This is a genomic window from Agrobacterium sp. SUL3, assembly GCF_001263295.1.
Lineage (GTDB): Bacteria > Pseudomonadota > Alphaproteobacteria > Rhizobiales > Rhizobiaceae > Agrobacterium > Agrobacterium tomkonis.
Window position 1 is genome coordinate 117680 of the sequence record NZ_KQ414506.1, and the last position, 57671, is coordinate 175350.

General features: G+C 59.3%; 49 protein-coding genes and 1 tRNA gene (1 of these 50 cut by a window edge). 29 read left to right on the forward strand and 21 right to left on the reverse strand.

What is annotated here, in order from left to right; genetic code table 11:
* Positions 1–182: 182 nt before the first annotated feature.
* A complete protein-coding gene (locus tag AKG12_RS17150; RefSeq protein ID WP_046798310.1) occupies positions 183–1421 on the reverse strand; it encodes an AI-2E family transporter in 1239 nt (412 codons plus the stop codon).
* Between the two features lie 231 nt (positions 1422–1652).
* Here AKG12_RS17150 and AKG12_RS17155 point away from each other — a divergent pair, with 231 nt between their 5' ends.
* Positions 1653–3386, forward strand: coding sequence for an ABC transporter ATP-binding protein (locus AKG12_RS17155; RefSeq protein WP_052819767.1), 1734 nt, complete (start codon positions 1653–1655; stop codon positions 3384–3386).
* Between the two features lie 28 nt (positions 3387–3414).
* Here the strand turns inward: AKG12_RS17155 and AKG12_RS17160 are convergent, their stop codons facing one another.
* Together AKG12_RS17160 and AKG12_RS17165 are read right to left on the reverse strand one after the other, a co-directional pair.
* Positions 3415–3642 (reverse strand): hypothetical protein, encoded by a 228-nt coding sequence (locus AKG12_RS17160; protein ID WP_046798312.1) that lies wholly within the window; start codon positions 3640–3642, stop codon positions 3415–3417.
* Between the two features lie 198 nt (positions 3643–3840).
* Entirely contained in the window at positions 3841–4206 is a 366-nt protein-coding gene (locus AKG12_RS17165) for a VOC family protein (RefSeq protein ID WP_052819863.1), read from the reverse strand.
* Positions 4207–4531: 325 nt separating this feature from the next.
* Between AKG12_RS17165 and AKG12_RS17170 the strand changes: the two genes are divergently transcribed.
* The 3 genes from AKG12_RS17170 (at position 4532) to AKG12_RS17180 (ending at position 7646) form a co-directional block, all read left to right on the forward strand.
* Entirely contained in the window at positions 4532–5857 is a 1326-nt protein-coding gene (locus AKG12_RS17170) for an Nramp family divalent metal transporter (protein WP_052819768.1), read from the forward strand.
* Between the two features lie 404 nt (positions 5858–6261).
* Positions 6262–7266 (forward strand): hypothetical protein, encoded by a 1005-nt coding sequence (locus tag AKG12_RS17175; protein ID WP_052819769.1) that lies wholly within the window; start codon positions 6262–6264, stop codon positions 7264–7266.
* Positions 7263–7646, forward strand: coding sequence for a hypothetical protein (locus AKG12_RS17180; protein WP_052819770.1), 384 nt, complete (start codon positions 7263–7265; stop codon positions 7644–7646). The genes AKG12_RS17175 and AKG12_RS17180 overlap by 4 nt, the downstream gene beginning before the upstream one ends.
* A 295-nt stretch (positions 7647–7941) precedes the next feature.
* Here AKG12_RS17180 and AKG12_RS17185 read toward each other — a convergent pair whose 3' ends face one another.
* From AKG12_RS17185 to AKG12_RS17200, 4 genes are all read right to left on the reverse strand, one after another.
* Positions 7942–11760, reverse strand: a complete 3819-nt coding sequence (locus tag AKG12_RS17185) for a vitamin B12-dependent ribonucleotide reductase (protein ID WP_046798316.1) — start codon at positions 11758–11760, stop codon at positions 7942–7944.
* Between the two features lie 677 nt (positions 11761–12437).
* On the reverse strand, positions 12438–12935 hold the full coding sequence (gene gpt, locus AKG12_RS17190; RefSeq protein WP_046798460.1) for a xanthine phosphoribosyltransferase: 498 nt from the start codon (positions 12933–12935) through the stop codon (positions 12438–12440).
* 299 nt (positions 12936–13234) lie between these two features.
* Positions 13235–14080, reverse strand: a complete 846-nt coding sequence (locus tag AKG12_RS17195) for a universal stress protein (protein ID WP_052819771.1) — start codon at positions 14078–14080, stop codon at positions 13235–13237.
* A gap of 204 nt (positions 14081–14284) precedes the next feature.
* Entirely contained in the window at positions 14285–15076 is a 792-nt protein-coding gene (locus AKG12_RS17200; protein WP_052819772.1) for a competence/damage-inducible protein A, read from the reverse strand.
* A gap of 276 nt (positions 15077–15352) precedes the next feature.
* Between AKG12_RS17200 and wrbA the strand changes: the two genes are divergently transcribed.
* A complete protein-coding gene (wrbA, locus tag AKG12_RS17205) occupies positions 15353–15952 on the forward strand; it encodes an NAD(P)H:quinone oxidoreductase type IV (protein ID WP_052819865.1) in 600 nt (199 codons plus the stop codon).
* A gap of 514 nt (positions 15953–16466) precedes the next feature.
* Here the strand turns inward: wrbA and AKG12_RS17215 are convergent.
* Positions 16467–16712 carry a DUF982 domain-containing protein gene (locus AKG12_RS17215; RefSeq protein WP_052819774.1) on the reverse strand — a complete coding sequence of 82 codons (246 nt, stop codon included), beginning with the start codon at positions 16710–16712 and terminating at the stop codon, positions 16467–16469.
* Between the two features lie 83 nt (positions 16713–16795).
* Positions 16796–17101 carry a membrane protein gene (locus AKG12_RS17220; protein WP_046798320.1) on the reverse strand — a complete coding sequence of 102 codons (306 nt, stop codon included), beginning with the start codon at positions 17099–17101 and terminating at the stop codon, positions 16796–16798.
* A 721-nt stretch (positions 17102–17822) separates the two neighbouring features.
* On the opposite strand from AKG12_RS17220, the gene AKG12_RS29450 reads away from it, so the two are divergent.
* From AKG12_RS29450 to exoR, 8 genes are all read left to right on the forward strand, one after another.
* A complete protein-coding gene (locus AKG12_RS29450; protein ID WP_003495626.1) occupies positions 17823–17975 on the forward strand; it encodes a DUF3309 family protein in 153 nt (50 codons plus the stop codon).
* Between the two features lie 240 nt (positions 17976–18215).
* Positions 18216–18289: transfer RNA gene (locus AKG12_RS17225), tRNA-Cys, on the forward strand.
* Positions 18290–18533: 244 nt separating this feature from the next.
* A complete protein-coding gene (locus AKG12_RS17230; protein ID WP_052819775.1) occupies positions 18534–19205 on the forward strand; it encodes a protein-L-isoaspartate O-methyltransferase family protein in 672 nt (223 codons plus the stop codon).
* A gap of 411 nt (positions 19206–19616) precedes the next feature.
* Positions 19617–20582: a cell division protein PopZ gene (gene popZ / locus AKG12_RS17235; protein WP_052819776.1), complete on the forward strand. Its 966-nt coding sequence runs from the start codon at positions 19617–19619 to the stop codon at positions 20580–20582.
* Between the two features lie 221 nt (positions 20583–20803).
* Positions 20804–23647, forward strand: a complete 2844-nt coding sequence (locus AKG12_RS17240) for a valine--tRNA ligase (RefSeq protein ID WP_052819777.1) — start codon at positions 20804–20806, stop codon at positions 23645–23647.
* Between the two features lie 453 nt (positions 23648–24100).
* A complete protein-coding gene (locus AKG12_RS17245) occupies positions 24101–25390 on the forward strand; it encodes an outer membrane protein transport protein (protein ID WP_052819778.1) in 1290 nt (429 codons plus the stop codon).
* A 259-nt stretch (positions 25391–25649) separates the two neighbouring features.
* Complete coding sequence (locus AKG12_RS29460; RefSeq protein WP_225245935.1) at positions 25650–25961, forward strand: hypothetical protein; 312 nt, start codon at positions 25650–25652, stop codon at positions 25959–25961.
* On the forward strand, positions 25955–26749 hold the full coding sequence (exoR, locus tag AKG12_RS17250) for an exopolysaccharide production regulator ExoR (protein ID WP_046798325.1): 795 nt from the start codon (positions 25955–25957) through the stop codon (positions 26747–26749). Before AKG12_RS29460 ends, exoR begins: the two co-directional genes overlap by 7 nt.
* Before the next feature lie 44 nt (positions 26750–26793).
* On the opposite strand, the gene xth is transcribed toward exoR, so the two are convergent.
* Together xth and erpA are read right to left on the reverse strand one after the other, a co-directional pair.
* Complete coding sequence (xth, locus tag AKG12_RS17255; protein ID WP_046798326.1) at positions 26794–27591, reverse strand: exodeoxyribonuclease III; 798 nt, start codon at positions 27589–27591, stop codon at positions 26794–26796.
* 95 nt (positions 27592–27686) lie between these two features.
* Positions 27687–28019, reverse strand: a complete 333-nt coding sequence (gene erpA, locus AKG12_RS17260) for an iron-sulfur cluster insertion protein ErpA (RefSeq protein WP_046798327.1) — start codon at positions 28017–28019, stop codon at positions 27687–27689.
* Between the two features lie 215 nt (positions 28020–28234).
* Here erpA and AKG12_RS17265 point away from each other — a divergent pair, with 215 nt between their 5' ends.
* The 13 genes from AKG12_RS17265 to AKG12_RS17325 all read left to right on the forward strand — a co-directional run bounded on the left by AKG12_RS17265 (position 28235) and on the right by AKG12_RS17325 (position 44093).
* Positions 28235–29452: a deoxyguanosinetriphosphate triphosphohydrolase gene (locus AKG12_RS17265; RefSeq protein ID WP_046798462.1), complete on the forward strand. Its 1218-nt coding sequence runs from the start codon at positions 28235–28237 to the stop codon at positions 29450–29452.
* A 76-nt stretch (positions 29453–29528) separates the two neighbouring features.
* Entirely contained in the window at positions 29529–31286 is a 1758-nt protein-coding gene (argS, locus tag AKG12_RS17270; RefSeq protein WP_046798463.1) for an arginine--tRNA ligase, read from the forward strand.
* Between the two features lie 66 nt (positions 31287–31352).
* A complete protein-coding gene (locus AKG12_RS17275) occupies positions 31353–34391 on the forward strand; it encodes an SPOR domain-containing protein (RefSeq protein WP_052819779.1) in 3039 nt (1012 codons plus the stop codon).
* 240 nt (positions 34392–34631) lie between these two features.
* The gene (gene nagZ / locus AKG12_RS17280; RefSeq protein WP_052819780.1) at positions 34632–35648 is read left to right on the forward strand and encodes a beta-N-acetylhexosaminidase; all 1017 of its coding nucleotides are present in this window, start codon (positions 34632–34634) and stop codon (positions 35646–35648) included.
* A gap of 58 nt (positions 35649–35706) precedes the next feature.
* Positions 35707–36555: a segregation and condensation protein A gene (locus AKG12_RS17285; RefSeq protein WP_052819781.1), complete on the forward strand. Its 849-nt coding sequence runs from the start codon at positions 35707–35709 to the stop codon at positions 36553–36555.
* On the forward strand, positions 36545–37279 hold the full coding sequence (scpB, locus tag AKG12_RS17290; RefSeq protein WP_052819782.1) for an SMC-Scp complex subunit ScpB: 735 nt from the start codon (positions 36545–36547) through the stop codon (positions 37277–37279). Before AKG12_RS17285 ends, scpB begins: the two co-directional genes overlap by 11 nt.
* Before the next feature lie 130 nt (positions 37280–37409).
* The gene (locus AKG12_RS17295) at positions 37410–37616 is read left to right on the forward strand and encodes a twin-arginine translocase TatA/TatE family subunit (protein WP_046798332.1); all 207 of its coding nucleotides are present in this window, start codon (positions 37410–37412) and stop codon (positions 37614–37616) included.
* A 53-nt stretch (positions 37617–37669) separates the two neighbouring features.
* Positions 37670–38404 (forward strand): Sec-independent protein translocase protein TatB, encoded by a 735-nt coding sequence (gene tatB / locus AKG12_RS17300; RefSeq protein ID WP_052819783.1) that lies wholly within the window; start codon positions 37670–37672, stop codon positions 38402–38404.
* Positions 38401–39204, forward strand: a complete 804-nt coding sequence (gene tatC, locus AKG12_RS17305) for a twin-arginine translocase subunit TatC (RefSeq protein ID WP_046798334.1) — start codon at positions 38401–38403, stop codon at positions 39202–39204. Before tatB ends, tatC begins: the two co-directional genes overlap by 4 nt.
* 95 nt (positions 39205–39299) lie before the next feature.
* Positions 39300–40583 (forward strand): serine--tRNA ligase, encoded by a 1284-nt coding sequence (gene serS, locus AKG12_RS17310; protein WP_046798335.1) that lies wholly within the window; start codon positions 39300–39302, stop codon positions 40581–40583.
* 175 nt (positions 40584–40758) lie between these two features.
* Positions 40759–41529, forward strand: a complete 771-nt coding sequence (gene surE, locus AKG12_RS17315) for a 5'/3'-nucleotidase SurE (RefSeq protein ID WP_046798464.1) — start codon at positions 40759–40761, stop codon at positions 41527–41529.
* A complete protein-coding gene (locus AKG12_RS17320) occupies positions 41526–42179 on the forward strand; it encodes a protein-L-isoaspartate(D-aspartate) O-methyltransferase (protein WP_046798336.1) in 654 nt (217 codons plus the stop codon). The genes surE and AKG12_RS17320 overlap by 4 nt, the downstream gene beginning before the upstream one ends.
* 345 nt (positions 42180–42524) lie before the next feature.
* On the forward strand, positions 42525–44093 hold the full coding sequence (locus AKG12_RS17325) for a peptidoglycan DD-metalloendopeptidase family protein (RefSeq protein ID WP_052819784.1): 1569 nt from the start codon (positions 42525–42527) through the stop codon (positions 44091–44093).
* Positions 44094–44308: 215 nt separating this feature from the next.
* On the opposite strand, the gene mobB is transcribed toward AKG12_RS17325, so the two are convergent.
* The 5 genes from mobB to moaA form a co-directional block, all read right to left on the reverse strand.
* Positions 44309–44824 carry a molybdopterin-guanine dinucleotide biosynthesis protein B gene (gene mobB / locus AKG12_RS17330; protein WP_052819785.1) on the reverse strand — a complete coding sequence of 172 codons (516 nt, stop codon included), beginning with the start codon at positions 44822–44824 and terminating at the stop codon, positions 44309–44311.
* A 60-nt stretch (positions 44825–44884) separates the two neighbouring features.
* Positions 44885–45523 carry a molybdenum cofactor guanylyltransferase MobA gene (gene mobA / locus AKG12_RS17335; protein ID WP_052819786.1) on the reverse strand — a complete coding sequence of 213 codons (639 nt, stop codon included), beginning with the start codon at positions 45521–45523 and terminating at the stop codon, positions 44885–44887.
* Positions 45520–46719: a multidrug effflux MFS transporter gene (locus AKG12_RS17340; protein WP_046798340.1), complete on the reverse strand. Its 1200-nt coding sequence runs from the start codon at positions 46717–46719 to the stop codon at positions 45520–45522. The genes mobA and AKG12_RS17340 overlap by 4 nt, the downstream gene beginning before the upstream one ends.
* 1 nt (position 46720) lies before the next feature.
* The gene (locus AKG12_RS17345; protein ID WP_046798341.1) at positions 46721–47689 is read right to left on the reverse strand and encodes a DMT family transporter; all 969 of its coding nucleotides are present in this window, start codon (positions 47687–47689) and stop codon (positions 46721–46723) included.
* A gap of 173 nt (positions 47690–47862) precedes the next feature.
* Positions 47863–48912, reverse strand: a complete 1050-nt coding sequence (gene moaA / locus AKG12_RS17350; RefSeq protein ID WP_052819870.1) for a GTP 3',8-cyclase MoaA — start codon at positions 48910–48912, stop codon at positions 47863–47865.
* Positions 48913–49019: 107 nt separating this feature from the next.
* Here moaA and AKG12_RS17355 point away from each other — a divergent pair, with 107 nt between their 5' ends.
* The 3 genes from AKG12_RS17355 to AKG12_RS17365 all read left to right on the forward strand — a co-directional run bounded on the left by AKG12_RS17355 (position 49020) and on the right by AKG12_RS17365 (position 52133).
* Positions 49020–49388 carry a gamma-butyrobetaine hydroxylase family protein gene (locus AKG12_RS17355; protein WP_046798342.1) on the forward strand — a complete coding sequence of 123 codons (369 nt, stop codon included), beginning with the start codon at positions 49020–49022 and terminating at the stop codon, positions 49386–49388.
* Positions 49389–49666: 278 nt separating this feature from the next.
* Positions 49667–51478 (forward strand): monovalent cation:proton antiporter-2 (CPA2) family protein, encoded by a 1812-nt coding sequence (locus AKG12_RS17360; protein WP_046798343.1) that lies wholly within the window; start codon positions 49667–49669, stop codon positions 51476–51478.
* Positions 51479–51524: 46 nt separating this feature from the next.
* Positions 51525–52133: a pyridoxamine 5'-phosphate oxidase family protein gene (locus AKG12_RS17365; protein WP_052819787.1), complete on the forward strand. Its 609-nt coding sequence runs from the start codon at positions 51525–51527 to the stop codon at positions 52131–52133.
* 415 nt (positions 52134–52548) lie between these two features.
* Here the strand turns inward: AKG12_RS17365 and AKG12_RS17370 are convergent, their stop codons facing one another.
* From AKG12_RS17370 to trpD, 5 genes are all read right to left on the reverse strand, one after another.
* Positions 52549–53619: a GGDEF domain-containing protein gene (locus AKG12_RS17370; protein ID WP_046798345.1), complete on the reverse strand. Its 1071-nt coding sequence runs from the start codon at positions 53617–53619 to the stop codon at positions 52549–52551.
* A 508-nt stretch (positions 53620–54127) separates the two neighbouring features.
* On the reverse strand, positions 54128–55345 hold the full coding sequence (locus tag AKG12_RS17375) for a molybdopterin molybdotransferase MoeA (RefSeq protein WP_052819788.1): 1218 nt from the start codon (positions 55343–55345) through the stop codon (positions 54128–54130).
* Entirely contained in the window at positions 55346–55837 is a 492-nt protein-coding gene (moaC, locus tag AKG12_RS17380) for a cyclic pyranopterin monophosphate synthase MoaC (RefSeq protein WP_052819789.1), read from the reverse strand.
* Positions 55838–55844: 7 nt separating this feature from the next.
* A complete protein-coding gene (trpC, locus tag AKG12_RS17385; RefSeq protein ID WP_052819790.1) occupies positions 55845–56660 on the reverse strand; it encodes an indole-3-glycerol phosphate synthase TrpC in 816 nt (271 codons plus the stop codon).
* 10 nt (positions 56661–56670) lie between these two features.
* Positions 56671–57671, reverse strand: the 3' portion of a protein-coding gene (gene trpD, locus AKG12_RS17390; protein WP_046798349.1) for an anthranilate phosphoribosyltransferase. 43 nt of this gene lie beyond the right edge of the window; 1001 of the gene's 1044 nt are visible here — the last part of the coding sequence; its start codon lies off the right edge, out of view; it ends in the stop codon at positions 56671–56673.

Sequence of the window (57671 nt, forward strand, 5' to 3'; positions counted from 1 at the left end):
CCATGTATTCCCGCATAAAATTGCCGGAAAAAGCTGGAAATTGCCGGAAAATGACGGATATTTCTCTACTGCCATGTAATCTTGCGGGTTACATCAGGTCCGGCATGACGGAGGAGAGGTAAAAGATCTTCGTCTGCCATCCGGCGTTTCAGGCAATCGCCCTTCGCCGCAGGCTTCAGCAATCAAAACGCCGCTTTTCGAAACGCCGTCGTTTCATCGCTTTCGTCTTCACGCGAGATGGCATCGGCGACCGGGTCGTCCTGGGTGGGCGGCGAGGGCGGGGTCTCGGCGCTTACGGCGGCGGAGATTTCCACTTCACGCACCCATTCGCGCCAGATTGCCACCAGCAGCGCCATCAGCACCGGGCCAATGAACAGACCGAGGAAACCCATGGTCTTGACGCCGCCGACGAGGCCGAAAAAGGTCGGCAGGAAAGGCAGTTTTATAGGCCCGCCGACGAGCTTCGGGCGGATGGTCTTGTCGACGATGAAAAGCTCGACCGAACCCCAGACGAACAGCGCCAGACCGTAAGCCGGGGAGCCGCTGGCGACCAGATAGATCGACACCAGCGTAAATGAGAGCGGCGCGCCGCCCGGAATGAGCGCCATGACACCGGTGAGCACGCCGAGCGTGACGGGCGAGGGCACGCCGGCAATCCAGTAGGCGATGCCGAGGATGATGCCTTCGCCGATGGCGATCAGCGTCATGCCTGTGACGGTGGAGCTGATGGTGGCGGGCACGACGCGGGAGATGCGCTCCCAGCGCGTCGGCAGGATGCGCTCACCCACGAGATCGACCTGGCGGGAGAAGCCGGCGCCGTTGCGGTACACGAAGAACAGCGCGATCAGCATGAACAGCAGGGTGAGGACAAGGTGGAAGGCGCCGTTGCCGGCGGCCAGGATCGCCCGGTAGATATTGCCGATATTGGCGCCGCTGACGAGCTGTATGACTTCACCGATGGCGCCCGGCGTGCCGATATATTTCACCCATTGTTCGCCGAGCCACGGGCCGACGCCGGGCAGCGCGGCGATCCAGTCCGGTACGGGTGCGCCCGCCTTGTTGACATGCACCGCCCAGCCGAACCATTCGCGGATTTCACTTGCCGTATAGGAGGCGGCGATAAAGATCGGCACCACGAGAAAGGTAAGGATGAGGACGATGGCGATGGATGCGCCGAGCGTGGTGTTGCCGCCCACCTGCCGCAAAAGCCGCGTATAGACCGGCCAGCTGGCAAAACCGATGACGAGGGCGGCAAGAACCGGAACCAGAAAGCCGTGGAAGAAATAGGTGCCCGCAAGGGCAACAAGAACGAGCAGCCAGCGCGCAGCCGAGATGGGCGGGATCAGGGCGATCCGCGTCGGACTGGCGGGGCCAAGCCATCTCGGTTCGCCACTCTGCTTACGACTGTCATTGTTACTCACGGCAGGCTCTTTCTCGCATTCTCCCCCAAAGGGGTGCATTCACTCTGTCACACCGATACATATAAGTGCAATATAACCCGATCACATTACCGTTGTGTGTTTATTGCCGAAGCTATTGAACGATTTTGGTAAAAATAGAACATCGGTCTTGGCGCACGCATTGAAATATGACAATTGAACTCCCGTTTTCTGCGGTACGAGTTTTGCCGCGCCCGCTCTCCAGGTCATGCCATGCTTCGCCGTTTCTTCGCCTATTATCGTCCCTATCGCGGTCTCTTCATCCTCGACTTTTCCTGCGCGGTCTTGTCGGGCGTGCTTGAACTCGGTTTTCCGATGGCGGTGAAGGCCTTTGTCGATGTGCTTTTGCCGGGCGGCGAATGGGCGATCATCCTCGCTGCGTCTGTCGGTCTGCTGGTCATCTACGTGCTGAATACGGGGCTGATGGCGACGGTCACCTATTGGGGACACATGCTCGGCATCAATATCGAGACCGACATGCGGCGTCTGGCCTTCGATCACCTGCAAAAGCTCTCCTTCCGTTATTTCGACAACCAGAAGACCGGCCATCTGGTCGGGCGGCTGACAAAGGATCTGGAAGAGATCGGCGAGGTGGCCCACCACGGACCCGAAGATCTGTTCATCGCCATCATGACCTTCATCGGCGCGTTCCTGCTGATGATGTCGGTCAATGTGCAGCTGGCGCTCATCACCGCCGCCGTCGTGCCCGTCACCGCCTGGGTGACAAGCCGTTACGGCGGCCGCATGACGCAGAATTTTCGCGCGCTCTATGGTCGCGTCGGTGATTTCAATGCCCGTATCGAGGAAAACGTTGGCGGCATGCGGGTGGTGCAGGCCTTTGCCAACGAAGACCATGAGCGGGCGCTGTTCGAGAAGGACAACCAGAAATACCGCCGCACCAAGCTCGACGCCTACAAGATCATGGCGGCCAGCACGTCGCTCAGCTATATGAGCATGCGCCTGACGCAGATGATCGTGATGATCTGCGGCGCCTGGTTCGTACTGACGGGCAGTCTGACAGAAGGCGGCTTTGTCGGTTTCCTGCTGCTGGTCGGCGTGTTTTTCCGCCCGGTCGAGAAGATCAATTCGGTCATCGAGACCTATCCGAAGGGTATTGCCGGTTTCCGCCGTTTCACCGAGCTTCTGGACACGGCGCCTGATATCGTCGATGCGCCTGACGCAATCGAGGCGCCGGCCCTTTCCGGCAGCATCGAATATCGCCATGTCGGTTTCGCTTATGCCGAGGGCAAAGAGGTTCTGCGCAATATCGACCTCAAGATCAGCGCCGGTGAGACGGTTGCCTTTGTCGGTCCTTCGGGCGCGGGCAAGACGACGCTCTGCTCACTGCTGCCGCGTTTTTATGATGTCACCAGCGGTGCGATCACCATTGACGGCATCGATATCAGAAAAATGAAGCTTGCCTCGCTGCGCAACCAGATCGGCATCGTGCAGCAGGATGTGTTCCTTTTCGGCGGCACGATCCGCGAGAATATCGAATATGGCCGGCTTGGCGCCTCTGACGCTGATATCATGGATGCGGCGCGGCGTGCGCGGCTGGATGGCGTGATCGAGGCCATGCCGCTCGGGCTCGACACCGTTATCGGCGAGCGCGGCGTCAAATTGTCCGGTGGGCAGAAGCAGCGTCTTGCCATTGCCCGAATGTTCCTCAAGAACCCGCCGATCCTCATTCTGGACGAAGCGACCTCGGCGCTCGATACGGAAACGGAGCGGGCCATTCAGCAATCGCTGACGGAACTTGCCAAAGGTCGCACGACACTCGTCATCGCCCACCGGCTGGCAACGATCCGTGATGCCTCGCGCATTGTGGTGGTCGACCAGACCGGCATTGCCGAAACCGGCGCCCATGCCGAACTTCTGGCCGCCAAGGGCCATTACAGCCGCCTGCATGAGGCACAGTTCAGCGGGCATCTTGCGGGCCTCAGCTGATTGGGAGCGGCGCGTCCTGCGCCGCCGCCTATCCGCCGTTTTCCGCAGCCTCTTCCTCGACGATGCCGGGATTGGGTTCTGGCTTGCCGGGATGGCTGGTGACGAGATAACCCATGGCGACTGCGGCGGCGACCACGAACAGCAGCACGATGCCGCTGATTGTCATCAGCCAGTCGCGCGGCCTTCTATGTGCCATGATATATCTGGGCCATCGCTTCGGATGGTTCACCAGGCTGAATTTGCTGCCGTCTCGCATGAACTTCCCCGGAATTGGACTACTTCCTTGGAGATCAACGCAGGCGCATATGCAGCTGTTCCGCAACGGCGGGGGCAGGGGTGATGACAAGGCCGTGAGGGCTGTCACCTGAACGGCCGACCCTTGTCTTCGAAGGCCGGGCATCGAAAACGGAATGATGCGCCGGCCATTCTTCGATTTACAACGCAGACTGCCTGATCAGGCCGATTGCACCGCGATGCGGTTTCCTTCGCTATCGGAAATTTCGGCGACGAAGAGATTGTCATCGACCGGCGTTTTGGGAAACAGGATTTCGCTGCCCTGCTGCACGGCTCTCTCAAGCACATCGTCGATGTTTTTCACGCCGAGATAGATGATTGCTCCGTCTTTCGTCGGAACATAGGTCTCTCCCTCGGCAAGCGCGCCGCTTGCCCCATCCTTGCCCTTCTCGAAGGGGAAATAGGCCATCCTGTTGTCATGGATCGTGACGATTTCCGCAAAGCTCACATCAAAAACGGCGCTGTAGAAACGCATCGCCCTTTCAATATCAAGCACGGGAATTTCGACATGGGCAATCAGGTTCACGCGGTTGCTCCTTCTGGAATATGTCTGACCTGTATCGGCGACCTGTGTACAGGCTACGACATCGATGCTGTCAATGGCCAGTTGCAGCCCCGGCCACCCGGACGCCGGGCGGCCATCCCTTATGACGCGGCTGATCCTGTCGGTTTTTATGCGGCGCTTTTGCTCCGGTCGATTTGAGGGCATCCAGCGGGGCATCCCAGCGACACAATACAAGGCAATCTTTTTCGATGGTGCAAGCGCCCAAAAGCCCGCTTGCCAGCCCATTGAGTTTATGCGAATGATTTGCAATTGCATAAACACAATTTCCGATTTGAAAGTTCTTGGAATGGACAAGCCAGTCTTTGGATGGCGGCGGAATGGCGACGATCTGTCGTTGTCCGACGTGCACGGTTCGATCAAGGTCAAGCCGAATGCCGGCACGTTTCGCCGGGCCATGGCGTTTTTCGGCCCCGGCTATCTCGTTGCTGTCGGTTATATGGATCCCGGAAACTGGGCGACCTCGCTCGCCGGCGGATCCAAATTCGGCTATACGCTGCTCACCGTCGCGCTGGTCTCGAACATCATGGCGATTGTCCTGCAATCGCTCTGCGCCCGTCTGGCAATTGCTTCCGGTCGCGATCTCGCCCAGGCCTGCCGTGATGCCTATCCGAAGCCGGTGGCGATGGTGTTGTGGGTGCTGGCCGAAATCGCCATTATCGCCACCGATATTGCCGAGGTCATCGGCACGGCCATCGGCCTCAACCTCATCTTCGGCATTCCGCTCGAACTCGGCGTTCTCATCACCGCGCTTGATGTATTCCTCATTCTCTATCTGCAGAAGCTCGGTTTCCGCTGGGTGGAGGCTATGGTCATCACGCTGCTTGGCGTCATTGCCGTGTGTTTCGCCATTCAGGTGGCGCTTGCCGACCCTGACTGGGGGCAGGTGATCCTCGGTTTTGCACCGACGACCGAGATCGTCACCAATCCGGACATGCTGTATCTGGCGCTCGGCATTCTTGGCGCCACCGTCATGCCGCATAATCTCTATCTGCATTCGGGCATCGTGCAGACCCGCGAAATCGGCGAAACCCTTGCCGAAAAACGCGAGGCGCTGAAATTCGCGACGCTCGATTCCACTATTGCGCTGATGTTCGCGCTCACCATCAACGCCTCGATCCTCATCCTTGCGGCAGCGACCTTTCACAAAACGGGGCAGACCAATGTCGCCGAACTCGGCGAAGCGCATAATCTGCTCGCGCCGCTGCTGGGTCTTGCCATTGCGCCGACGCTGTTCGGCGTGGCGCTCCTGTGCTGCGGCATCAATTCCACCGTCACGGCAACGCTTGCCGGCCAGATCGTGATGGAAGGTTTCCTGAAGATGCAGCTCGCCCCCTGGCTGCGCCGCCTCATCACCCGCGCCATCGCCATCGTCCCGGCCGCCGGCGTCACCATCTTCTATGGCGACAGCGGCACGGCCGAACTCTTGATCCTGACGCAGGTGGTGCTCAGCCTGCAACTCTCCTTCGCCGTCTTCCCGCTGGTGATGTTCACCTCTGACAAGGCCAAGATGGGTGCACTGAAAGCGCCGCTCTGGCTCTCGGCTTTTGCGTGGCTGATTGCGGTGGTGATAGCGGCGCTGAATGTGAAGCTGCTGCTGGATTTTATGGGGTGAGGAAAAGAAGAGCTGTCGCGCTTTTTGAGGCTAGCCCCGCGCAAGCGTATGGGCGTCTGACACGTCGCATGATGCTAATCTAAAGTTGGATTTTAAAAGCTTAAATGAACAAGGTTTAGCTGCTCTGCAGCCAGCCGAAGATATATTCGAATCCGGTTAGCAGAAATTCTAAATTATCGGTTTTCTATACATCGAAATCGGAAAATATTCAAGGAGTTGACCGATAACGCAATTTGTGGTTTTAAATATTTATTATTGAATAAATATAATTAGATATATTATATGTCTGAATTTCAGTTTATTTTCTTCGAGCGATTGTAATATTTGATTTTTTTTAGATTTTTCTGCGAAATGTTAGTGGGTGCGATATACAGTTTTGAGTTTTTCGACTCTGGAGTGTAACTATGACGAAGATCACTTACGAGCAGCTCCGCGCGATGGTCATGGATGTGACGGTTAGTGAAAAGACAATTGCAACATACCTGACTTCTGAAACAGGTGGGACTGCATTTCACCCGATTATTAGACCGGACCCGTTGAAGGTGGAGATATCCGAGGGCGCGCACTTTGAAATTGCTAGCGCTCTTGATTGGGCAAATGGGTTTTGCCGGGGACGGCGCGAACGGATATTCAAATCGCGGGTCGATACCGCTCGAAAGCCCATACTTGTTTCCGAGGGCGATAGTTGGTTTCAGTTTCCTTTCTTGCTGGAAGACGTGATCGACCAACTAGCCCCCGATTATGTGATTTCTAGCCTTGATGCCGCTGGAGACACAGCGAGAAACATGGTCTATGGCAGTAAGGAGTACATGCCCGAATTGCTGCGCCTGAAAGGCAAGAATGTGAAGGCATTCTTGTTTTCCGCAGCAGGTAACGACGTCATAGGTTCTGATGAATACGGGCGCTCTGTTCTGCTGCAACTGTTGAATGACTATTCGCAGGGAAAACCGGCGAGTTGGCACATCGATTGGAGTAAGTTGCGCAAAGTCTTACAGACCCTTGAAGAGGCCTATCGGGAAGTTGTCAGCACGATCAGACGAGATCGCGACTTTGCCAAACTTCCCATCATTATTCACGGGTACGACTACGCGATACCCGGTGGGTTTCCAGGCGACAAACGTAATCCCACGTGGGCCAAGAAAGATCAGTGGCTTGGCGCCCCTATGAAGGGCAAGAAGATTGTCGATCATGCTCTTCAATGCGAGATCATTGAGATATTGATAAATGAGCTTTACGAGATGCTCAAAAGGGTCGCAGGAGATTCCAGCAGTTCGTATGTTTTTCTCGCCGACATTCGAAAAAAAGTCCCCCCAAATGAATGGGCAGACGAAATTCATCCGACCGATCGCGGATTTGCGGAGGTTGCCAAGGTATTCCGACAGACGCTTAAGAAGGCTGGTGTGCGATGAGCGAAGCATTGGAAACTCTGTTCCATATGTCTGTTGCTGCGAATGCGAAGTGGACCGCTCTCTGTGAAATCAAGAAGGGACAAAAATACAAATTCTCGGCGCAGGGAACTTGGATCGATTGGTACATAAACACCGATGCGAATGGCTACGATCGGTTTTGGCTTCGACCGTTCGCTGCAAAGAAGCGAGCGCCCAAAGAAAAGTGGTTTGCCCTTATCGGTGCGCTGGATCAAGACGAGTCGACGGCTTTTCTCATTGGAAGTGAAAAAATATGGATTGCTCCACGAAGTGGACAACTTTGGTGTTTCGCCAACGACATGCCTTCCAAGTATGGGAACAATAAAGGCGCGATCACAGTTATCGGGTCTCTCTCCAAGTAGGAGAACGCCCTTCGAAATCTTTTGAACCCTGCCTCTTGTCGTGCTGACTTAGTCACGCGCGTATGGTGCCCGGCTTTATTTCGCCGGACTTCTAAGCTTGCCCCCGGCATTCCTTAAAACTCTGGCCCTTTGGTTTTCATAAATAGAATCAGGCGTCAAAACGCCTGATTCTATTGCTTCTTTCCTAAGGCTTAGTCGCCGAGTTCCCGCTTCGTTTTTTTCATCTGGGCAGAGGTTGTTCCTGGAATAATCCAACCAGACGGGCATCCGGAAAGCCTCTTCTTGAATGGTCTTATTAAGAGCAACCGCTCGTCGCACCACAAGTATCGCACTTCTCACACGTGCCGTTCCGCACCATCGTGAAGTTCTGGCACTCCGAGCACATGTTGCCCGTGTAGCCCTGTGCAATCGAGCGCATGCGGCGTTCGTTTTCCACCTTCTTGGCTTCCGCCTTGGCCGATGCAGCGTCGGCGGCGGCCTTGTCGGAGAAGAGGGCGGTGGCGGTCTGTTTGGCTTCCTGGGCCACGTCGTCGATCACCTCTTCGGCAATCTCTTCGGCCAGTTCCTTGGCGCGCTCTTCATAGTCCCGCTTGAAGGAGACGATTTCGGAGGTTGCAATGGCGACCGTCGGTTCCAGCTTGCGGGCGGCAGAGCCTGCAAAGGAGGTGACGTTGGCCGAGGCGCGGGCGGGGGCTGCCGTTGCCGAGCCCTTGGGTTCGGAAGCGGAGCGTTCGCCTTCGTTGCTGGAAACCAGCGTCGGCTTGTAACCGCGTGTCCAGCCGGTGGAGAGCAGGTTGGTCTTGCCTTCCTGGATACCCTTGCCAAGTGCCGTGTTGGAGAAGTCAGACGTATCGACATGGGCGAGGTCGTGGCGGCCGAGATAGGAGACGGCGAGTTCGCGGAACACGTAGTCGAGGATCGACGTGGCGTTCTTGATCGCGTCGTTGCCCTGCACCATGCCGGCCGGTTCGAACTTGGTGAAGGTGAAGGCCTCCACATATTCTTCCAGCGGCACGCCATATTGCAGGCCAAGCGAGATGGCGATGGCGAAGTTGTTCATCATCGCACGGAAGGCGGCGCCTTCCTTGTGCATGTCGATGAAGATTTCGCCGATGCGGCCGTCACCGAATTCGCCGGTGCGCAGATAGACCTTGTGACCGCCGACGGTTGCCTTCTGGGTATAACCCTGACGGCGGTTCGGCAGCTTTTCACGCTCGCGGGACACGCGCTCGATGACGCGTTCGACGATCTTTTCGGTGATCGTCACGGCCTGCTGGGCAAGCGGCTGCTGGATCAGTTCTTCAACGAAATCTTCTTCGTCGTCATCTTCCACCAGCGAGGCATTGAGCGGCTGGGAAAGCTTGGAGCCATCGCGGTAAAGGGCGTTGGCCTTCAGCGCCAGCTTCCAGGAGAGCATGTAGGCTGCGCCGCAATCTTCCACCGTCGCGTCATTCGGCATGTTGATCGTCTTGGAGATCGCACCCGAGATGAAGGGCTGTGCCGCCGCCATCATGCGGATATGCGATTCGACCGAGAGATAGCGCTTGCCGATCTTGCCGCAGGGGTTGGCGCAATCGAACACCGGCAGGTGTTCGTTCTTCAGGAACGGTGCGCCTTCCAGCGTCATCGCGCCGCAGACGTGCACGTTCGCCGCTTCGATATCCTTCTTGCCGAAGCCGAGGTGCTCGAGCAGGTTGAAGCTCATATCGGAAAGCTGCTCGTCGGAGACCTTCAGCGTGTCCTTGAGGAAGTCGGCGCCGAGCGTCCACTGGTTGAAGACGAACTTGATGTCGAAGGCGCTCTTCAGTGCAGCGTTGACGGCTTCGATCTTCTCATCGGTGAAGCCCTTGGCCTTCAGCGTCGAGGGGTTGATGGCCGGCGCCTGATTGAGATTGCCATGGCCGACGGCATAGGCCTCGATCTCGGCGATCTGGCTTTCGGAATACCCAAGCGAACGCAGCGCATCGGGAACCGCGCGGTTGATGATCTTAAAGTAGCCGCCGCCGGCGAGCTTCTTGAACTTCACCAGCGCGAAGTCGGGTTCGATGCCGGTCGTGTCGCAATCCATGACGAGGCCGATCGTGCCTGTTGGCGCGATGACGGTGGTCTGGGCATTGCGATAGCCGTGTTGTTCGCCAAGCGCCAGCGCCTTGTCCCAGGCGGCTGTTGCGTGGGCGATGAGGTCCTGATCCGTGCAATCGGCATGGATGAGCGCGACCGGGTTGACCGACAGGCCCTCATAACCATCCGACAGGCCATGGGCGGCACGGCGGTGGTTGCGGATGACGCGCAGCATGTTGTCGCGGTTCGGCGCAAAGCTCGGGAAGGGGCCAAGCTCGCCGGCCATTTCAGCCGAGGTGGCATAGGAAATGCCCGTCATGATCGCGGTCAGCGCACCTGCAATGGCGCGGCCCTCATCGCTGTCATAGGGAATGCCCGACGACATCAAGAGGCCACCGATATTGGCGTAACCGAGGCCGAGCGTGCGGTATTCATAGGAGCGTTCGGCAATCTGGCGCGAGGGGAACTGCGCCATCATCACGGAAACTTCGAGCACGACGGTCCACAGGCGAACGGCATGTTCGTAATCGGCGATATCGATGCGCTTCGTCGCCTGATCCTTGAACTGCAGGAGGTTCAGCGAGGCGAGGTTGCAGGCCGTGTCGTCGAGGAACATATATTCCGAGCACGGGTTCGAAGCGCGGATTGGGCCTTCGGCCGGCGACGTGTGCCAGTCGTTCATGGTGGTGTTGAAGTGCAGGCCGGGGTCGGCGGACGCCCAGGCGGCGTGGGAAATCTTTTCCCAGAGGTCGCGGGCCTTCAGCGTCTTCATCACCTTGCCGTCCTTGCGGGCGGTGAGGTTCCAGTCGCCGTCATTTTCGACAGCGCGCAGGAAGTCATCCTTCAGCGAGACGGAGTTGTTGGAGTTCTGGCCTGAAACCGTGAGATAAGCTTCGGAATCCCAGTCCGTATCGTAGGTCTTGAACTGGATGTCCTTGTAACCCTGTTCGGCGAACTGGATGACGCGCTTGACGTAGTTTTCCGGCACCATGTCCTTCTTGGCAGCGCGGATTTCGCGCTTCAGGGCAGGGTTCTTGGCCGGGTCGAAGCAGTCACCATTGTCAGCCTCGCAATTGACGCAGGCCTTCATGATGGCCTTCAGGTGCTTGGCGACGATCTTGGAGCCGGTGACGAGAGCGGCAACTTTCTGCTCCTCGTTCACCTTCCAGTCGATATAGGCTTCGATATCAGGGTGATCGGCGTCAACGACGACCATCTTTGCTGCACGACGGGTCGTGCCACCGGACTTGATGGCGCCGGCTGCACGGTCGCCGATCTTGAGGAAGCTCATCAGGCCGGAGGATTTGCCGCCGCCGGAAAGCTTTTCGCCTTCGCCACGCAGATAGGAGAAGTTGGAGCCGGTGCCGGAACCGTATTTGAACAGGCGCGCTTCGCGCACCCACAGGTCCATGATGCCGCCTTCATTGACGAGGTCGTCTTCGACGGACTGGATGAAGCAGGCATGCGGCTGCGGATGTTCGTAAGCGGATTTGGACTTGGTCAGCTTGCCGGTGAAGGGGTCGACATAGAAGTGGCCCTGGCCCGGACCATCGATGCCATAGGCCCAGTGCAGGCCGGTGTTGAACCATTGCGGGGAGTTGGGGGCAACACGCTGGGTGGCGAGCATGTAGGCAAGCTCGTCGCGGAAGGCGAGCGCATCTTCTTCGGACGAGAAATATTTGCCCTTCCAGCCCCAATAGGCCCAGGTGCCGGCCAGACGGTCGAAAACCTGGCGCGCATCGGTCTCGGAGCCGTAACGCTCGGCTTCCGGCACATCCTTCAGGGCTTTCTCATCGGCAACAGAGCGCCACAAGAAGGAAGGAACGTCGTTTTCCTCAACCTTCTTAAGCACCTTCGGCACGCCGGCCTTGCGGAAATATTTCTGCGCCAGAACGTCGGTCGCCACCTGGCTGAACTGCGCGGGAACGTCGATATCCGCCAGACGGAACACGATGGAACCATCAGGGTTCTTGATTTCACTGACGGCCTTGCGGAAGTCGATTTCCGCATAAGGCGATTGGCCGGGCTTCGTGAAGCGACGTTCAATGCGCATGGTTTCCTGTCCTCGTCCATTGGGCGCCCGGCAAAGGGCGCAAAAATCCGGTCCAGCCGTGCGATGCCTTCGCGCAGCCGGTTGTTGCCGATCTGAAAGGGATGTTCATCCTTGGATGTGATCCCTGTATCTCGTGGCTTATTCGGCTGCAAGCATAGTGTGGAATACTAAATATAGTATCAACAGCTTCCTGCCGCCAGTCCCCGCGTCATGTTTTTGGCGGTTCTCCAAGGCACGCAGAAACCCACCGGCAAACCGCCCCCTGATGGCCGGGACGCCGCGTCTGGATTAGCGAGCTGAGATTGAAAGGAGCCGGCCTCGTTACTTTCCGGTCCGTTGCCGCCGCAACATAACTGTCACTTTCCTCTTGCGGCATAGATTCGTCAAGCCATAGATTGAAACGCATTTTTAACCACAAGATATTGTGTGAAGTGCCTGTGGAAAACGGGGAAAGCAAAAGCTTTCAAAAGAATCAGTAACTTGGCGGGGAAATCTCAAGCCTGTGCGGGGCTGGTTTCCGCAGCGGAAAGCCAAAACCGCGCATTTCCGGGGTGAGGCATAAAGGCGACACTGCGGTTTTTCCGTGTTTTTCCGCTGTCGTCAAAAAGGCAGTTTCACACAAAAAAGCCGCCCCGGCGGGACGGCTTTTCAGGGGTGCCCTGAGCGGCGGCTGGCAATCAGCCGCGTGATCCCTTGGCGATCGGCTCCTGATAGGTGAAGCCCATGTCCCAGGGAAAATAGATCCAGGTGTCCTGGCTGACTTCAGTGACAAAAGTGTCAATGGTCGGCACGCCCTTCGGCTTGGCGTAAACGCAGGCAAAATGGGCTCTCGGCAGCATCTCGCGCACTTCCAGCGCCGTCTTGCCGGTATCGGTCAGATCATCAAGCACGAGCACGCCTTCGCCGCCATCGGCCGCCAGTTTCGGGTCCACGCCCTTCAGGAGAACCGTGTCGCCCTGATTGACGTAGTCATGACGGGTGGCGATGCAGACCGTGTCGATCAGGCGGATGTTCAGCTCGCGGGAAATGATTGCCGCCGGCACAAGGCCGCCACGGGTGATACAGACGATTGCCCGGAACTCTTTATCGAGGCCGGCAAGACGCCAGGCAAGCGCGCGGGCATCGCGGTGGAACTGGTCCCAGGATACGGGAAAGGCTTTATCGGGAAGGGACATGTCGTCTACCATCTGGTCAAAATTGTCGATGGCTTTGGCTAATAGCCGCAAGACCGGCAAAAAGGCAAGCTTTCCGCTTAAAGGACAGCTTGGGAGATTGCCGCCTGTTTCTTCTCCCCGCCGGGGAGAAGGTGGACCGAAGGGTCGGATGAGGGGCTCCGCTCCCTGAATATCTCGACCGTCGCCCCCTCATCCCGCTGCCGCGGACTTCTCCCCGGCGGGGAGAAGAAACTTGCGGCGCTCGCCCGTATAATGCGAGATATGGAGGACTTGCGGCACTGTTTGCGCCGCATCCATATTTAGCGCGAAAGCAGCGTCATCGCCGTCATGGAATCGAGCAGGGTGCGCGTCACGCCGCCGAACAGCAGTTCCCACCAGCGGGAATGGCCATAGGCGCCCATGACCAGAAGGTCGATGCTGTTATCCGACAGACGGTTTTCTATGGCCGCCTGCGGCGAGACGCCGGCGATCTTTTCCTGCGAGGTGACCGTGACGTTGACGCCGTGGCGGGCAAGCGTTGCGGCCAGTTCCGTGCCGGCGAGACCCGCGGACTGTGTTTCACTCTCTGCCTGGTCGACGGAGAAAATCTCGACGCTTTCGGCCGCGATCAGGAAGGGCAGGGCGTCGAAGGTGGCGCGGGTCGCCTCACGGGAGCCGTTCCAGGCGATGAGGACGCGCTTGATCGGTTTGGCGACGGTTAGCACGTGCGGCACGAGGAGAACGGGGCGGCCACTTTCATACAGGAAACCGTCAATATCCGAGCGGCTGTCTGACAGTGCCGAGGAGCTGCTCTGGCGGGCGACGATCAAATCGGCGCAACGGGCGCTATCGATGGCGGATGCGGAGGCGTAACCGACCGATGTGACGAAGCTGCGCCATTCATGCGAGATGCCGTTGGCGGACAGCGTGCGTTCGAAAAGGGTTCCGACGTCGGTGGTTTCCTTGTGCGCCACGTCCTGCAGAGCCTGCACGGTGGCGGGATCGGGAATTTCCATCGGTGCGACGAGCGGAACGGCGGCCAGCGTTTCCATGTGCAGGCCGATCACATGCGAGGAAAACTGGTCGGCAAGGCTTACCACGAATTCGCCGAGCTTCTGCGTGTTCGAAACATTGTCGACCACTGTCAGTATCGTTTTGTAACCCATTCTTCTCTCCTCGGTGACATGTCGTTTTCAGATCGCTCTGGCTTTTCTTCGAATCGCCAGAGCGATCTAAGTCTCTGTTTTACGCATTGTCCGGACGGAAAAGCTGTTCCGCTTTTCCTGGAAATGCTCAGGGGGAGAGTGGCCGCCTTTACAGACCGCCACCTTGATTTTGGTCAAACCTTTTCGTTTCAGGCCTTCTCCGTCTCAGGCGGTTGCATCGCCCTTGCTGGCGGCCAGTTGCTTCTCCTGGCCGATGGTTTCGATCATGGCGGCAACCGCCTCGGTTGCCGCCTTCAACACGCCGGCGTCGCGGGCGCGTACGACGATCTCCGTCGAAAAACGCTGCCCGTCATATTTCGGATAGGAGCCGATGCTCGTTTCGGGATGGGCCTTCTGGATGGCCGTCAGCGGCGTGCCGATATCGCCTTCGCCATAGGGTGAGCGCACCGCCTGCGACATGACCTTCGCGCCGGTGCGCAAGGTCGGCATGACATTGTCGAGCATAGCCTGAAATACCTGCGGCACGCCGGCCATGACATAAACATTGCCGATGACGAAGCCGGGGGCGACGGAAACCGGATTGGCGATGTGCGCAGCCCCTCGCGGCATGCGCGCCATGCGTTTGCGCGCTTCGGTGAATTCCATCTCGCGCACCCGGTACATGTCGCCCAGCAGGCGCAGCGCCTCGGCATCGTGTTCGCAGGGCAGGCCGAACGCCGCTGACACCGCATCCGCGGTGATGTCGTCATGGGTCGGGCCGATGCCGCCTGACGTAAAGACATAATCATAGCGACCGCGCAGCGCGTTCAGCGCCTCGACGATCTGCTCCTCCTCGTCGGCGACGATGCGCACTTCCTTGAGGTCAATCCCGGACATGGTGAGGACATCTGCGAGATGCCCGATATTCTTGTCCTTGGTGCGGCCCGACAGCAATTCGTCGCCAATGGCGAGCATGGCGGCGGTGACAACGGAGGAGGTGGAGGAGGGATTGGACATGGTTGCACTCGTCATCTGTTTCCCCGACGTTAGCCCTGCTCCTGCTGAATGCAAAGCGGTTTTGAAAAAATGTCCTTTTGTAAATAGTTGACATTTCGGTTTTCCGTTCACTCATGGTGAACAGTGCGTATGCCAATCCCCGGCTGGCGGGATGAGGGGCCGTGGGCTAGGTTTTCGTCACACACATTTGACGGGTCAACGCCGATGATCATCGAGTTTTTGAAAAAGCTTCTGGCCGGCACGCCGGAAACAGTTCCAGCAAAGGAAACAAAGAGAATGACGAAGGTTCTGGTACTTTATTACTCTGCTTACGGTCATATCGAGACAATGGCCTATGCCGTCGCCGAAGGCGTCAAATCCACCGGCGCGGAAGCCGTGGTCAAACGCGTTCCCGAACTGGTTCCGGAAGAGGTCGCCAAGGCCTCCCACTTCAAGCTGGATCAGGCAGCGCCGATTGCAACCGTGGACGAACTCGCTGAATACGACGCCATCATCGTCGGCGCCGGCACGCGCTTCGGCACGGTCGCCTCGCAGATGCGCAATTTCTGGGATCAGACCGGCGGGCTGTGGTTCAACGGCAAGCTGGTTGGCAAGGTCGGCTCGGCCTTCACCTCTTCCGCTACCCAGCATGGCGGCCAGGAATCGACCGTTCTCGGCTTCATTCCCACCTTTCTGCATCACGGCATGGCCGTTGTCGGCCTTCCCTATGCCTTCCAGGGCCAGATGGGTGTCGATGAAATCAAAGGCGGTTCGCCCTACGGCGCTTCCACCATCACCGATGGTGACGGATCGCGCCAGCCTTCTGAAATCGAACTGGAAGGCGCGCGTTTCCAGGGCGCGCATGTGGCAAAAATCGCCGCCAAGCTCTCGGCCTGAAACCAAGTTTGTTGAAAAGAAATGCGGCCGAAAGGCCGCATTTTTCTTAATCCCGGCATCATTACGTCACCGGTGCTGTCGGGAAAGGATTTTAAGGCGGGTCAGATCGGCAGGTTGACCATGAAAAGGCAGCTTGCGACCACGAAGCCGAGCATCGAGATTTCTAGAAAACCGTTCAATCCGTCACGCATTTCAATCCTCCTTGTGTCGGGCGAAAAGAGAACGGACAGAGCCTATTGCGGTTCCATAACAGAAGAATGAAATTTAGAGATTTTTAATGCCTTGCCATTCCGCGTGTGGCGAAGGTGCCTTGGGCGCTTCAGCCCGTGACGACGAAGGCGACGACAAGGTGGCCGATGAGGCCGATTGCGAGGCAGGAGAGAAGAAAGATGAACAGGGCTTTTTTCATGTTTCCGGAAGCTTCCATCGGTTTTTATCCATCGAACCTGTTGTCTTGAAATTTCAGCGCCGCAGGGCACGTCCTATCGTCCTGCGGCAGGCGAGCCAGTTGCCGTCAACCCTTGAAATCAAGGCCTGCTTCGATGGCGGCGGCGAGGAAAGCCTTGCGCGCATCTTCCGGCTTTTTCCGGCCAGCATCGACGGCGGCGCAGATGAGCAGGGCCTTGTCCAGCGCATCGCCATCTTCGATCGGCCAATCTTCGATCAGCGCCCAGGAAGCTGCCTGCGTGGTTTCGATGCTCGTGTATTCGCCCGGCGTTTCAAACGCGATCAGGACGGGTTTTTGCCAGCGCGTGTTCATCGCCTATCCGTATTGTTTGTCGTGCCCGGCTCTAACCGAAGCGGCCTGAATGCGCAATCCGTTTCGGTCCCGGTGCGGTGCGGTCAGTCGTCGCGTCCGAACAGCCAGTCGCGAATGATGCGCCGGTCGATAAGCTCCAGCGAGCGGTCAGGCGCGATCCGGTAGGTTTCCACCGCCCTTGTGCTGCCATCGATACGGAATTCGTGGCTGAAGGTGCTGCCGATAGGCGATTTCGTCAGCTTGGTGCGCGGCTGGCCTCTGTAGGTAATGCTGCCGGGGATCGGTGCGACATAGGGCGCCGGTCCAGTATAGGGGGGCGGTCCGACTGTGGTGCATCCCGCCAGCGCCAGTGTGAGCGCGATAGTGGCCGATGATAGGAGCGTTTTCATCCTGTCCTCCGAAGTGCGTCTGCGAAAACGATATGGAGGCGCAGCGGTTCCCGTCAGGCAAGAAGATGAAGGATTATTCGTCCCGTCTATTTGCTTTTCGGATTCTGAATGTCGCGCGCGACCCAGCGGAAGAAAGCGTAGACGAGGAGGCCAAAGATGAAAAGCGGGATGAGGTTCGCAAAACCGGACATATGATTCTCGTTTCTCCCTCCCGGTCAGGGGTCTAGCCGGAGTGAAACCGGCAAGGCAAGAGAAGCGCATATCACCGTCAGTCAAATATCCGTGTGCCTTAAGGGGAGATTTGTGGCTTGCCGGGGAGGGCGGGAGAGATCTGGCGCACTGCCAGTGATGCCAGATCTCTCTGTCTCCCGCCAGTTTCAGGGTACGGGGGACTTGTTATAGAGTAACGAACAACCGCCAATGGACATAGACCGAGAAATTACCACGAATAAATCGCTACCATTGCCGGTCATAGTCGCTCAAAAATATTTGACCTCGAGACCCGCCCCGTTTCAATGCATGTCGCCGAAGCCGTTATCCGGCAAATTATTTTGCCTCACGGGGCGGAGGCGGGTCCTCACCGCAGACAGCGCTTTAACCCTTTGAAACGGCTGCTGTGCTTCCAGGGGGGCTGGCTGCAGGGTGGAGGAACTGCGGGGGAACCTTTTTCGTGCTCCGTCATTGAAACAGGCAGACACATGCCAATAGCGGAGGGTTAAACATGCTCGGTACCATCCTCGTCATCCTGCTTATTCTGTTCCTGATCGGCGCGCTGCCAAGCTGGGGTTATCATAATTACGGTTATGGCCCGTCGGGCGGCCTCGGACTGGTTCTGGTCATCGTCCTGATCCTGGTTCTGCTTGGGCGCATCTGATCGCTCGCAATCGGCCTGACAACAATCGCCCGCACTGCCGCAAATGCGCCGGATGCGGGCGTTTTTTCCTTTGAAATAAGAGGAAGATACAAAAAAACACGGAATCTTAAGCGCTTAGACGGTGGGCTGACGAGTTGCGCCCATCCGGCCTGAAAAAACACCACATTCGGAACGAACCCTCTTGCGCCCAAAATGGATTCGTTCTAAATGCCCGCCATCGCTCGAATGAAGAGCGCGTGAGGCCTCGTGGCGGAGTGGTGACGCAGAGGACTGCAAATCCTTGTACCCCGGTTCAATTCCGGGCGAGGCCTCCAAAATTTCCACAAACAGCAGATGCCGTCTTGAAAATATCTCCCGCTTTGCGGTGATTGACCGTCTTTGCTGTTTTAAAAAATCCCTGTCATTTCGCTTTTTCCCGCACATCCCACTCACCGCGCTTGAAAGCGCGCGCCTTGGCAATTATGAGATTATCCAAAGGTGAGGGGAAACCCGCGCCGTTTTGAGCTTTTGGAGCCGAGGCTTCCCGACCGGCATCCGTGAAATTGAGGCGATAAGGACATGATGGATTTCGAAACCGCGCGCGCCAATATGGTCGACAGCCAGCTGCGCACGACTGACGTGACTTCGCATTCGGTGCTGAAGGCGTTTTTGAGCGTGCCGCGCGAGGCCTTCGTGCCGGCGGGCGTGCGGCAGATTGCCTATGCGGATGAGGATATGCAGATCTGTCCGGCTCGCGACGGCCGCCCGGCGCGCTATGTCATGAAAGCGTCGCCGCTGGCGAAACTGCTGCAGCTTGCCGCCGTATCCAAGGAAGATGTGGTGCTTGAAGTCGGCGGTGGTTCCGGTTACGCGGCCGCCATCCTTTCGCAGCTGGCCGGTTCGGTGGTTTCGCTCGAATGTGACGAAGCGCTGGCGGCGCAGGCAACCGAGACGCTGGCTTCGCTCGGATATGACAATGTCGCCGTCGTGACCGGCGATCTCGAAAAGGGTTATGCGGGCGAAGCGCCCTATGATCTGGTTTTCGTCAACGGTTCGGTCGAGGAAGTGCCGTCGGCGCTGACCGATCAGCTGCGCGACGGAGGACGTCTGGTCGTTGTTGTCGGATATGGCAACGCCGCAAAGGCCACCGTCTATCGCCGTGATGGTAACAGCACGTCGGCTGCAAGCTCTTTCAACGCCTCCATCAAGCCTCTGCCCGGTTTTGCCAAGGCGGCAGAATTCGTTTTCTGATCCATAGACATATTATCGCTGTTTACGCCGGGGTGGACCTTCCGCCCCGGCGTTTGTTTTTTGCGGGGCCCGCGTGCTGCGCCCCGCTTGCCCAGCGGTGACGGCTTGACAGCCTGTTCTCACAAAGCTGTGCATCACGGTGAAACTTGTCGAATCAGTGATTTAGTTCCTGACTATGCTGCCCTAGACTAAGGGTGATTCGGGGTGTGCGTATTTCTGCCCCGCATGATCCTGCAACACGGATGGCAAAAACGCCCGGCGGTTTTGTCCGAACATGTTTCAGAGCATCGGCACGACAGCCGGCTTCGGCTGTCACGGACGCGATGTAAGAATTGAACAGGTGCGAAGCGCCATGTCCGGTATCCAGAGCGATACGGCCTGAGCGCTCAAGAGTGGAAACCGGGGATTGATATGGCTCAGCCAAGCGTAGCGCGTGAACCGTCCATGGAAGAGATTCTGGCGTCGATACGCCGGATCATCGAGAGCAACGAGCCGGGACCTGCCGGTGCGTTTTCCGGACAGTTGCCGCCGGTTTATGACGATGAAGACGATGCCGCCGGTGAAGCGGCCTTCGTGACGGAGCCTGTCAGCCCGCCGGCCCGCGTTCCCCCCGCCGCAAACCAGGCCTATGGCGCTCGGCCCGCGCAGGATTATTCGCCGGCTTCCGAAACACCGATGTCGGAACAGCCGGAAATCTCCGCCGAGAAGACCATGTCGCTGGCCGACGTTGCAGCCCGTGTTCGCGCCGCCGCCGACCGCAACGCCGCGATGGGGCCACAGGCATTTGCAGCGCAGGCGCAGCGTGGCGCAACAGAGCCCGCACCGGCTGCGCCCGCCGCATCTTTCTCAAGCGTAACACCGGCTGAACGTCCGGCGCCGCAGCGTCCGACGGATGTGCGGCCGCTGATGGCGGCAACCGTTGCCGCTGCCGCTGCCGGCGAACAGCCGGTGCCTTTCGCTGCCGAGGATCGCGCCGCCGCCGCCGCCATCGAAAATGCGCCTTTTGCCGAGAGCGCTTTTGATCAGCTTGCCTTGCGTGGCGCGATCGAAACGCCGCTCCCCAAGGAGCATTTCGAAATCGAAGTGCACCAGCCTGCCGTCGAGATGCCGAAATTCGATCTGGCCGAGCCGAAGGCGGAACCCGAGAGCGCTTTGTCGCTCAATCTTATTTCCGCTGCCGCCGGCGCGCAGATCGCCCGTTCCTTCAGCGAACTTGCCGATGTGTTCGATGGCGTCGAGCGGCGCTCGATCGAGGATCTGGCTGCCGAGATGCTGCGGCCGATGTTGCAGGACTGGCTGGAAGACAATCTGCCGACTTTGGTGGAGCGTCTCGTGCGCGAGGAAATCGAGCGCGTCGCGCGCGGTTCGCGCCGTTAAGTTCTCTCAAGCCGCCTGTCGCAAATGCGTCGGGCCATGACGAAACAGGGGCCGCTCCGGCATCGGGGCGGCTTTTTTGTTGAAGATGAAGGCGTTATCGGGGCATAGTCGTTTGCAGGGTCGCTCAATCGGCGGCTTAAGCGGGTCGGTTTCTGTTGACTCTCGACCATCCATCCTTATTTAAAAAATCCACACAAGAACTCTAAAATTCAGGTCAGGAAATGCTCGAGAAGACCTACGATTCCGCAGCCGTCGAACCAAAGATCGCCAAAGCATGGGACGAGGCGAATGCTTTCCGTGCCGGCGCCAACGCCAAGCCGGGCGCGGAAACCTTCACCATCGTCATCCCGCCGCCGAATGTGACGGGCTCCCTGCATATGGGCCATGCGCTCAACAATACGCTGCAGGACATATTGGTTCGCTTCGAGCGTATGCGCGGCAAGGATGTGCTGTGGCAGCCGGGCATGGACCATGCCGGCATCGCCACCCAGATGGTTGTCGAGCGCAAGCTGATGGAACAGCAGCTTCCGGGCCGCCGCGAGATGGGCCGTGAAGCCTTCGTGGAAAAGGTCTGGGAATGGAAAGCTGAGTCCGGTGGTTTGATCTTCAACCAGCTGAAGCGCCTCGGCGCTTCCTGCGACTGGTCGCGTGAGCGCTTCACCATGGATGAGGGTCTCTCCGAGGCTGTTCTCGAAGTCTTCGTCACGCTCTACAAGCAGAACCTGATCTACAAGGACAAGCGTCTCGTCAACTGGGACCCCAAGCTGCAGACTGCGATTTCCGACATGGAAGTCGAACAGATCGAGATGAAGGGCAATCTCTGGCATTTCCGCTATCCGCTGGAAAAGGGTGTGACCTATGAGTACCCCGTCGCTTTCGATGCCGACGGAACGCCCACCGAGTTCGAAACGCGCGACTACATTGTCGTCGCCACGACACGTCCGGAAACGATGCTCGGCGATACCGGTGTTGCGGTTAACCCGGAGGACGAGCGTTACAAGGGCATTGTCGGCAAGCATGTCATCCTGCCGATCGTTGGCCGCAAGATCCCGATCGTTGCCGATGACTATGCCGATCCGATGGCTGGCACCGGTGCGGTCAAGATCACACCTGCGCATGATTTCAACGATTTCGAAGTCGGCAAGCGCTGCGGCCTTCGCGCCATCAACGTCATGAATATCGATGGCACCATCTCCATCAAGGACAATGAGGATTTCCTCGAGGGCCTTAGCCATCCGGCCGCCCTGCATGGCGCATGGGATCGTCTGGAAGGACAGGACCGCTTCTTTGCGCGCAAGGTCATCGTCGAAATCTTCGAGGAAGCCGGCCTGCTCGACAAGATCGAGCCGCACAAGCACGTCGTGCCGCATGGCGACCGTGGCGGCGTGCCGATCGAGCCGCGCCTGACCGATCAATGGTGGGTGGATAACAAGACGCTGGCGCAGCCGGCGATTGCCTCGGTTCGAGAAGGCCGCACCAATTTCGTGCCGAAGAACTGGGAAAACACCTACTTCCAGTGGATGGAGAACATCCAGCCCTGGTGTATCTCGCGGCAATTGTGGTGGGGTCACCAGATTCCCGCATGGTACGGCCCGGATGGGCAGGTCTTCGTTGAAAAGACCGAGGAAGAGGCGCTGCAGGCGGCCATCCAGCATTACATCGCCCATGAAGGTCCGTGGAAGGCCTGGGTTGAGGAGAAGCTTGAGAACTTCAAGCCGGGCGAAATCCTGACCCGCGACGAAGATGTGCTCGACACCTGGTTTTCGTCGGCGCTCTGGCCGTTTTCGACGCTGGGCTGGCCGGAAGAGACGCCGGAACTGGCGCGTTATTATCCGACCAACGTGCTGGTCACCGGCTTCGACATCATCCCGTTCTGGGTGGTGCGCATGATGCAGATGGGCCTGCATTTCATGAAGGACGATGCCGGCAACCCGGTTGAGCCGTTCAGCACGGTCTATATTCACGCGCTGGTTCGCGACAAGAACGGCCAGAAGATGTCGAAGTCCAAGGGCAACGTCATCGATCCCCTGGAGCTGATCGACGAATATGGTGCGGATGCGCTGCGCTTCACGCTTGCCATCATGGCGGCGCAGGGCCGCGACGTGAAGCTCGATCCCGCGCGCATCGCCGGGTATCGCAACTTCGGCACCAAGCTGTGGAACGCCACACGCTTTGCCGAGATGAACGGCGTGAAGCGCGATCCGCACTTCCTGCCCGAAACCGCCTCGCTGACGATCAACCGCTGGATCCTGACCGAGCTTGCCAATACGGCGCGCGATGTGACGGCCTCGCTTGAGAACTTCCGTTTCAACGATGCTTCCGGCATTCTCTACCGTTTCGTCTGGAACCAGTTCTGCGACTGGTATCTGGAACTGCTGAAGCCCGTCTTCAGTGGCGAGGATGAAAAGGCGAAGACGGAATCGCAGGCCTGCGCGGCCTATGTTCTGGATGAGATCTACAAGCTGCTGCATCCCTTCATGCCGTTCATGACGGAAGAGTTGTGGGCGCATACGGCCGGTGAAGGGGAGGAGCGCAACGATCTGCTCTGCCTCACAGACTGGCCGGTGCCGGAATTCCGCGACGACGCTTCGGCTGCGGAAATCAACTGGCTGATCGATCTCGTTTCCGGCATCCGCTCGACGCGCGCCGAAATGAACGTGCCACCGGGTGCGACTGCCTCGCTGGTGGTTGTCGGCGCCAACACCTCCACCGAAGCGCGGCTCGACCGCCACGCCGCCGCTATCCGGCGCTTAGCGCGGGCCGATGAAATCCGTGCCGGCGATGTCGCGCCGAAGGGTTCGGCCCAGATCATCATCGGTGAAGCCACGGTCTGCCTGCCGCTCGGCAACCTTGTCGATCTCGCGGCTGAGAAGGCCCGTCTTGAAAAGGCGATCGGCAAGGTGGATGCGGAAATGGAACGTATCGACAAGAAGCTCTCGAACGAAAAATTCGTCGCCAATGCCGATCCGGAGGTTGTGGCCACTGAGCGCGAGCGCAAGGCGGAACTCGAGGTGCAACTGACAGGCCTGAAGACGGCCATGCAGCGGGTCAACGAGGCGGGATAACCCGCCCTGCCTTTCCAACAGCAAAACGCCCCGTCAATGCGGGGCGTTTTTTTGCCTTTTGTCATGTTTCATTTCTTTTCATTGCTGCGTTGCAGCGGCGAATCATTTCCGGGAAACAGTGCGATTATTTCATCGCGATTTTTGTCCGGACGATCCGGAAAAGCGGAAAAAAACCAATAAAAACGGCCTGATAAGCAGGTTTCTTCGGGAAAATGCGACTGTGGTTATTTGGCGACATTTCTTGTCGGATTTGGCAATTTGTTTCGTTTTGTGTCAATTTCAACGAACGGATTAGAAAAATAGCCTAAAATGATTATATAAGCGGGTAGACATAAAATTCTTACGTAAAAAAATCGCCGCATTTATGCGACAGCCGAAAACTGCGACAGATTGTCATTTGCCCTTTAGCGTTTCACTCTATCCTCGATCACATTGCCTTGATTGGGGAGAGAGATGGCAAAAACTGCAATTTTTCGCGGCGCGGTATGTTTCGTAGCCAGCATCGCGGCGGTCACGCCGTCACTGGCCGGTGGCCTTGAGCGCGGCGGTTACAATATCGACCTGCTGTTCGATCCGTCCGATTATGTTCTCGATGGTTCGGCCACCTTCGTTGCTCCGCAGCGCAAGGTCGAGAATGCACGGGACAATCCTGCCAAAAGCGGACCTTTGCCTGCGTCCTGGTCTAGGACGGCAGACGATTCCGAAAACTTCTGGTCGACCCGCATCGGCGCCAAGGTTGCTGTTGGCGATCTGGGCGACTGCATGTTCGACTATTCGCAGCCGTGGGGCGCGCATCTTAATCCCGGCATCTGGCAGGGGTCGAGCTACAATATCGAAACCAAGGTCAAGTCGCACAATTATGCAACCACCTGCCGTGTGAAGTTCGATCTCGGCAAGGGTGACTTCTCGATTATCGGCGGCGGCTTCTACCAGGAGATCAGCGGTTATAAATACCGTCAGGTTCTTGGACCGGCCGTTCTTGGCCTCAATCCTGCCTGGTCCAGCTTCAGCGGCGTCGGCAAACTTGAGATGGAAGGTGACGGTTGGGGTTGGCGCGCCGGCGTTGCCTACGAAATCCCCGAGGTCGCGTTCCGTGCGAGCCTCGTTTATAACAGCGCCGTCGATCATGACCTGACCGGTTTCGCCGACGTTAGAGGGGTTCCGCAGACGCCGGCGTCCATCTCTCCGACGCTCGCGAAATACGGCGGCAAGCTCGTGCCGATCTATGGCTCTGTTTCCATGCCAGACAGTATCGAACTCAAAGTGCAATCCGGCATAGCGCCAGACTGGCTTGCTTTCGGCTCGGTGAAGTGGACTGACTGGAGCCAGATTCAGGTCATTCCTTTCTGCGCGGCCGGCACGTCTCCCTGCGTTCCAAGCGGCCAAGACACGCTGAACACGCTTGACCTGTTCTATCGCGACGGCTGGACGATCTCCGGCGGCGTTGGTCACAAGTTCAATGAGCAGTGGAGCGGTGCTGTGAGCCTGACCTGGGATCGCGGTACATCGACTGTCATTGGCACCCAGACCGACACCTGGACGCTTGGCACGCAGGTCGTCTATTCGCCGAACAAGAACATCGAGTTCAAGATTGCCGGTGCTCTCGGCCTCCTGACCTCCGGTAGCTCTTCCATCAACGGCGGACCTTGCGGTGCAGGCTTCACCTGCGGCAACGAGGCTGGCTACGACTTCGGCAACGATCTCGTGGCCGCCATCTCCACAGGTGTGAAGGTCAAGTTCTGACGCCATACTTCTGCTGTTGCTAAAATAAAGGTCCGGTTTACCAACCGGGCCTTTTTTCATGCCCGACTGTGATTCCTTCTCGATAAAATTTTCCAGGCCGAAAGTTTTGTGACGATTTGGCAACACTTTTCTGCAAGCGTGGAGCCGCGTTGGAATGTGAGCATATCTGTCCATTTCCCGCCACAAACAGAGTGCTTGGCTTATGTTTATGGGCGCGGCAATGAAAGAACATGCAGGCGTTTGATGTGGATCTCTGGAATTGCAGAAAGTGAAAATGGGTTTGGATTCAGGGTTTAAGCAAGTAATACGGGAATTTGGTCCGGCTTTCTTGTTTGGCGCTGACCGGCAGATGGTGAAACGCCGTTATATTGCCGGAAATTATGCCTATATCTGTTTCACTGAAAATTTGGAGCAATTACCGCAAGAGACCACCGGCGGTGCGCTGGAAAGTGCTGCCGGAAAGACGCAGTGTGTTCGAAAAATCGCGACCCGGCGGGGTTCAGCTTTGCAGTATTCCGCAAGTATTGGCTATATGCCGGGAAGAGTTATGAGAAGTTCGCCGAAATGCTGAAATGTGAAGCCAACGTTTTAAAGCCGCTTCTTATGGGCATGTTGCTTGCGTCGCTCGCAATGCCTGCCGCGGCTTTTGACATCAATGCGGGCGTGACCAAGGAATCCGGCCCCTTCGACCTGTTCAAGTTCGGCTTCAAGGCCTACAAGAACGGCAACAAGGGCGAAGCCGTCGAGGCCTATCGCTACGCGGCTGAAAAGGGCCATACCGGTTCGCGCTGGGCGCTTGCCAATATGTATGCCTTCGGCGATGGCGTCGCCAAGAACGACTTCGAAGCTTTCAAGATCTACAGCGAAATCGCCAGCCAGGGCGTCGAGCCGGGTTCCGAGGATACGGGCTTTTTCGTCAACGCGCTGCTGTCTCTTGCCGATTATTACCGGCACGGCATTCCCGGCAGCCCGGTGAAAATGGACCTTTCGCAGGCCCGCCAGCTTTATTTCCAGGTGGCTTCCACCTTCGGCGTGGCTGAAGCGCAGTTCCGGCTGGCGGAGATGATCCTGGCCGGCGAGGGCGGCCGGGCGGATGTGCAGCAGGCCAAGAAGTGGCTCAATCAGGCGCGCAAGCACGGCCATGCCGGCGCCATGTCGATCTTCGGCAATCTGATCTTCCAGGAGGGCCAGACGGCGCAGGGGTTGGCTTTCATGACGGCGGCGCTGGACAAATGCACGGCGATAGACTGTACGTGGATCCAGAACCTGCAGGAGCAGGCTTTTTCACTGGCGGGCGAAAATGATCGCCGCGCGGCCATCGCGATGGCGCAGAACATGCAGATCGACGATTCCAATTGAGATGATGCCGGTCGAGGCGATTTCGCTCGTCTGACGCGAGCCGGTCAGCCGACCGGCCGGAAATCGAAATAACCGCAGACCGGCACGTGATCGGACGGTTTTTCCCATGCCCGCACATGTTTTTCGATGTTGACGGATTGCAGCCTGTCGGCCGCCTCCGCCGAGAGCATCAGATGATCGATACGGATGCCGTTATTCTTCGGCCATGCACCGGCCTGATAATCCCAGAAGGAATATAGTCCTGCCTCATCGGTGGTTGCGCGGGCGGCATCGGTAAAGCCCAGATGTTCGAGCTTGCGGAATGCAACGCGTGTTTGCGGCAGGAACAAAGCATCGCCTTCCCACACGCGTGGGTCGTGGCAATCGAAGGGCTCGGGAATGACGTTATAATCGCCGGCCAGAATGAGCGGTTCCTCAAGCGCGAGGCGATCTTCGGCAAAGCGCCGCAGCCGTTCCATCCAGGCGAGCTTGTAGGGGTATTTGACCGGATCGTCGGGCGGATTGCCGTTCGGCAGGTAAAGCGAGCAGACGCGGATCGCGCCGTTTTCAACGGAAAACACGCCTTCGATGAAACGGGCCTGTTCATCGGCATCATCGCCCGGCAGGCCGCGATTGATCTCGTCAGGCTTCATCTTTGAGAGCAGGGCAACGCCGTTGAAACCCTTCTGGCCGTGGGTCTCGACATGATAGCCGAGTGCCTCGATCTCAAGGCGGGGGAAGCCCTCGTCAACCGACTTTATTTCCTGAAGGCAGACGATATCAGGCGATGAATCCTTCAGCCACTGGCAGAGGTTTTCGATACGCGCCTTGACGCCATTGATGTTCCAGGTGGCAATCTTCATCGGAGTTTCCCTTTTGTGAGGGTACTTTTACCCGATGCAAAGGCGATTGCCACCGTTTTTGGAAATCGGCGGTGTGGATGTGGTGGAAAGATATCTCAGATCGAGAAGCTGGTGCCGCAGCCGCAGCTTGCCACCGCATTCGGGTTCTTGATCTGGAAGGACTGGCCCAACAGATTGTCGACGAAGTCGATTTCGGAACCGGCCATGTAGATGACCGACATGCTGTCGATCAGCACCTTGGCGTCGCCGCGGGCAATCACGATGTCGTCATCGGCGGGGTCTTCCGCCAGATCGAACTTGTAGGAGAAGCCCGAGCAGCCGCCGCCTTCCACCGAAACGCGCAATGCGTGCTTGCCCGCATCGGCTGCGACGATCTGGGCGATTCGCTTCGCTGCGGCTTCCGAAAGGGTAATGTCGCTGTTTTCCATGTCGTTCCTCCTGCCGGGGTCAAGAACCGGAGAGCAATAATCTCGTTGTCACCATTATAAACCGGTCAAATTAACGGTCTATAGCCTGTGTGAAGGCGGTCTGCGCGGCGATGATGCTTTGCGCTGACCTCTGCGATAGGTATGAAGGGTGAATGAAAAGGTCAATGGCCGAGGCGAAAAGGACGCCGCGGCAGGAGAAGACAACAGGTGGATGCATGATCATAGACCAGCGCGCATTGGGTTTCGGAAGCGGCGAGAGAGCGGTTTTCGCCTCAGATCCATGGACCACGCGCGGGCGTCTTTTTCCCGAAGAGGGCAGTCTGACGCGTTCCGAATTCCAGCGCGACCGGGACCGCATCGTCCACACGACAGCCTTTCGCCGCCTGAAGCACAAGACGCAGGTGTTCATCAGCCCTGACGGAGACCACTACCGCACCCGTCTTACCCATACGATTGAGGTAGCTCAGATCGCCCGTGCGCTGGCGCGGGCGCTGAAGCTTGACGAGGATCTGGCGGAAGGGGTGGCGCTGGTGCATGATTTTGGCCACACGCCCTTCGGCCATACCGGCGAGGATGCGCTGGATGCGGTGCTGTTGCCCTATGGCGGTTTTGACCACAATGCCCAGTCGCTGCGCATCGTCACCAAGCTGGAGCGCCGTTATGCCGAATATGATGGCATCAACCTGACATGGGAGACGCTGGAGGGGTTGGTCAAGCACAATGGCCCGCTGGTGAATGCCAGGGGCGAGGGCGTCAAGGGACCTGTTCCGCTTCCCATCCTCGAATATTGCGAGCTGCAGGATCTGGAGATTGGCAGCTATGCCAGCCTCGAGGCGCAGATGGCGGCGATTGCCGATGACATCGCCTATAATACCCATGATATAGATGACGGCCTGCGCGCCGGTTATCTCACCTTCGAAATGCTGGAGGAGGTGCCGTTCCTGAGCGGCCTGATGGGCGAGGTGCGGGCGAAATATCCCGTGCTCGACAAGGAGCGTTTCGCCAATGAGATCATGCGCCGGCAGATCACCCATATGGTGGAAGATGTTATCGGGGTTGCGCAGCACAACCTTGCCCGCCTGAAACCGCAGAGTGCGGCCGATATCCGCGCCGCCGATTTCACCGTCGCGACGTTTTCACCCGAGATGGCCGAGACAGACCGGCAGATCAAGAAGCTGCTGTTCGGTCATATCTACCGGCACCCGGAAATCATGCGCATCCGGGCTGGTGCGACGCAGATCGTCACAGACCTTTTCCACCGTTATATGGAAACACCGGCGGAGATGCAGAGCCACTACTGGGTGGACAGCATTTCCGGTATGAGCGAGGCTGCAAAAGCCCGGCATGTGGGCGATTATCTGGCCGGCATGACCGACAGTTATGCACTGCGCGCCCACCAGCGGCTGTTTGACCACACCCCCGATTTGCGATAGGGCAGCGGGCGATCGCGAAGCCGACCCGGTTATGATGGCCGGACATAAACAGAAGCCCTTCGCGCAGGTTGGAACGATGAACATTTTTGCCGATTTCGATACCAGGATCAAAAACGCGCTCGAAACCCTCGATCTCGTGAAAGAGAACCGCGAAAAGGTCGATTTCAGTCGAATTACCATCGAATCCCCGCGTGATCTCAGTCACGGCGACGTCGCAACCAATGCGGCGATGGTGCTGGCCAAGCCGCTGGGTACCAACCCGCGGGCGCTCGCCGAACTCATCGTGCCCGCTCTTCAGGCGGATGGCGATGTCGACAGCGTCAATGTCGCCGGTCCGGGCTTCATCAATCTCAAGGTCTCGGTTGGTTACTGGCAGCGTCTGCTTGCCGACATGATCGGCCAGGGCATCGATTTTGGCCGTTCGACGATGGGCGTCGGCCAGAAGATCAATGTCGAATATGTCTCCGCCAATCCCACCGGCCCGATGCATGTCGGCCATTGCCGTGGTGCGGTTGTGGGCGACACGCTGGCGAACCTGCTCGCTTTTGCGGGTTATGGCGTCACGAAGGAATATTACATCAACGACGCCGGCTCACAGATCGATGTGCTGGCGCGTTCGGTCTTCCTGCGTTACCGCGAAGCGCTGGGCGAGGATATCGGCGCCATTCCGTCGGGCTTCTATCCCGGCGATTACCTCGTTCCCGTCGGCCAGGCGCTGGCGGATGAATACGGCATCAAGCTTCGGGCCATGCCCGAGGAAAAGTGGATGCCGATCGTGAAGGACAAGGCAATCGCTGCGATGATGGCGATGATCCGTGAGGATCTGGAGACGCTGAACGTCAAGCACGATGTGTTCTTCTCGGAGCGCACGCTGCATGAGGGCAATGGCGGACCGATCCTCTCGGCCATCAACGACCTGACGTTCAAGGGCCATGTCTACAAGGGCACGCTGCCGCCGCCGAAGGGCGAATTGCCTGATGACTGGGAAGATCGCGAGCAGACGCTGTTCCGTTCCACCGAAGTGGGCGACGACATGGACCGCGCGCTGATGAAATCGGACGGTTCCTACACCTATTTCGCCGCCGACGTTGCCTATTTCAAGAACAAGTTCGATCGGGGTTTCTCCGAGATGATCTATGTGCTGGGTGCCGATCATGGCGGTTACGTCAAGCGGCTGGAAGCGGTCGCGCGGGCCGTCTCCGAGGGCAAGTCGAAGCTGACGGTACTTTTGTGCCAGTTGGTCAAACTGTTCCGTGATGGCGAGCCGGTGAAGATGTCGAAACGCTCCGGCGACTTCGTCACGCTGCGCGATGTTGTCGACGAAGTGGGTCGCGATCCGGTGCGATTCATGATGCTTTATCGGAAGAATTCCGAGCCGCTGGACTTCGATTTCGCGAAAGTGACCGAACAATCGAAGGATAATCCGGTTTTTTACGTGCAATATGCGCATGCCCGCTCACAGTCGATCTTCCGGCAGGCGCAGGAAGCGTTTCCGGGGCTGGCTCCCTCTGCGGAAGAGATGGCGGCATCCGTTTCTTTGATCAGCGATATCAATGAGTTGCAGCTGGTTGCGAAGCTCGCCGAATATCCACGTCTGATCGAATCCGCGGCCCTTTCGCATGAGCCGCACCGGCTTGCTTTTTACCTCTATGATCTGGCCAGTTCCTTCCATGGACACTGGAACAAAGGCAAAGACCAACCGGAATTACGTTTTATTAACGATAAAAACCGAGAATTGAGCATTGCCAGACTTGGGCTGGTGAATGCTGTCGCGAATGTTTTGAAGTCTGGCCTTACGCTTTTGGGAGCGGACGCACCTGACGAAATGCGATAACATATCACCATTATTTGCTCACAATACGCTGGCAAGAGCTGCAATGCGTAGATGGTGGAACACGTAATGGTCGAAAAAAATGTCGCGTATAACCGGGACGCCCGGTCCGAAGGGTTCGCTGACAACGATCCTCTGGCAGAACTGGCGCGTATCGTCGGCTTCGAAGATCGTCCTTCGCATGCGGGTTCCGAGGCTCAGCCATCGGTTGCCCGCCGCGAACCCGAATTTAACCTCGAAGATGAGCTTCTGAGGGAATTCGAGGTTTACGACGCACCGCACGCCGATCCAGTCGTTCTTGATCCGGCAAACGATGTTCGTGCGGGCATCCACCCCAACGACTTCATGCAGCGTGTCGAATCGGTTTTCGCCCGCCGCGAGCCCGAGCTTGCACCCGCACCTGCACCCGAGGTGAGGGAAGAGCGGCTTCCCGAGGTCGACCAGGCCTATATCCATAATTACGTGGAAACATCAGCTCAGCAGGACATCCGCGCGGACTTCCGTGACGATGCCGGCGCCGTCGCCGAAGTTTTCGATGTGCATTCCCGCCAGCCGCGCGCCGCTGAGCCTGTGGTTTACCAGCAGGCCGCCCAGCAGGTCGCATGGGAAGAGCCGCAGGCCGTTGAACCTGCCGAGCCCGAATGGCACACCATGCCGGAGCTTCCGGCCGATGTTTCGAGCAATGTTGCTTTTGCCGGTCAGGCCTATGCGCCGGAACCGCAGGCTTTTGATCTTGCCGATGAGGTGGAGATCGCGGTTGCCGAGGAAGCGCCCGCTCCGGTTTCCGTGCGTCCGCCTTCGCATGGCGGCCGTTCTTCGCTCGAATTTTCCAGCCTGCGCCTGCCGCTTGCGAATTTCGGCGCGCGCCGCGATGTTTCCGCTGTCGATCCGAGAAGGGTCGAGCCGCGCTCCGAACAGCCGCTTGTCGCGGCCCGGATGGAACCGCAGATCGAGCCACAGATCGAGCCCGCGCCGGCACCTGCCGTCATTCAGGCGGAAGAGACAGCACCTGCCTTTGCACCCTCGGTTGCGGAAAGCTTCACGCCTGCCGAGCAGCCTGTGACGCCTCCGGTTGCTCAAAGGCCGGCTGCGACCAATCTGTCGCCGATGGATGAGCTGATCTACGACGTTGCGAAATATTCCATTCCCGGTCGTGGCGAAGAACCCGTCGTGCAGTCCGCGCCTGTCGTTCAGGCCGCAAAAATCGAACCGCCGGTGATTGCCGCAACGCCAGTTACTGCGGCTCCCGCACGGGCGACGCCGGTTGCCCCCGCTGTATCCCCGGCTCCTCTTCAGGAGCCGGATTTCACGGATTTTGCCGGTTTCAACGATGATGATTTCGAGCTGGCGCTCGACGATCTCGATCTTGATCTCGACCTGTCGGAAATCGCCGAAGCCGAGGTTGCTCCTGCGCCCGCGCCGCAACCCGTTCGCCAGCAGCCGGTCGCCCCGGTGGTGGCTGCCGCGCCCCAGCCGGTGAGGGAACAGCCTGTTCCGCAACCACGCGCCGCAACCGTTGCCGCTCCCATCGCAGCAGCAGCTGCGCCCGTTCAGCCGCGTCCGGCTGTCGCCGCGCCGCAGCCGGCAGCGCCGCAGACGCTGGAAAGCCTGCCTTTCGATCCTTCGCAGATCGGTGAAACGGAAGAACACCCGGAAACCATCATTGAAATGGATGTTCCGGAACTGCCGGTCGGGGTTTTCGAACCCAAGCCGGCGCCGCGCCGTCACGAGGAAGACCTCGATATCGATACCGAGCTTGCGACGCTGTTTGCGCCTGCAGTTGCCGGTGGTCTCGACCGCCATAAACACGCGGAAAACCGCGCTGCCGCCCCGCAGGCGCGCGCCGCGCAGGCTCCTGATGACGCCGATGAATTCGAGCGGGCTCTGGAAGAGGACTTCCGCCGCTCCATGCAGGAGGCTGCGGCTTCCCGTGGCAATGTGTCGCGCGATGCCGAAAATACCTATGTCGATCATCAGGCGGCCTATCGCGATGAAGATGAACGCGGCGGTCGCCGCTGGATCATGCCGGTGGCCGCCGCAATCGGTCTGGTGCTGATCGGTGGCGGCGTCTACGCGCTGATATCAGGCGGTTCGTCCGGTACCGGTTCCAATGGTGCGCCGGTCATCATCTCCGCCGATAACGACCCGATGAAGGTCGTGCCGGAAAATCCGGGCGGTCGCGTCGTGCCAAATCAGGACAAGGCGGTTTATGACCGTGTTGCCGGCGGCAGCGCTGCCGATCCGAAACAGCCGGCGCTGATTTCCAGCAACGAACAGCCGGTGGATGTGGTTCAGCGCACGCTGATCCCGGAACAATTGCCGCTGGAAGGCGAAAACGACGGGGATATGGAAGCAACCGGGACGCCGGTTGGCGAAACCGAAGATCCGCGCCTGCTTTCGCCGGAAGAAAAGGCTGCTCAGAACGAAGGTTCTGGCGCGACCGGCGTTTCGCCGCGCAAGGTCCGCACCATGATCGTCAAGCCGGACGGCACGCTGGTCGCCCAGGAAGTGGACGCACCGGCAGCCCAGCCGCCAAAGGCCGACAAGGTTGCAGAGCTTGCCGCGCCGCAGACCGCCAAGCCGGGTGAGGGCGCTCCCGCCGTCATCGCCGCTTCGCGGGTTCCAGTGGCGCCCGAGCAGGCTGCAAAGCCGCAGGCCAACACGCCTGCTGCCGCTGCCACGCCAACCTCACAGTCGCAAGCCTCGCAGTCGGCAGCACCGCTTCCTTCGGCGCGTCCGTCTGCCCAGCCCGCCAATGTGGTGGCAACCGTTACCAACCAGGGTAATGTCCGCCCGGCGACTGCCGCTCCGGCCCAGCAGCAGACGGCTGCCGTGGCACCTGCGACAACCAGCACGCCTTCTGCCGGTGGCTACTACATCCAGATCGCGTCGCTGCCGAGCCAGGCTGAGGCCCAGAAGTCCTACCAGAACATGTCGGCCAAGTTCGGCTCGGTCATCGGTGGACGCGGCGTCGACATCAAGGCCGCTGAAATTGCCGGCAAGGGCACGTTCTACCGCGTCCGCATCCCTGCGGGTGACAAGAACGAAGCCGTGGCGCTGTGCGAGAAGTTCCGCTCGGCCGGCGGCAGCTGCCTGGTGGCACGCTGATAGCGGCCGATCTGGCTTCGTAACGATTGGGGCTGCCGCATGAGGCAGCCCTTGGAGTATTTGGAGCTTCCACCACACTCTCCATCATCCTCGGGCTTGACCCGAGGACCCATAACCCGGAGCGATGGATCCTCGGGTCAGGCCCGAGGATGACGGCGGAGAGGTTGTCGGACGATTTTCGCAATCCCGATGGCGCAGTCTCCTTACCCTTACCCCTCTTTTCCCTGCGAGCGTGACACCATGACCGATTGCAAAGCCATGATCCTCGGATGCAGCGGGCTTTCGCTGACCGCCGACGAGATTGCCCTTTACCGTGACCAGCAGCCGTGGGGCTTCATCCTGTTCGGCCGCAATATCGGCGAGCCGCAACAGATTGCCGATCTCGTCGCATCCATGCGTGATGCCGTCGGGAGGCCAGATGCGCCGGTGTTGATCGATCAGGAAGGCGGGCGCGTTCAGCGCATCAAGCCGCCGATCCTGCAGGCCTATCCAAATGCCCGCATTCTCGGTGAAATCTACGAGCGCGACCGCGAAGAAGGCTTGCGCGCCGCCTGGCTGATGTCGCGCCTGCATGCCTTTGACCTGATGAAATTCGGCATCAATGTCGATTGCCTGCCGGTGCTTGATGTGCCGGTGGAAGGCGCCAGCAATGTCATCGGCGACCGGGCTTATGGCTATTCGCCGACCATGGTGGCGCAGATGGGCCAGGCGGCTGCCGATGGGCTGAAGGCCGGTGGTATGTTGCCCGTCATGAAACATATGCCGGGTCACGGTCGCGGCATGGTCGATTCGCACCATGAATTGCCTGTTGTCGATGTGCCGCTTGATGAGCTGGACGGCCATGATTTCGTGCCGTTCCGGGCGCTTAACCGCGAATTGATGGCGATGAGCGCACATCTGGTGTTCAACGCCGTTGATCGCGAACGCCCGGCGACTACCTCGGCGAAGGTGATCGAGGAGGTCATTCGCGGTCGGATCGGCTTTGACGGGCTGCTGATGTCCGACGACAGTTCAATGAATGCGCTGAAGGGCACGCTTGGCGAACGGGCTGCGAATATTGTTGCTGGTGGCTGCGATATAGTCTTGCATTGCAACGGCGTGATGGGTGAAATGCTTGAGGTTGTGAAGGAAGTTCCCGTTCTTTCCGGCCGTTCGCTGGAGCGGGTTCGGGCTGTGGAGGCGGGTTTCCCCGCTGCTGACGCCCCCGACGAAGCTGAACTGAGAGCTGAATTCAACGCCATGTGGGCCGTTTCCTGACGATCGGGTGGCGGTCGCCCACTCGGGATCACAGGCCGGATGCCCGGCGGATGGAACAATGGCCGCAGACAAGTCTCGCAATTCAACGCCGATGGACAAGCTCTGGCAGGATGTGACGCCGGAGCGGCTGACGGGCGAGGCCGGGCTGGTCATCGATGTCGCGGGTTTCGAAGGCCCGCTTGATCTTCTCCTGCATCTTGCCCGCACGCAGAAGGTTGATCTGTCACGCATTTCGGTGCTGGCCCTTGCCGAGCAATATCTGCAATTCGTGGAAAGCGCGCGCCGCGTGCGCATCGAGCTGGCCGCCGATTATCTTGTGATGGCGGCCTGGCTCGCTTTCCTGAAATCCAAACTACTTATTCCGCAGCAGGCAAAGGATGACGGCCCTTCGGGCGAGGAAATGGCCGCGACGCTGGCCTTCCGGCTGAAACGCCTGGAGGCGATGCGCGAGGCGGCCGAAAGGCTGGTCAACCGCGCCCAGCTTGGCCGCGACGTTTTCGCCCGCGGCGCACCGGAGCATATTCCGCATATCAATCGCTCGGCTTATGAGGCGAACCTCTACGATCTTCTGAGCGCCTATGCCAATCTGCGGCAGAGGCAGGCCATCACCCAGGTCACGATCGAAAAACGGCAGGTGTGGTCGCTGGTGGAGGCGCGTGAGCTTCTCAACAGCCTCCTCGGTGATGTCGGTGAATGGACGGTGCTCGATCAATATCTGCTGCAATATGTTCCGGATCCCGCCATGCGGGTGACGGCCATCGCCAGCGCCTTTGCCGCCTCGCTGGAACTGGTGCGCGAGGGATCGTTGCAAATCCGGCAGGAGGGGGCTTTCCAGCCCATCTATATGCGCCGGGGCACAAGGGACGAGCGCGGAGCCAGTGCCGGAGGGACCGATAATGACGAATGACGACGAGACCGGCGAGGCAATGATCGCGACAGATGGGGTGGAGCCCGAACCCACGGTGTTTTCCGAGCGTCAGCTGAAGGAGGCTGAGCGAATTGCCGAAGCGCTGGTTTTCGCCTCGGCCGAGCCGGTTTCCATCGGTTTCATCGCCGAGCGTCTGCCGCGCGGCATGGATGTCGTCGCCATTCTGCACGCGCTGAAGGCCGCCTATGGCGACCGTGGTGTCAATCTCGTGCAGGTGGGCGGGCAGTGGGCGTTCCGCACGGCGGGCGACCTTTCCTTCGTCATCCGCACGGAGGAGAAGGAACCCAAGAAGCTGTCGCGCGCAGCGCTGGAGGTTTTGGCGATTATCGCGTATCATCAGCCGGTGACACGCGCCGAGATCGAGGAAATCCGCGGCGTGCAGACCTCACGCGGTACGCTCGACGTGCTGATGGAGGCGGGCTGGGTGCGTTTCCGCGGTCGCAGGCGCACGCCGGGCCGGCCGGTGACGATCGGCACCACCGTGGAGTTTCTCGATCATTTCGGCCTTGAGGAGTTGCGGGATCTGCCGGGCCTTGAGGAACTGAAGGGAGCGGGACTGCTTTCGGGCCGTATCCCGTCCAATTTCGGTGTGCCTCTGCCGATGATGAGCGACGAGTTGCGTGAGGATGAAGACCCGATCACGCAGCTCGATCTGGAGGAACTGGGCCTGCTTGCACCGGGCGGTGGTGATGGTGACGATTGATATCGTCGTAGGCCCACGCGATACACGCGAAAAGTTTATGGGCACGGCCCGTCTCAGCGACGATTTGTCGTTTGAAAAAGCCTTTCAAACGTCTTACATCGTCTAAAAGCGAAATTCAGGAGTTGCAGTTATGGGTTCTTTTAGTGTGTGGCATTGGCTCATCGTGCTGGTGATCGTTCTCGTCCTTTTCGGACGCGGCAAGATCCCCGAATTGATGGGTGATGTCGCGAAGGGCATCAAGAGCTTCAAGAAGGGCATGGCTGACGAAGACCAGACGCCGCCGCCGGCAGATGCCAATGCGAAGACCGTCGACCACAAGGCTGACGAGATCAAGTAAGCGGCCTGTTCCGTTTGGTGTGAGACTGGCGTTAGGGTCTCGGGAGCATATTGATGTTAGATATCGGCTGGAGCGAGCTTCTGGTGATTGCGGTCGTGCTGATCGTGGTCGTCGGACCGAAAGACTTGCCGCCCATGATCCGCGCCTTCGGCAAGACGATGGCCGGCCTTCGCAAGATGGCCGGGGATTTCCGCACGCAGTTCGATGAGGCCCTCAAAGAGGCCGATATGGACGATGTGCGCCAGACGATTTCCGATGTCCGCAATCTCAACCCCACGAATTCCCTGCGCGATGCGATGAACCCGCTTCGCCAGCTGGGCAATGAGATCAAATCCGACCTGCAGAAGGCAACGGCGGCACCCGATGGCCTGTCCTCCACTGCCGCACCGGCGACGAGCGAGCCGGTCGCCCCGCTCGTGAGCACGCCGGAGCCGGAAATGAAGTTGCCGGATACGCCGCCCGTCGTCGCTGCCGCAGCGGCACCGGTTGCCGCCGCCACGGAAGAAAAGCCGAAACGCGCCCGTGCGAAATCGGTTGCGACCGTCGAAGCCGAAGCGGTTGTCGCCAAGCCGAAACGGGCCGCCCGGACCAAAGTGGCCGCAACGCCGGAAGCTGTTGCTTCCGCGATGACTAGCGAAGCCGCCGTTTCGAAGACGCCCGTGAAGGCTGTCGTCAAAAAGGCAGCGGCCAAGAAGACCGCGGCTGACAGGCCGACGGCGGTGGCCGACGCCAGGCCGGTCAAAGCGGCAAAAACAAAGGCTGTGAAGCCGAAAAAGGATGAAGCATGAGCGGGGATACCGAAGATAAGCCGCAGCCGCTTATCGAGCACCTCATGGAGTTGCGCACCCGGCTGATCTGGTCGCTCGGCGCATTTTTCGTCGCTTTCATCGCCTGTTTCGCGGTTGCCAAGCACCTCTTCAACCTGCTTGTCATTCCCTACAAGTGGGCCGTGCTCTGGGCGGGGCTGGATGTGACAAAATCGTCGCTGATCTATACCGCGCCGCAGGAATTCTTCTTCACGCAGATCAAGGTCGCGATGTTCGGCGCGATGGTCATCTCCTTTCCGGTGATCGCCTCGCAGCTCTATAAATTCGTCGCACCCGGTCTCTACAAGAACGAACGCGCCGCCTTCCTGCCGTTCCTCATCGCGTCGCCGATCCTTTTCCTCATCGGTGCGGCGCTCGTCTATTTCTTCTTCACGCCCATGGTCATGTGGTTCTTCCTCGCCATGCAGCAATTGCCTGAGGATGGCGAGGTGGCGATTTCGCTGATGCCGAAGGTGTCGGAATATCTGAGCCTCATCATGACGCTGGTGCTGTCCTTCGGCCTTGTGTTCCAGCTGCCCGTCGTCACCACGCTTCTGGCGCGTGTCGGGCTTCTGACCAGCGACTGGCTGCGTGAAAAACGCAAGTTTGCTATCGTCATGGCCTTTGTGGTCGCGGCCGTGCTGACGCCGCCAGACCCCATGTCCCAGATCGGTCTTGCGCTGCCTGCGATCATTCTCTACGAGATTTCCATCTACATGGCTCGACTCGTGGAGAGGAAACGTGCGGCGGAATCCAAAAGCACGGAGCTGGAAGAGACCTGAGCCTTTGCGAAGGTCTACCCCGCTCACAAATCTCTTCGCGCCGGGCCTTTGCCCGGCGTTTTGCTGAGGGCATGCAACAACGGTCTGGAACGACGATGCACGACATTAAATGGATACGCGAAAACCCCGAAGCCTTCGATGCGGCTCTTGCACGCCGAGGTGCTGAGCCTGCCGCCAGCGGCCTGATCGCCCTTGATGAAAAACGCCGTTCCGTCATCCAGTCCCTGCAGGACATGCAGTCCCGTCGCAATGCCGCCTCCAAGGAAATCGGCGCCGCCATGGCGCAGAAGAACATGGAGCTTGCGGAGAAACTGAAGGCAGAAGTCGCCGACATCAAGGAAAACATGCCGCGCGCCGAGGAGGAGGACCGTCAGGTCACCGCCGAGCTGAACGACGCCCTGTCGCGCCTGCCGAACATGCCCTTCGACGATGTGCCCGATGGCAAGGACGAGCACGACAATGTGGTTACCCGCGTGGTCGGCCAGAAGCCCGGCTGGAACCATGAGGCCAAGGAGCATTTCGAGATCGGCGAAGCGCTCGGTTACATGGATTTCGAGCGCGCCGCCAAGCTGTCGGGCTCGCGTTTTACCGTTCTGACCAGCCAGCTGGCACGGCTGGAGCGGGCGCTCGGCCAGTTCATGATCGACCTGCACACGACGGAACACGGTTATACCGAAGTTTCCTCGCCGCTGATGGTGCGTGACGAGGCGATGTTCGGAACCGGGCAGTTGCCGAAGTTTTCCGAGGACCTGTTCAAGACCACCGATGGCCGGTGGCTGATCCCGACGGCGGAAGTGACGCTGACAAATCTCGTTTCAGGCGAAATTCTCGAGCAGGAAAAACTGCCGTTGCGTTTCACCGCGCTCACACCGTCCTTCCGCTCGGAAGCGGGTTCTGCCGGCCGCGATACGCGCGGCATGCTGCGCCAGCACCAGTTCTGGAAATGCGAACTCGTCTCCATCACCGATGCGGAAAGTGCTGTTGCCGAGCATGAGCGCATGACGGCCTGCGCCGAAGAAGTGCTGAAGCGTCTCGGCCTGCATTTCCGCACCATGACGCTCTGCACCGGCGACATGGGGTTTGGCGCACGCAAGACTTACGATCTGGAAGTCTGGCTGCCAGGTCAGGACACCTATCGCGAAATTTCGTCCTGCTCGGTCTGCGGCGATTTCCAGGGCCGGCGCATGAATGCGCGTTATCGCGGCAAGGACGACAAGGCGACGAAGTTCGTGCACACGCTGAACGGTTCCGGCACGGCCGTCGGCCGCTGCCTGATCGCGGTTCTCGAAAATTATCTGAACGAGGACGGTTCCGTCACAATTCCTGACGTGCTGTTGCCCTATATGGGCGGTCTGAAGCGGATCGAGAAGGCGGCCTGAGAATTACACTACCGTCATGCCGGACTTGATCCGGCATCCAGCCAGCCCAAGTCCTTGGGCTGAAAAGAGTCCTTCCCGCCGCGCAGACGCGCGTCGGCTGGATGCCGGATCAGGTCCGGCATGACGGAGGAGAGGATGCTTCGTCCCCTGCGACATGAAAGCGGAGAGAGAAAACATGCGGATTTTGCTGACCAATGACGACGGTATCCACGCCGAAGGGCTGGCGGTGCTGGAGCGTATCGCCCGCACGCTGTCCGACGATGTCTGGATCGTTGCGCCGGAAACCGATCAGAGCGGCCTTGCTCATTCGCTGACGCTTTCCGAACCGCTGCGTCTGCGAAAAGTTTCTGACAAACATTTCGCGCTGCGTGGCACGCCGACCGATTGCGTCATCATGGGCATTCGCGAGGTTCTGCCTGAGAAGCCAGATCTCGTGCTGTCAGGCGTTAATGCCGGCGCCAACATGGCCGATGACGTGACCTACTCCGGCACGATTGCCGGCGCCATCGAAGGCACGCTGCAGGGCGTGCGTTCCTTTGCGCTCAGCCAGGCCTTCAGCCATGCCGATGGCCGTGTCGTGCCGTGGGAAGTCGCCGAAACCTATGCGCCGGATCTTCTGCGCAAGCTGATGGATGTCGATCTGCCTGATGGCACGTTCCTCAACCTCAATTTCCCCAATTGCGCGCCCAAGGATGTGCAGGGCGTTTCCGTGACCGGGCAGGGCAAGCTCGATTTTGGCCTGACCGTGGAAGAACGACAGGACGGCCGCGGTTTCCCCTATTACTGGCTGCGCTTCGGCGAACGTCTCGGAACCTTCCGCGAAGGCACCGATATCCATGCCCTGAAGCATGGCAAGATTTCGGTCACGCCGCTTAAGCTTGACCTGACGGACTACACGGTGAAGGATCGGGTTGCGCAAGCACTGGGATTCGGAGTCGCCGATTGAAATCCGCAATGGTCGAAAAGGAAGGTTTTGCCGCTCTGGTTCTCCGCTTAAGGGGCGAGGGGATTTCCGACCTTGATCTTTTAACGGCGGTCGAGCAGACGCCACGCTCCAAATTCGTGCCGCCGCAATTTGCGGCCGACGCCTATTCCAGCCGCACGATCCCGATCGATTGCGGTGCCTTCATGGAAGGCGCCGACATGGCGGTGAAGATCCTTGCCCGCCTGCAGCTGAAACCCGGCCAACGCGTGCTGGAAATCGGCACCGGCAGCGGTTTCATGACGGCGATCATCGCTCGCCGGGTGGAGCGGGTGTTTTCGCTGGAGCGTTACAAGACACTGGTGCAGCAGGCGCAGAACTGTCTCGATGACCTTTCCATCCGCAATGTCGTCATTCGCCAGGCGGACGGCAGCAACGGGCTTGTGGGCGAGGGCACCTTTGACCGCATCGTCTCCACGGCTGCCTTCACCACCATGCCGCGCTTCTTTGCCGAGCAGATCGTTTCGGGCGGAATGATGATCGCGCCGATCATCGTTGAGGGTGATCGCTGCGTGATGACCCGCTTTTCCAAGACCGGCAGCCGCTTCGAAAAGGAAGAGCTGTTTGAGGCGCCTTATCTGCCGCTCAGCACCCATATTGCCCGGCATTTGTAACAAAATGAAAATTTTGAAGACGGTTTATTTTAGTCTTCTAAAGTTCTGAATTTCCGTAACTAACTGATTTTCAATATCATTATTGTTCAATCGTGACGCATCCGGTTTTCGTCATGGTTATCGAAGTGTCAAAAAAGCGCCAAACGGCTTAACGTTTTAACGGCGTGGTAACACTAACGCGCTTTAATCATAAACATCGACGCATGGTTTTCCCCACCTCGGGAAATGGGCCTTGCAAGAAGTGAAATTTGTGCCGGATCGGTCTCGATGCGGCGGGTTGGCGTCAGTGTAGATCGAGTCATGCGTATGAGACATTCGTCTAAAATCGGAAAATCAGTCGCAAAAATGTTCGCAGCGGCATTGCTGGCAAGCGTCGCAACGGGCTGTAGCTCGGATGCAACGCGGTTCGGCGGCCTCTTTTCCAGTGGACCGGATCAGATGACCACGGCGTCAATTCCAGCCCGTCAGGGCAGCGGTGCTTATGCGCAGGCCCCGGTTCCGCAGGGCGACATGAATGGCGGTTACGCCTCTGCCGCGCCACAGGGCGGTTACGCCAACCAGAACATGGCGGGCAATTCCTATCCGCAGTCCGGCGGTTACGGCGGCGGCATCCAGCCTTCCACGGCCCGCTCGGCTTCGGCCTCTCCGGTGCAGCGTTCCGAACTGTCGGCGCCGTCGGCAGTGGCAAGCCGCGATCCGTCGACGCGCAACGAAGCCATGGCCCAGCCTTTCCCATCCGCGCAGCGACAGGCAGCTCCGTCTCTGGCAGCACCTGCTCGCCAGGCCGCAGCACCCGTTACCGACAATCTGACGACTGCAACCGTCCGTTCCGACAAGAATGGCTGGCATACGGATGGCGCTTCTTCGGTGACGCTGCGTCCGGGCGAAAGCATCACCACCATTTCCAATCGCTACGGCGTTCCGGAAAAGGAACTGCTGCGGGTCAACGGTCTGAAAACCGCGTCGTCCGCGCAGGCTGGCCAGTCGATCCTCATTCCGAAATTCGGCCAGGTGCGCAACGCCGCCAAGGATGCCGCCGGTAATATCGCGCTGAACCGCAATGGCGACCAACCGACGCCGCTGCGCAGCCCCGAGGGCAATGTGGCCGTGCTGCCGTCGCAGGCTGCTGCTCGCGACAAGGTTGCCTCCGAGGCCGGCAAGCTGACGCCTCCCGGCGGCAAGCCGCTGCCGCCGACCGGTGGCTACAAGGTTCAGCCGGGCGACAGCCTTGCGAAGATCGCCCGTGAAAACGGCGTCTCGGTTGCCGCGCTGAAGGCCGCCAATGGTCTTTCCAACGAGAGCATCCGTATCGGCCAGACACTTTCCATGCCGGGCGCCGGCACTGACAATGTCAAGACGGCCTCCGTTCCCGCCAAGGAAGCGGCCAAGGCAGTCGAGACCGCATCCGCCAAGCCGGAGCCCTACAAGGCCCCTGCCGCTGCTGCCGCGACTGTACCGGCCGCGCCGGCTGCCACGGCAAGTGTCAGCGATATCGAAAAGAAGTCCGACATGGCTTCTCTTGCGCCTGAATCCACGGGCATCGGCAAATATCGCTGGCCGGTTCGCGGCGCAGTCATCAACAATTTCGGTGACAATGTCGAAGGCAGCCGCAATGACGGCATCAACATCTCGGTTCCCGAGGGTACGCCGATCAAGGCCGCTGAAAACGGTGTGGTCATCTATGCCGGCAACGGTCTGAAGCAGCTCGGCAACACGGTGCTGGTGCGCCACGACGACGGCAAGGTCACCGTCTACGGCAACGCCGCAAATCTCGACGTACAGCGCGGCCAGAAGGTCCAGCGTGGCCAGACCATCGCCACCTCGGGCATGACGGGCAGCGCCAAGCGTCCGCAGGTTCACTTCGAAGTTCGCAAGGATGCGACGCCGGTGAACCCATCAGGTTTCCTTGAATAGGTATTGCGTCTCAAGGAATGATGAAGCCGGGTGAAGAGCCCGGCTTTTTCATTTTTGGGGGTGAGGGATGCAAACGTCTCCACATATTCGATGTCCTCCTCGGGCTTGACCCGAGGACCCATGGTGCGCGGAGTTGTGGATCCTCGGGTCAAGCCCGAGGAGGACGGAGGAGAGAGCGCGGCCGAGACAGAAACGGCCCCGTTTCCAATGCCAGTTTACCCTCTCACCAACCCGACCGTCTTCTCGATGAAGTCGGCAATCGTTGCGGTATCATCGAGATTGAAAACGGGCAGGTTCGTGTCCGCCACTTCATGATCGGCGGCAATCGCGATGATATGTGGATCGAGCGGCGCAAGCGGTTCGGTTTTCATCGCCTCCAGCCGGCGCGCCTCGATCTTCGGCACCGGCTCATATTTGTAGCCTTCTATCAGCACGAGATCGCAAGGGGCGAGGCGGGAGAGGATGTGCTCGAAGGACGGTTCCCGTTCGCCGCGCAATTCATGCATGATGGCGAAGCGGGTGCCGGAGACGATGGTGACCTCATGGGCGCCGGCTTGGCGGTGACGCCAGCTATCCGCACCCACCTTGTCGATATCGAAATCATGATGGGCGTGCTTGATGGTGGAGACGCGGTAGCCGCGTGCTGTCAGCTCGGTGACGATGCGCACCGCAAGGCCGGTCTTGCCCGAATTTTTCCAGCCGGCAATGCCAAAGACCTTTTGTGTCGTCATGGTTCCAGCTCCATCTCTTTGTTTCAACGCATTATCCTGATGCAAAACCGCTGCGCACCTTTACTGGAAATGCTCCAGATAGCTACGCGCCAGCGCCAGCTCATCCGGCGTGTTGATGTTGAAGAATGGATCGAGGCTGCCCTTTGCCGTTTCAAGCGGCGGAAAAGCCACGCCGATGGTGACGTGCCGGGCAAGATAAGCGCGGATGCGGCGGTTCGCATCGTTCCTCAGCCACTCCTCCAGATCGTCGGCAAGCGCCACCGGCCACAGCGCGAAGACGGGGTGAAGCTGGCCGCTGGAGGCGGCAATGATGATCGTATTGTCCGATACGTGTTCGCAAAGCCGGGCGACGAGATCGTCCGGAAAGAACGGGCTGTCGGCAGGCGTCGTCAGGAAATGGCTGCCGGCAGCCTCGCGATTGCGGAAGTGCCGCATGCCGGCCAGAACACCTGCAAGCGGACCGGCATGGCCGTTCAGCGTATCGGGCAGCAGCGGCAGGCCGAAAGTGTCCGCCCAGCCGCCCTTGTCATGGATCGCGGCATTGATGGTGACATCCGAGACCTGCGGCGAAATGCGGCGCACGACGTGGGAAAGCAGCGGTGCATCGCCCAGCATCACCATTGCCTTGTTGGTGCCCATGCGCCGCGACAGGCCGCCGGCGAGCACGAGACCGGGTATCCGATGGGGAAGGGCGCTCATTGCCGCTGTTCCTGCAGCCTTACGACATAGGTGGTGAGAAGGGCGACAAGGCCGGTCGCCAGCATCACCATGAGGAGCGGCCAGGTTCCATCTTCTTTTGAGAGAACCGATGAGGCAAGCACGGAAAGGGCGGCACCGCCACCGATGGTCATCGCGCCGCCGAGACCCGAGGCGGAGCCGGCCAGATGCGGCTGGACGCTGACCATGCCGGCATTGGCGCTGGGCAGTGTCACGCCGTTGCCGACGCCGATCAGGGCAAGCGGCACGAAGAACGCATAGGCGCTTTCCGCCCCGGCGGAAATCAGTGTGATGGTCGTGGCGATGCCGGCAAGGGCGATGACGTTGCCCGACAGCATCATGCGGGTGATGCCGATCTGGCTGGCATAACGGCCGGAGACAAAATTGCCGAGCATGTAACCACTGGCCATGAAGAAGAATTGCAGGCCGAGCATGGCCGGCGCAAGCCCGTAAAGCACGCTGCCGACGAAGGGTGCGCCGCCGAGGAAGGAAAAGAACATGCCCGATGAGAAGGTCGAGGTCAGAGCATAACCCCAGAATAGCGGCGAGCGCAGAAGTTCCGGCCAGGCGTGGAACTGCTGTGAAAAACTCGCTGATTTATTGTGGTTGGTTTCGCCGAGATCGAACCAGGCCAGCGCCAGAATGCCGACGCCGAGCAGGGCAAGGAGCGCGAAACTGGACTGCCAGCCGGAAATGTCGTTGAGCAACCCGCCGACCGTGGGACCGACCATCGGCACCACCGACATGCCCATGGTGACATAGCCGATCATCGAGGCGGCCTGTTCCATCGGCACCATGTCACGCACGATGGCACGGGCCAGCACGAAGCCGGAAACGACGGCCGCCTGTGCCACCCGCCCGATCATGAAGACGGTGATATTCGGCGCCAGCATGCAGACCAGCGTGGCGACGATCATGATCGCGATGCTGGCAAGCATGACGGGCCGGCGGCCGAAGAGATCGGAGAGCGGGCCGATAAGCAGTTGCAGGCAGGCGGTGGCGGCGAGGTAGCCTGAAACGGCAAATTGCATCACCGCGTAATCGGTCTCGAAATAGAGCGCCATGGCCGCAAGCGAGGGCAGGAACACATTCATGCACAGCGCCGCGACGCCGGCGATGACGACCAGCGTGATGATATGGGGTGGGGTGGTCCGGTCGAGAAAACGGCCGCTTTTCATCTCATTCTCCCGCCTCTTCCGTAACGGCAGTTTTCGTTACGGAAGCCGGCCGCACTGTTGTCGCAGCCGTTGGTGTCGCGGCTGCGCGCTTGGCCATCTGCGAACGCTTTCGCAGGCTTTCGCGGTAGAACGTATAGAGGCCTGAACCGATGACGATCATGGCGCCGATGATGGTGAAACTGTCGATCTTTTCGTTGAAGAAGAACACACCGATCATGAAACCCCAGAGCAGGCCGGTATAACGGAACGGCGCGACGAAGGAGATTTCGCCTGATCTCATCGCGAGAATGATCGCCTGATAACCGACCAGCACCAGAATGGCCGAAGCGGCGAGATGCGAGACGATCGTGACGTTCATCGGCTGCCAGCCGCCGAAAGGCACGATCAGCAGACCGCCCACCGCCATGTTGACCGTGGCGGTGATGACGGTAATGGCGAGCGAGGGCACATCGGCATACATTTTCCGGGTCAGGAGATCACGTGCGGCGGTGACGGCGAGCGATGCGACGACCAGCAATGCACCGGGCGTGAAACCTTCCGGGCCGGGTCTGATGATGACGAGCACGCCGATGAAACCGACGATGATCGCCACCCACCGCCGCCAGCCGACCGGCTCGCGCAGGAACAGCGCCGCACCCAGCGTCACCACCAGCGGCAGCGACTGCAATATGGCCGAGGCATTGGAAAATTCGATGAGGCCGAGTGCAGTCAGATAAAGCACGGCGGCAGTCACTTCGCAGAGACAGCGCAGGATGATGATGGGGCGCATCAGGGTTTTCAGCGGCCGCAGCGCGCCGAAATGCCGTGCGGCAATGTAGATCAGCACCACGGTCATGATGCCGCGCACGAACATGATCTGGCCGGTGTTGATATAGGGTGTGACGGATTTCGTCAGAGCGTCGTTGGCCGTGAAGCTTGCCATGGCGAGCGCCATGAAAAGCGCGCCGCGCGTATTGTCCGTCAATGCCATTCCATACGATCCCAGACCATGCGCAGTTTTACCCTGATCGCCCTTTCAGACGGTTTCGGGCGGCCTCGCGGGCGCGACGACGCATTCCTCCATGTAAAGAGACGTGGCACGGAGGCGTCGGCAATTCAACCGTTTATATGGGTGGGTCGACGAGAAAGAGGTTCAGCCGCCGATCAGCCGCCCGTCACGCTCATATGGCGGGCGACCGCTGGGCGTTTGTGGGTGCGGTCGATGATGAAATCGTGCCCCTTCGGCTTGCGCAGAAGGGCTTCATCTATGGCGCTGGAAAGATAGGCGTCGCTGTCGGAAGCGCGCAGCGCCGTGCGCAGGTCGGCGGCATCGTCCTGGCCCAGACACATATAGAGCGTGCCGGTGCAGGTGAGGCGGACACGGTTGCAGCTTTCGCAGAAATTATGGGTCATCGGCGTGATGAAACCGAGCCGACCGCCGGTTTCCTTCACCGTCACATAACGGGCGGGGCCGCCGGTCTGGTAGTCGCTGTCGATGAGCGTGAAGTTTTTTTCCAGATCGGCGCGCAGCTGTGACAACGGCAGGTAGCGGTCGGTGCGGTCTTCCTCGATCTCGCCCATCGGCATGGTTTCGATGACAGTCAGGTCCATGCCGCGACCATGGGCAAAACGCATGATCTCGGCAATTTCGGTGTCGTTGAAGTCCTTCAGCGCCACGGCGTTGAGCTTCACCTTGATGCCTGCGGCCTGTGCGGCATCCAGCCCTTCCATCACCCGGTCGATATCGCCCCAGCGAGTGATCTGGCGGAATTTATCGCGGTCGAGCGTATCGAGCGAGACATTGATGCGCTTGACGCCGCAATCGGCCAGCTCATCGGCATATTTGGCAAGCTGCGAGCCATTGGTGGTCAGCGTCAGCTCCGTGAGCGCGCCGGTGCGCACGTGGCGGCCGAGGTTCCTTACCAGCGACATGATGTTCTTGCGCACCAGCGGCTCGCCGCCGGTGAGCCTGAGCTTGCGCACGCCGCGCGTTATGAAGACGGAACAGAGACGGTCGAGCTCTTCCAGCGTCAGAAGGTCTTTCTTCGGCAGGAAGGTCATGTGTTCGGACATGCAATAGGTGCAGCGGAAATCGCAGCGGTCGGTGACTGAAACGCGCAGATAGGTGATGGCGCGGCCGAAGGGATCAATCATCGGTGCGTTGTTTTCCGTCAGGAATTGCGCTTTTTCAAGCGATCCGGGGAAACTGTTCACGTCTCCATCCTCTTTGCGCGATGCGCCTTTCAAATGATGTAGTGGCTTGCCTATCGTGAGGCAAGTCCGTAATTTTGACGCATATTATGAGCTTACGGAAGTGAAAAATGAGTGATGTCTGGCCGACCGAGCTGCTTGTGTCGAAAGACCGGCGGGAATTGACCGTTTCCTTTGACGATGGAAGCGTTTACCGGCTCCCCGCCGAGATGTTACGGGTGCTTTCACCCTCTGCGGAAGTACAGGGCCACGGTCCGGGACAAAAGGTCACGGTGCCCGGTAAACGCAATGTCGCCATCCGCTCAATGGTCGCCACCGGCAATTATGCGGTTCGCATCGTTTTTGACGACGGCCATGACAGCGGTATCTACACCTGGAAATATCTGAGGGAACTGGGCGAAACCGGCGACGCACTGTTTGACGATTATCAACGGCAGCTTGCTGAAAAAGGCTTGAGCAGGGAGCCGCTATCCCGGTAGAGAAAACATGGAGGTGGATGACCTCGCGATGATAATGACAAAGACTTGAGAAACCCGTGCGTTTGGCAAAATGGTGGCATCCGCACTTCGTCACCCCGGACTTGATCCGGGGTCCAGCGCGATCAAGTCTTTGATCGCAAAAGACTCGTTTTTCACGGCGCAGACGCGCCGTGGCTGGATGCCGGATCTAGTCCGGCATGACGGAGGAAGGTTCTTACGCTTTGCCGGCAATCTGGCGAGGGGGCACTCTCGTTTTATCAACTTCAGCGGGGTGGCGTGTGGCTGTCGAAGCGAACGGAAATGATCTGGCCCAGGTGGTCGTGTTGTTGGCGGCAGGCGTTGTCGCCGCGCCGATTTTCAAGCGCATCGGCCTTGGCTCGGTGCTGGGTTATCTGGCCGCCGGCCTGGTGATCGGGCCTTACGGCCTCGGTTTTTTCTCCGATTCGCAGGCCATTCTGCATATAGCGGAACTCGGCGTGGTGATGTTCCTGTTCATCATTGGCCTTGAAATGCAGCCGTCGCGGCTGTGGTCGATGCGGCAGGATATTTTTGGGCTCGGGGCGCTGCAGGTGCTGGTCTGTATGGCGGGCCTGACATTGATCGGAGTTGGTCTCGGCTTTCCCGTCATCATGTCCTTTGTCGCCGGCACAGGTTTCGTGCTGACCTCAACGGCGATCGTCATGCAGATGCTGCAGGAGCGCAACAGCATGTCGAGCCTGAAAGGCCAGCGCATCATCGCCATCCTGCTGTTTGAGGATCTGGCCATCGTGCCGCTTCTGGCGCTTGTCGCCTTTCTCGGCTCGGGCGGCGAACATGTGACGCCCTCTGAGCGCTGGATTTCCGTGGGCATCGCGCTTGCCGCCGTCGGCGCGCTCATTCTTGCCGGGCGTTATCTGCTCAACCCGTTCTTCCGGCTGCTCGCCGCCTCCGGTGCGCGTGAGGTGATGACGGCCGCCGCCCTGCTGGTGGTGCTGGGGTCTGCGCTGCTGATGCAGGTCAGCGGGCTTTCCATGGCCATGGGCGCTTTCCTTGCCGGCGTGCTTTTGTCGGAATCCTCCTTCCGGCATCAGCTGGAAGCGGATATCGAGCCGTTTCGCGGCATTCTGCTCGGCCTGTTTTTCCTCGGTGTCGGCATGGCGATCGACCTTGCCGTCATCGCGTCCAACTGGCAGCTGGTGGTCGTCAGCGTCGCGGGCTATATGCTGCTCAAGGGTTTTCTCATCTATGGTGTGGCGCGGGCGCTCGGCACCACGCGCCGCGAGAGCCTGGAGCGGGCGGTGCTGATGGCGCAGGGCGGCGAATTCGCCTTCGTGCTTTATTCCGCCGCCGTCAGCGCCGGCATTCTCGACCGGGAGGCTAACGCCATCCTGACGGCGACCATCATCATTTCGATGGTGCTGACGCCGCTGATGGTCATTCTGCACGACCGGCTGGTGCCGGCTGCGGTTCCCAATACCGATGATCTCGATGTGCCTGAGAATGTCGAGGGCAGCATTCTGCTGATCGGCTTCGGGCGTTTCGGCCAGATCGTCAGCCAGCCGCTTCTGGCGCGGGGATACACGCTGTCTCTCATCGACAAGGATGCCGAATTCGTACGCGATGCGGCGGAGTTCGGTTTCAAGGTCTATTATGGCGACGGATCGCGGGCGGAAATCCTGCATGCGGCGGGCGCCAGCACGGCGCGCGCCGTTCTCATCTGTGTCGACGACAAGGATGCGGCGGTGCGGATCGCGGAGATCGTCAAGCACGAATTCCCGCTGGTTCCGGTTCTCGCCCGCGCCTATGACCGTGGCCACGCCATCGATCTTCTGAAGGCCGGCGTGGATTACCAGATCCGCGAGACGCTGGAATCGGCGCTGAATTTCAGCGAGGAAGTGCTGGGCGCCATGGGCGAAGAGCGCGAAGACGCTGCCCGTCTGGTGGAGGAATTCCGTGACCGCGACGAGGAACGTTTCGCCATGGAAGTCGTCGGCGGCATTTATGCCGGCCGTTCGCTGATCCGCGGCAATGCCCAGCCGGCCGATCTCGTCGCCGCGCGCACGGCACGCGAGCGGGCGGAACGGGAAAAGGCAGAAGCGTCGGAAGAGTAAATGCCCTTCCGACAGATGAAGCAAATTTCGAGGGATTGAGGCGAATATGACGATCATTCGTACTGTTGAGGAACTGAAGGCCATCTATGGCGGCACGAGCGAAGCCTCGGTTGCGAAGGTGACGGCCACGCTCACGGCGGAATACCGGCTGATGATCGAGGCGTCACCCTTTCTGGCGCTGGCGACGGTGGGGCCGGAAGGCATGGACTGTTCACCGCGTGGTGACAAGGGCGGCGTGGTGCGGGTGGCGGATGAAAAGACCGTGCTGCTGCCGGACTGGCGCGGCAACAACCGTGTCGACTCCCTTCTCAACATCGTGCGTGACCCACGGGTGGCGCTGATGTTCCTCATTCCCGGCTCGAATACGACGATGCGTATCAACGGCCGCGCCGTAGTTTCGGTTGATCCGGAGCTGCTGCAGAGCTTTGAGATGGACGGCAAACATCCGCGCACCGTCATCGTGGTGACGATTGATGAGGTCTATTTCCAGTGCGCCCGGGCATTGATGCGTTCGGAACTGTGGAACCCGGAACACTTCGTTGAACCGGCGTCGCTCCCCACGCCGGGTGTGCTGCTGAAAGCCGCGAAAGCGGAGTTCGATCAGGAAACCTATGACCGCGAATGGGCGGCGCGGGCGGCGGCTACGATGTGGTGAGGCGCCATGCCGAAGCGACCATCGGGGCTGCTAAGCAAGGCTTTGCAAGGCTCACGCCATTGGCGAAAAAGGAGCATGCATAGCTCGTCACCACGCCGGCCTTGAGCCACTGTTGTCCGGTTTAAATTTTCGATTCCCGTCTAAAGCATTGATTTTCAGTGCTGTTCAGACGCATCCCAGCTTTCTGACATGAATGAAGTATGTGCGTCATCCGATGAATGGCAAACCTCGCCAAGCACTCCGACGTCATCCTCGGGCCTGTCCCGAGGATCTGCAACGTCCTGATTTTGTTGACGTGTTTAGATTCTTGGGACAAGCCCAAGGATGACGTCGAGAAAAATGCGCAACGTTCACCATTAACTTACATGCCACCAGGTCCAGCATGACGGAGAAGATGTCTCCGTCTTTTCATCATTCACGTCCGGTAAATCAGCCAGTTCTTGCCGGTATAGTTCTTCTGCATGCCGTCCTCGTAAAAGACGGAGCGGTTTCTGCCGGTTTCCTTGGCGTGGTAAAGCGCCGTGTCGGCATGGCCATAAAGTTCGCCCGGATTGTTGGCCTGCGAAGCGGAGGCAAAACCGATGGAGATCGTCACCGTGCCATAATCGGCGCCGGATCTTGAATTGCGGAAGGGCGTGCTTTCCAGCGACAGGCGGATGCGCTCGCACATCACCATCACTTCCTCCGGCGTATTGCCGTCGAGAATGATCGCGAATTCCTCACCGCCGCTTCTTGCGACGAAACCGTCCTTGCGGACATTCGCGCGGATGACCGAGGCGACGGTTGCCAGTATCTTGTCTCCGACCGGATGGCCGAACGTATCGTTTATCCGCTTGAAATGGTCGATATCGAGCAGCACCAGCGATGTGTATTGCAGGCCGATGGAGCTGTCGTAGACGGAAGCCAGCCGGTCGTCGAAGGCGCGGCGGTTGGAAAGGCGCGTCAGCGAGTCGGTATTGGCGATGCGCTTATATTCATCCAGCTCCAGGCGGACCTGGTGCATTTCCTCGGCATGGCGATTGACGTCGTTGAACGCCTTTTCACCGTCGGTGATCTTTGTGCCCGTGGCTTCGGCCAGCAACAGGATCGCATTCTTCAGAATATTTGTGCTGGAGGCGTTCTTGTCATCGATGCGCTGGCGCGTTTCGCCAAGTATCCTGTTGTAGTTCTCGATGGAGGATTGTTCCCGCCGCAATGTGCCCAGCAACGCTTCCAGTTCACGCCTGAGCTTTTCATGCGCGTCGTCGATTGCCCTGACCGGATTGCTTTCGCCGTGGCGCGTGGACAGTTCGTCCAGATCCTCCTGCGTGGCCCGGCTTCCAAGTGCCGCCAGATCCTTCGTCAGCGCCGGGTTCGAGCCAATATAGGCTTCGTAGAAAAGGCTGTAATTACGCGGGATCGGCGAAACACCCATGCTCCGCATGGCGTAGGCAATCTGCCCGGCAATGTCGGGTCCCGTTGTTTTGGGCGTGGATGCCGTGTTCATCAAGAAACTCCAGTGAGTCTGCTTATAGACAATGATTATTATTATGCGGGCTGTTTTGGAAAGCTTAATTTATGGAAAACTAATTTTTGTTCCCGGAAATTCCATTTTCGCTGATTTTTATCTTATTTAATTGATAATTATAAGTAATTTTCATTTTTAGAGATTTCCGGAGTTTTTTCCCTCTACTATTCGCCTTGGTGACAGCATCGTATTTATTCTGTCAATCCCGATAACGCTTTTCGAGTGATTTATTTTGGCACAGCAATACAGGATGCGAGGAAGGGAAACGTCAGGTCAGGGCATTTTTCAATTCGGCAAGACATGGCCTATAGGCGGAAAATTTCGCCACTCATGTCCAAACGCAAGAATCTTACAGTTTTTATTTGATGGTCTCAACGCCGGACGGCGCGGTTTGCGCCGGACGGCGCGGTTTGCGCCGGGATTGGGATGATATCTGTCGAGCTTTTGAAACAGTGTGCCGTTTCGATCCGGCGGCTCTCGGGCGGCGTCAGGTCCTGAGCTTTATAACCGGGCATTCCGTGCCTGCCGGTGCTTCCGGCGCATGCGGCGGACGTATGATCAGGACGTCGGAATGGGCAAGGATGTTCATCATCGATGAATCCTGTTTGGCATATGCTTCCGCCACGCGTTCACCGCTGTCGTCGGTGCGGAGACGGGCGCGAAGATAATCCTGCCGATGGTCATTGGCCTTTAGCGGCGCTGCGGTCCTTACAGTAACTTTGCGTTCCAGAGGCGCGCGGCGGGCGATCCTGCGGATCAGCGGTTCGAGAAACAAGAGGCTGCAGACGAGGCTGGCGACTGGGTTTCCGGGCAGGCCGAGAACCTGCATCGTGCCGATTGTGCCGACCATCAGCGGCTTTCCGGGGCGCATGGCGATGCGCCAGAAATCCAGCTGCATGCCTTCCGCCTTCAGTGCCGCCTGCACGAGATCGTGGTCGCCGACGGAAGCGCCGCCCAACGTCACCAGCACATCCACCTTGGCTGCGACGGCCTTGCCGATGGCGGCGCGGATCAGCGTATCGTCATCGGCAATGATGCCGAGGTCGAGAATATCGGCGCCCGCCTGACGGGCGAGGGCTGCGACGCCGAAAGTGTTGGAGGCGATGATCTGGGCCGGGTTCGGCGTGCTTCCCGGCGGCAGCAATTCGTCGCCGGTGGCGAGGATGGCGATGCGCGGCTTGCGGTAGACGGCAAGTGTGGCGTGGTTCATGGCCGCCGCAAGTGTGAGGTCGGTGAAGCCGAGTTCGCGCCCGGCTTGCAGAACCGTTTCGCCCTGCGCAAAATCCTGCCCGCGGGGGCGAATGTGTCTCCCGGCTACGACTTTGAAGGTGGTGCGGATCTTGCCACCTTCCAGCACTTCCGCATCTTCCTGAATGAGGATGGTATCGGCTCCCTCAGGCACGGGCGCGCCGGTGAAGATGCGCACTGCTTCGCCTTCACCCAGAGTGCCGGTAAAAGCATGGCCAGCAGCCGCCTGGCCGATGACGGTCAGGACTGAGCCGATCTCAGGGGCATCGGTGCTGCGCAGCGCGTAGCCATCCATGGCCGAGGCGTCAAAAGGCGGTTGGGTGAGGCGCGCCGCCAGATCGGCCGAGAGGACGCGGCCGTCACATTCGGCAAGCGGCAGGGTTTCGCTACCGGTTACCGGAACCGCCGCTTCCAGAAGGCGCCTTGTGGCATCATCTACGGGCAGCAGCGGTTTCATTCAGCTCTCCTGCCGGCGAAAATCACCGGATTTGCCACCGCTCTTTTCGAGCAGGCGGATATTGACGATTTCCATCGCCTTGTCGGCAGCCTTCGCCATGTCATAGATCGTCAGGCAGGCGATGGAAACGGCGGTCAGCGCCTCCATTTCCACACCGGTCTTGCCCGACAGTTTCACCATGGCCTCGACGCGCAGGCCGGGCAGGGCGGTATCTTCGGTAATGTCCACCGCGACCTTGGTCAGCATCAGCGGATGGCAGAGCGGGATGAGATTGGCCGTCTGTTTGGCGGCCATGATGCCGGCCAGCCGGGCGGTGCCGATAACATCGCCCTTCTTGGCGTTGCCGTCGCGGATGAGCGCCAGCGTTTCCGGTTTCATCTTCACGAAGCCTTCGGCGACGGCGACACGGGTCGTTTCGGTCTTGTCGCCGACATCGACCATATGCGCCTCGCCGCTGGCATCGATATGGGTGAGCTTCTGGCCATCGCTCATCGGGATATTACTCGGCTGCCAGAATGCCGGATTGGCCCGTCAGCAGCGCTTTGGTGGCCGCGGCCACATCGTCCTTGCGCATCAGGCTTTCGCCGACGAGGAAGGTGCTGATGCCGCTTTTTTCGAGACGCTGGCAATCTTCGAAGGTGAAGATGCCGCTCTCGCCCACCAGCAGCTTTTCGGCCGGCACGAGGCCCGCCAGCTTCTCGCTGGTTTCGAGGCTGACCTCGAAGGTGCGCAGGTTGCGATTGTTGATGCCAAGCAGCGGCGAGGCGAGCTTCAGGGCCCGTTCGGTTTCCTCCGCGTCATGCACCTCGACCAGCACATCCATGCCGAGCATGAAAGCCTCGTCTTCAAGGCGTTTGGCTTCATCGTCGGAGAGCGACGCCATGATGAGGAGAATGCAGTCTGCGCCCCAGGCGCGGGCCTCATGCACCTGATAGGTATCGAACATGAAATCCTTGCGCAGCGCCGGCAGGGCGCAGGCATTGCGGGCGGCGGTCAGGAATTCCGGGGCGCCCTGAAAGCTTGGCCTATCCGTCAGCACCGAAAGACAGGCGGCACCGCCCGCCTCATAGTCAGCAGCCAGCGCCGGCGGATCGAAATCCGGGCGGATCAGGCCTTTCGACGGGCTGGCCTTCTTGATCTCGGCGATCAGGCCGAACTTGCCTTCGGCCTGTTTTGCCCGGAGTGCCTTGTAGAAACCACGCGGCGCGCTCTGGCCTTCGGCCATGGCTTTCAGATCGGCCAATGAGACCGTGGCCTTGGCAGCGGCGATTTCTTCGCGCTTGTAGATTTCGATCTTTTTCAGAATGTCGCTCATGGTCTCGCTCTCATTCCTGCTTGTGGTCGGCCTGCGTGGCATCTGCTTCGTTGGAAACGAGGACCAGACGGTCAAGCGCCGCCGCCGCCGCACCGCTGTCCAGCGCCTCGCTGACGATCGCCATCGCCTGACCCAATGTTTCGGCCTTGCCGGCGATGACAAGGGCAGCAGCCGCGTTGCAGAGCGACACGTCACGATAGGCATTGCGTTTGCCCGACAGGACGTCGCGCAATGCCGCCGCATTGGCAATGCCATCGCCGCCCTTGAGATCAGCCATTGCCGCGACGTCGACACCGAAATCCTTCGGGGTCAGATCGAAGGTGCGGATCTTGCCATCTTCCAGCGCTGCCACATGGGTGACGCCCGTGGTGGTGACTTCATCCATGCCATCGCCATGTACGACCCAGATGCTTTCCGAACCGAGATCGCGCAGCACTTCGGCAAGCGGCACCAGCCAGCGCGGCGAAAAGACGCCGAGCAACTGGCGCTTTGCACCCGCCGGGTTGGAGAGCGGGCCGAGCAGGTTGAAGATCGTCCTTGTGCCGAGTTCGACACGGCTCGGGCCGACATGGCGCATGGCGGAATGGTGCATCTGCGCGAACATGAAGCCAAGCCCCGCCTCTGCGATGCAGCGGGCGATGAGATCAGGACCGATATCGAGCTTCACGCCGAGCGCGGACAAGGCATCCGCCGTGCCCGATTTGGAGCTCAGCGCCCGGTTGCCATGCTTGGCGACCGGCAGGCCCGTGCCGGCAACGATGATCGAAGCCAGCGTCGAGATATTATAGGTGCCGATGCCATCACCGCCGGTTCCGACGATATCGATGGCATTGGCGGGAGCCGAGACCGGCAGCATGCGGGCGCGCATGGAGGAAACGGCGCCGACGATTTCGTCGACCGTTTCGCCGCGCACGCGCAGCGCCATCAGGAAACCGCCGATCTGCGACGGGGTGGCTTCGCCCGACATCAGAATGTCAAAGGCCGTCCGCGCATCCTCGCGGTTCAGGCTTT

What these genes read in the sequence shown, in the direction of transcription:
- AKG12_RS17230 (WP_052819775.1), top strand. Translation starts at nt 18,534, where the DNA reads ATGATGGATTTCGAAACCGCGCGCGCCAATATGGTCGACAGCCAGCTG.
- AKG12_RS17240 (WP_052819777.1), top strand. Translation starts at nt 20,804, where the DNA reads ATGCTCGAGAAGACCTACGATTCCGCAGCCGTCGAACCAAAGATCGCC.
- AKG12_RS17155 (WP_052819767.1), top strand. Translation starts at nt 1,653, where the DNA reads ATGCTTCGCCGTTTCTTCGCCTATTATCGTCCCTATCGCGGTCTCTTC.
- AKG12_RS17375 (WP_052819788.1), bottom strand. Translation starts at nt 55,345, where the DNA reads ATGAAACCGCTGCTGCCCGTAGATGATGCCACAAGGCGCCTTCTGGAA.
- AKG12_RS17245 (WP_052819778.1), top strand. Translation starts at nt 24,101, where the DNA reads ATGGCAAAAACTGCAATTTTTCGCGGCGCGGTATGTTTCGTAGCCAGC.
- AKG12_RS17275 (WP_052819779.1), top strand. Translation starts at nt 31,353, where the DNA reads ATGGTCGAAAAAAATGTCGCGTATAACCGGGACGCCCGGTCCGAAGGG.
- exoR (WP_046798325.1), top strand. Translation starts at nt 25,955, where the DNA reads ATGCTGAAATGTGAAGCCAACGTTTTAAAGCCGCTTCTTATGGGCATG.
- AKG12_RS17365 (WP_052819787.1), top strand. Translation starts at nt 51,525, where the DNA reads ATGACGATCATTCGTACTGTTGAGGAACTGAAGGCCATCTATGGCGGC.
- popZ (WP_052819776.1), top strand. Translation starts at nt 19,617, where the DNA reads ATGGCTCAGCCAAGCGTAGCGCGTGAACCGTCCATGGAAGAGATTCTG.
- AKG12_RS17185 (WP_046798316.1), bottom strand. Translation starts at nt 11,760, where the DNA reads ATGCGCATTGAACGTCGCTTCACGAAGCCCGGCCAATCGCCTTATGCG.
- AKG12_RS17285 (WP_052819781.1), top strand. Translation starts at nt 35,707, where the DNA reads ATGGCCGCAGACAAGTCTCGCAATTCAACGCCGATGGACAAGCTCTGG.
- nagZ (WP_052819780.1), top strand. Translation starts at nt 34,632, where the DNA reads ATGACCGATTGCAAAGCCATGATCCTCGGATGCAGCGGGCTTTCGCTG.
- trpC (WP_052819790.1), bottom strand. Translation starts at nt 56,660, where the DNA reads ATGAGCGACATTCTGAAAAAGATCGAAATCTACAAGCGCGAAGAAATC.
- AKG12_RS17295 (WP_046798332.1), top strand. Translation starts at nt 37,410, where the DNA reads ATGGGTTCTTTTAGTGTGTGGCATTGGCTCATCGTGCTGGTGATCGTT.
- AKG12_RS17340 (WP_046798340.1), bottom strand. Translation starts at nt 46,719, where the DNA reads ATGAAAAGCGGCCGTTTTCTCGACCGGACCACCCCACCCCATATCATC.
- tatC (WP_046798334.1), top strand. Translation starts at nt 38,401, where the DNA reads ATGAGCGGGGATACCGAAGATAAGCCGCAGCCGCTTATCGAGCACCTC.
- mobA (WP_052819786.1), bottom strand. Translation starts at nt 45,523, where the DNA reads ATGAGCGCCCTTCCCCATCGGATACCCGGTCTCGTGCTCGCCGGCGGC.
- AKG12_RS29450 (WP_003495626.1), top strand. Translation starts at nt 17,823, where the DNA reads ATGCTCGGTACCATCCTCGTCATCCTGCTTATTCTGTTCCTGATCGGC.
- AKG12_RS17325 (WP_052819784.1), top strand. Translation starts at nt 42,525, where the DNA reads ATGTTCGCAGCGGCATTGCTGGCAAGCGTCGCAACGGGCTGTAGCTCG.
- argS (WP_046798463.1), top strand. Translation starts at nt 29,529, where the DNA reads ATGAACATTTTTGCCGATTTCGATACCAGGATCAAAAACGCGCTCGAA.
- AKG12_RS17200 (WP_052819772.1), bottom strand. Translation starts at nt 15,076, where the DNA reads ATGTCCAATCCCTCCTCCACCTCCTCCGTTGTCACCGCCGCCATGCTC.
- gpt (WP_046798460.1), bottom strand. Translation starts at nt 12,935, where the DNA reads ATGTCCCTTCCCGATAAAGCCTTTCCCGTATCCTGGGACCAGTTCCAC.
- AKG12_RS17195 (WP_052819771.1), bottom strand. Translation starts at nt 14,080, where the DNA reads ATGGGTTACAAAACGATACTGACAGTGGTCGACAATGTTTCGAACACG.
- scpB (WP_052819782.1), top strand. Translation starts at nt 36,545, where the DNA reads ATGACGAATGACGACGAGACCGGCGAGGCAATGATCGCGACAGATGGG.
- wrbA (WP_052819865.1), top strand. Translation starts at nt 15,353, where the DNA reads ATGACGAAGGTTCTGGTACTTTATTACTCTGCTTACGGTCATATCGAG.
- tatB (WP_052819783.1), top strand. Translation starts at nt 37,670, where the DNA reads ATGTTAGATATCGGCTGGAGCGAGCTTCTGGTGATTGCGGTCGTGCTG.
- AKG12_RS17175 (WP_052819769.1), top strand. Translation starts at nt 6,262, where the DNA reads ATGACGAAGATCACTTACGAGCAGCTCCGCGCGATGGTCATGGATGTG.
- AKG12_RS17370 (WP_046798345.1), bottom strand. Translation starts at nt 53,619, where the DNA reads ATGAACACGGCATCCACGCCCAAAACAACGGGACCCGACATTGCCGGG.
- serS (WP_046798335.1), top strand. Translation starts at nt 39,300, where the DNA reads ATGCACGACATTAAATGGATACGCGAAAACCCCGAAGCCTTCGATGCG.
- AKG12_RS17180 (WP_052819770.1), top strand. Translation starts at nt 7,263, where the DNA reads ATGAGCGAAGCATTGGAAACTCTGTTCCATATGTCTGTTGCTGCGAAT.
- AKG12_RS17220 (WP_046798320.1), bottom strand. Translation starts at nt 17,101, where the DNA reads ATGAAAACGCTCCTATCATCGGCCACTATCGCGCTCACACTGGCGCTG.
- erpA (WP_046798327.1), bottom strand. Translation starts at nt 28,019, where the DNA reads ATGGAAAACAGCGACATTACCCTTTCGGAAGCCGCAGCGAAGCGAATC.
- AKG12_RS17345 (WP_046798341.1), bottom strand. Translation starts at nt 47,689, where the DNA reads ATGGCATTGACGGACAATACGCGCGGCGCGCTTTTCATGGCGCTCGCC.
- AKG12_RS17160 (WP_046798312.1), bottom strand. Translation starts at nt 3,642, where the DNA reads ATGCGAGACGGCAGCAAATTCAGCCTGGTGAACCATCCGAAGCGATGG.
- AKG12_RS17265 (WP_046798462.1), top strand. Translation starts at nt 28,235, where the DNA reads ATGATCATAGACCAGCGCGCATTGGGTTTCGGAAGCGGCGAGAGAGCG.
- xth (WP_046798326.1), bottom strand. Translation starts at nt 27,591, where the DNA reads ATGAAGATTGCCACCTGGAACATCAATGGCGTCAAGGCGCGTATCGAA.
- AKG12_RS17170 (WP_052819768.1), top strand. Translation starts at nt 4,532, where the DNA reads ATGGACAAGCCAGTCTTTGGATGGCGGCGGAATGGCGACGATCTGTCG.
- surE (WP_046798464.1), top strand. Translation starts at nt 40,759, where the DNA reads ATGCGGATTTTGCTGACCAATGACGACGGTATCCACGCCGAAGGGCTG.
- AKG12_RS17215 (WP_052819774.1), bottom strand. Translation starts at nt 16,712, where the DNA reads ATGAACACGCGCTGGCAAAAACCCGTCCTGATCGCGTTTGAAACGCCG.
- moaC (WP_052819789.1), bottom strand. Translation starts at nt 55,837, where the DNA reads ATGAGCGATGGCCAGAAGCTCACCCATATCGATGCCAGCGGCGAGGCG.
- mobB (WP_052819785.1), bottom strand. Translation starts at nt 44,824, where the DNA reads ATGACGACACAAAAGGTCTTTGGCATTGCCGGCTGGAAAAATTCGGGC.
- AKG12_RS17355 (WP_046798342.1), top strand. Translation starts at nt 49,020, where the DNA reads ATGAGTGATGTCTGGCCGACCGAGCTGCTTGTGTCGAAAGACCGGCGG.